Raw genomic sequence first — 57,161 nt, forward strand, 5'->3', positions numbered from 1 at the left:
GCGGGAAAACCCCGCTCTCTCGAAAGCCCGCAGGCTGACGGTGCTGCATCCGCCGTCGGCCTTCCGGATCGCCGCCGGCGACGAGGTCCCCGACATCGTGTTGCACCTCGACAGCGGCTATGTCGGCCTCGCCGACCTGCCGCAATTGCGGCGCCAGATCAGGGCCCATCCTGCGGCCAGGCACTTCCTGTTCTCGGAATCCGACTGGCCCTACGCCGTGCTGCCAGGAGCCTATCCATCCCTCACCAGGGCCCTGCCCTGGGCGCGGAGCTGGAGCTATCTGCCCGACCCCGACCACTCCGTACCGGCTGCCCCCTTGCCGCCGAAGGAGCAGGCCTGTCTCTTCTCCTTTCTGGGCCGGACCGGCACCCACCCGATCCGAGAGCGTCTCCTGGCCCTCGACAGCCCGGATACGCCGTGCCTCGATCTCGCAGCGGCGCCGGACCGCTTTACGGATTTCGATTACGACAGGACTTATCGCGAACTGCTGCTCGGCTCGCAATTCGTCCTTTGCCCGCGTGGCTTCGGCGCCGCCAGCATCCGCCTTTTCGAGGCGATGGCCCTCGGCCGCGCACCGGTGATCATCGCCGATGCCTGGCTGCCGCCTCCCGATATTGCCTGGCGGGACTTCAGCCTGTTCGTCGCCGAAAAGGACGTCATGCGCATACCTCACATCCTGAACGAGGCTCGCGGGGAGGCCGCTTCCATGGGCGAACGCGCGCGCCGGGTCTTCGCGGCGCATTTCGCACCGGACGTCTTCTTCGACCGCCTGCTCGCCATGCTGGTCACTCTCCCCCACCAAACGGGCAGCGCCGCGATGGCCGGGCGCGCCTGGAGGGCACTGAGCTGGCGCGAGGGCTATTCGCTGGCGCATCGGGTCAAGACCCGGTTCCACACCGCGGCGGGGACGAGGTCTTGACCCTGCGCTGTCTCCATGTGGTGCCGACCTATCTGCCGGCACTACGCTATGGCGGGCCTATCCATGCCGTGCACGGCCTGTGCCGCGCCTTGGCAGGCCGGGGCTGCGACGTGCAGGTCTACACCACCAATGTCGACGGCGAGGGCGTCCTGCCCGTTCCGACCGACAGGCCAGTGCAGCTCGACGGGGTGAATGTCCACTACTTTCCGGCCGGGCTGGGACGGCGCCTCTACCGCTCGCCCGCCATGGGACGCACGCTGGCGCAGAACATCGCATCCTTCGATGTCGTGCATCTGCATTCGGTGTTCCTGTGGCCGACCACCGCCGCGGCCAGGCTCGCGCGACGCCACGCCATTCCCTATCTGCTCGCCCCGCGGGGAATGCTGGTCGGCCCCCTGATCCGGCGCAAGAGCCGGCTGCTGAAATCGACCTGGATCCAGGCCTTCGACCGGGCCAACCTCGCCGGCGCCGCCGCCCTGCATGTGACCAGCCGATCCGAACGCCTCGAAATCGAGAAGCTGGGGCTGCCGGCCCGGGCATTCGCCCTGGTGCCCAACGGCATCGACATGCCGCCCATCGGTGCCGGCCTCCCCCCAAGGGATCATGCCCGGCCCTATATCCTGTTTTTGGGGCGGATCAGCTGGAAGAAGGGCATCGAACGCCTGATCGATGCCATGCAATTCGTTGGCGATGCCGATCTCGTCATCGCCGGCAATGATGACGAGGGTGAAACCGCCCGGCTGACGGCACGCGCGGCAGCATTGGGGCTCGATGCCCGTATCCGCTTCGTCGGTCCCGTGCACGGCGAGGAGAAATGGTCCCTGCTGCGCAACTGCGCCGCCTTCGCGCTGGCCTCCCATTCGGAGAATTTCGGCAACGCCGTCCTGGAGGCGATGGCCTGCGCCCGCCCCGTCATCGTCACCCCCGAAGTGGGGCTGGCCGATGTGGTCGCCGACGCCGGCTGCGGCCTCGTGGTCGAAGGCTCTGCTCCGGCGCTCGGCGCGGCGCTTTCCTCGCTGCTGGCAGACCCGGATCTGGCCGCACGGCTGGGACAGGTCGGCGAAAAGACGGCACGCGAGCAATTCTCCTGGCCGGGCATTGCAAGGGCCATGCTCGATGTCTACCAGGAGGCCATCCTCGCTCAGGCGGGACAAGCCGCTCTCGCCGGAAGCCCCTTGCATGTCTGAATTGATCGCGCCGCAGACGACCGTCCTGGTCCTGAGTTTCAACGAGGCTCCCAACCTGGCGCGCTGCCTCGACCGGCTCGGCTGGGCACCGCGCATCCTGCTGATGGACAGCGGCAGCACGGATGAGACCCTCGAAATCGCCGGCCGATATGCCAATGTCGATGTGGTGCACCGCCCCTTCGACAGTTTCGCCGGGCAGTGCAATTTCGGCCTTGGCCTCATCGACACCCCCTGGGTGCTCTCGCTCGATGCCGACTATGAATTGAGCCAGGATCTCGTTGACGAAATCCAGTCCCTCCGCGAAAGAACCGCGCAGGGCTATTCGGCGGCGTTCGTCTATCGCATCCACGGCAGGCCCCTGCGCGGGACGCTCTATCCGCCCCGCACCGTGCTCTATCGCCGGCAGGCGGCGCGCTACCGCGACGAGGGCCATGGCCATCGCGTGAGGGTGGCGGGCGAGGTCGGCACCCTGGCCGCCCCCCTCTATCACGACGACCGCAAGCCCCTTCTCAGATGGGTCGATTCCCAGAAGCACTATGCGCAGATCGAGGCGGACCACCTACTCTCGACCCCGAAGGAGGCGCTGAGCCGGGTCGACCGCCTCAGGCTGAAGGCATGGCCGGCACCGCTGCTGGTGTTCTTCTACACCTTGTTCCGGAAAGGTGCCTTCCTCGATGGTTGGGCGGGCTGGTACTACACTCTGCAACGCGTGATCGCCGAATGCCTGATTGCCTTGGCGCTGATCGATCGGCGCCTGGCAAAATGACGAGAAGGGTTCCGGCTTGATCATCCTCGGCCTCAATGCCTACCACGCCGATGCCGCGGCCTGCCTTCTCAGAGACGGGCAGATCGTCGCCGCCGCCGAGGAGGAGCGCTTTCGCCGCATCAAGCATTGGGCAGGGTTTCCCAGCCAGGCCATCGCCTATTGCCTGCAGGAGGCCGGTGTCGGGCTTGGGGTTGTCGACCATGTCGCCGTCAACAGCGACCCGAAGGTGCATCGCCTCGAGCGCCTGGCCCATCTGGCGCGTCACAGGCCCGATCTCGCCCTCGTGCTCGACCGCTTCAGGAACAGGCGCAAGCGCCTCTCCGTCGCCGATGAGCTGGCCGTGGCCTTTCCCGGACAGCGTTTCAAGGGCTCGGTGCATCGGGTCGAGCATCACCTCGCCCATCTGGCATCGGCCTTCTTCGCCTCCCCTTTCGAGGAGGCAGCCGTCCTGTCACTCGACGGCTTCGGCGATTTCTCCTCCACGGCGTGGGGCAGCGGGCATGGCAATGCGATCGCCATCGAAAAACGGGTACTGTTTCCCCATTCCATCGGCCTGTTCTACCAGGCGCTCACCCAATATCTCGGCTTTCCGCACTATGGCGACGAATACAAGGTCATGGGCCTGGCGCCCTATGGCAGGCCCACCTTCCTCGACAGGCTGCGGCGCGTCGTCAGGCTTGAAGCGGCGGGAACTTTCGCTCTCGATCTTCGCTATTTCCGGCACCATCGCGAGAAGATCGCCTTCGACTGGCAGGGCGGGGCCCCGGTCTTCGCCCCGCTTTACTCGGACGCCTTGGAAGGCCTGCTCGGCCCGGCGAGGGCGCCGAACGAAGCACTGACCGAACGCCATCACGACATCGCATCCTCGGTCCAGGCCCTCTATGAGGAGGTCCTGGACCACATCCTGCAGGCCGTCTGGGACAAATATCGCCTGCCGAACCTCGCTTTGGCCGGCGGCTGCGCCCTCAATTCGGTGGCCAATGGCAAGATCCGGCAAACCACCGCCTTCCGGCATCTTTATGTGCAGCCCGCAGCCGGCGACGCCGGCGGTGCTCTCGGCGCCGCCCTGGCTCTGTGGCACCAAACCGGGGGCAGGCGCACAGCCGCGATGGACCATGCCTATTGGGGACCGGCCTATGCCCCCGATGACATCGATCAGCTCTTGGCGGCTGAAACCGCCAATCTCGCCGCCATGGGCTGTGACATCCGGCATTTTGGCGATGATGGCGAGCTTTGCCGGGAGACGGCCTCAGCCATCGCGGCCGGCCATGTCGTCGGCTGGTTCGACGGGCGCATGGAATGGGGACCGCGCGCGCTCGGCAGCCGCTCCATCCTGTGCGACCCCCGCCGGGCCGACATCAAGCAGCTTCTCAACCACAAGATAAAGCGCCGCGAGTCGTTCCGGCCGTTCGCGCCGTCCATTCTCACCGAGCATGCCGCTGATTGGTTCGAGGGCATCGACGAGGTGCCGTTCATGACCGAGGTCCTCCCGGTCCGGCGCGACAAGCGCGCGCTCGTGCCGGCAATCACTCATGTGGATGGCACGGGCCGGCCGCAAACCGTGCAACACCATGCCAACCCGGCCTATCACACGCTGATTTCCGCCTTCTTCGCGCAGACCGGCGTTCCCATGGTGCTCAACACCTCCTTCAACGAGAACGAGCCTATCGTCTGCACCCCGCGCGAGGCGCTCGACTGCTTCCTGCGCACGCGCATGGACATTCTGGTGCTCGGGCATGTGATAATCCGGCGCCGACAGGACGTCGCGCCTGCCGCCATGCCCGACAGCCGGCACGCCGCCGATAAGCATGTCGCCGGTTCCTGAAGCCAAAGCGCCCTCGCGTACCGTCTCCTGCCAAGCCGTCTATGGGTGGTGCCTCGTCCTCGTCTGCCTGGAATGGCTATATTATCGGCTGGCCCAGCAGCCTTTGCGGCAGATCGGCGACCTGCCCAATGTGATCTCGGTCCTGGAAGTGATCGAGATCGCGATGATCGTCCGCCTGATCGGCCGCGAGCAGCGCGATACCCCTTTCCGGGCCGGTGAGGCCGCCTTCGCCCTCGCAGCGATGGCCACCTGTGTGCTCGTGCTGCGCCAAATACCACTCGCCGCCGCGCTGGCGCTCGCCATCCTTGCGGCGTGGCGTCTGCGAAAGCGCCCTTCCTGCCGCGCCTCGGCCCTCGCGTTGCTGGCTTTCATCGCCCAATTCGTGCTTCTGGGCTGGCCTTTCCTCGTCCTTCACAATGTCGTCGGCCTGCTCGATGCCACGGTGGTGCGAACCGCGCTCCAGATGGCGGGACAGGGGGTGTCGGGCTATGGCACCTATATCCTCCGCCCCGCCGACAATATCGGTTTCGACGTGATGTGGGGCTGCGCCACCTCGACCACTTTGATCCAGAACCTGACGGCCTATGCCATCATCGCCATCGGCTTCGGGGGACCGCTCCGTCGTTCCGACCGCAAGGCATTTCTACTGATCATTGGCACCACCTTCGCCTTGAACTGGCTGCGGCTGGTACTGATCTGCGCCTCGAAGGAAGGATATCTGGTCTGGCATGAAGGCACGGGCGCGAGCTTCCTGGCAGCGTTCTATGCCGTGTTGATCCTCGCCCTTTCCTATTACCGGGCCAGGCCCGCGCAAATGCAACGCTCCGCATGACCCGCCTGTTCCATCTCCTGGCTGCCGCGCTCGTGGCGTGTTCCCTCGCCCTGGCCATCCGTCAGGCTCGCCTTCCCCCCCAAACTGCCCCGGAAGCCCAGATCGCGTCGGCTTTCGCGAAGGCCGGCTTTGCGCTCTCGGCCCAACGCAAGACCGCGCTCGGGCCCGAACTCTCCTTCACGCGGCCCGATTGCGCCATGCCGACAAGAGCAGTGCTGACGGAAACCATCCACCGTGACGCCACCCCACTCCTCGCCGACATGTCGAGCGCCGATGAAGAGCTGATCACCGTCTATGGCGGTACCGCCGTGCCCAGCCTGCATTTGCGAGATCTCGCCTGGCCGTGGTTGCGGCGAAAGCTCGGCGTCATGCTCGGCCTTTCCCGCTCGAGCCCCTGGGACTCAATCGGCCTCGCCGTCTTCTCGCCCCGCCAGTGCAGGAACAACGGCCTCGACTGGTCAGCTCTGCTCACCAATCCCTGAGCAGCACTCAGGTCCAATTGAAATTGTGGGCCGCGTTGCGCGTGTCCTCTTCATAGCGGTCCTCCCACACCCGCGTGAGGAAGATCACCAAGGCGAATTCCGACATGAACAGGACGAGCGCCATGAACGCCCAGACGATCGGCGCTGCGACCAACCGCAACCCATCGATGTGCGGATAGTGGCTGAGGGCCAGATTGGCCCCTTCCATCACGAAGCCGATCTGCAGGCCGATGCCGACAATGATCACCAGGATGGATATCGGTTCGCGCCATGCCGTCCGCAGCGAAGTCAGGATCGGTCGGCGTTCGTCCAGGGACGCGGCAGGTCCCACCAGCGCCAGGCCGGCCGTCGCCAGGAAGCCGAGCGCATAGGACAGCAGGACGGCTCCACGCACGAACTGCTCATGCGGCACCGGCGAAACCGGCAAGGGCGGATGCTTGAGTAGGCCGATGACGGCCCAGCACGACAACACGTAGAAACCCATGCGCCGTGCCCGCGCGCCAGTGGGTATGACGGGGCGCCATTCGCCATGGATGAGCCCCCGATGTAGGCGCAGTGCAATGCGGGCAAGCAGATAGGTCGTCAGCGCATGAAAGGCGACGAGCAGGCCGATCTGAACCAGCCCCGAAGGCCACGACAGCAGCAAGGACAGTGGTGGCACCACCTCCTGGATGGCGAAGATCAACCAGGCTGCCAAGAACAGACCTGGCTGGCGTATGATCGTCACGCATGCCTGCCGCCAGCTTTCGGCAAAAATATTGTAGGGCCGCGACGACGCAAAGAACCCGGCGATACCGATAGCCACCAGGATCACGAAAATGACCAGTGAAACCTCGATGGGCAAAGAAGGCATGTGGATTTGCCCTAACGCATGATGGCGAAATGGATGGCGATCACCAAGCTAAGATTATGAACCGCTAGTCGATAACAGGCCTCGGAGCCATCTCACCCCATCCCGCATTTGCCGGCGCCCCAGCACTAGGGCCAGAAGAGCCACCACCAGATAGGAAATCGTACTCATCCCCGGCACCGGCCCGGGAATTTGCACGAGGGATACGTCATCCACGCGCAACGGAGCTGTTAGCAAGCCTGGCAAGTTCGTGAAGATTAGATTTGTCAGGCCTGCAGGCAAGTTGACCGTAAGCGTATAAAGATTGTAGCCACCCAGGCCAATAATCGTAATGCCATAGGTCAAATTATAAGTGCTTCCACCTATCTGCACGCTAAAATTTAAAGTTCCAAGAGAAAGAGAAATCTGTGGCGCGAGATAGAAGCTCAACTGATAGGTACCGGCGGTAGGAATATTGATGGATTGCGAAATCGTGCCGCCGCCTGTGGCAATCGTGCCATAAAAACTCCCGCTGTGCGCCGGAGGATTGAGAAGTATTGTGCCTTCTTGTGTTCGCCCTGACCCTCCAGCATAAGTCCATCCGGTCGTCGTTTCAAAGCCACCATTGGTGATGATCTGGGCGCGGGCCTGGGCAAGCAGAATTGGCGAAACGATGAGGACGAATGCCAAAAGCAATGGCCCGCATACCTTGAGCAGAAATTTCATGCCACTCTCCCGGCGCCCGTCCCACGTCAGGTTAGATCGACAATTTAGACCATGCCCGGCCAATCAACAATCACACTGAAATTCCAGCCACCCAGATAATGGCCTCAGGAATTCATTGGGCCGGACTGAGGCTGCGCAACACCCTGTGTTCGTCCGATCTCAGCAGGTCCTCGAAATAGGCAATCGTCCTGGCGAGGCCATCACGAAGGCTCACCGACGGGGCCCAGCCCAGAAGCTCGCGCGCCTTGGAAATATCGGGCTGGCGCTGGCGCGGGTCGTCCATCGGCAAGGCTCGGAATCGGAGCCGGGACGAGGAGCCCGTCAGCTCGATGATGAGTTCGGCGAGGTGCCGGACGGTCATCTCCACCGGATTGCCGATATTGACCGGTCCGTGAATATCGGCCGGCGTCGCCATCATGCGAACAAGCGCTTCGATCAGGTCATCGACATAGCAGAAGGATCGCGTCTGTCCGCCATCGCCATAGATGGTGATGTCCTGGTTGCACAGGGCCTGGACGATGAAGTTGGACACCACCCGCCCGTCATCGGGCTGCATGCGCGGACCGTAGGTATTGAAAATTCGTACGACTTTGGCCGGCACGTCATATTGTCGAATATAGTCGAAGAACAAGGTTTCGGCGCAGCGCTTACCCTCGTCATAGCAGGAACGCGCCCCGATTGGATTGACGTTCCCCCAGTAATCCTCCACCTGGGGATGGATGTGCGGGTCGCCATAGATCTCGGAGGTGGAGGCCTGCAGGACCTTGATTTTCAGGCGCCGCGCCAGATCGAGCACATTGATCGCACCCAGCACGTTCGTCTTGGTCGTCTGGACCGGATCGAACTGATAGTGCCTCGGCGAGGCCGGGCAGGCCAGATTGTAGATCTCGCCGGTTTCGACATGAAGGGGCGTCGTAATGTCGTGATCAAGCAGCTTGAAAGAAGCGCTGCCGACAAGTTGGTCCACGTTGCGGCGAGATCCGGTAAAGAAGTTATCGACGCATAGTACTTCTTTATTTTCCTTCAGCAGACGCTCGCACAGATGCGAACCGAGAAATCCGGCGCCACCCGTCACCAAGACGCTGCTCAAAGCCGCATTCCTGTTCGTCTCGCCAGCGCGATGCCGTTATTCAAGACCTTCATGACCAAGAAACCTATCGATTTTTGGGGAGTCGTCAAATCACGTGGGAAACCGTGCACCACCGCCTGTCGGTGCGCCTCTTCTCCCATGCCTCATGAACATTCCCTGCCATGGCTGGAACAGGGCTGCCATGCCGGGCAAAATGACTTAATAAGCCTTCGTCGATCATCCCCGCCCGCCCAGCGGTCAAGGCGGGCGAGCTTGGAGTGCAGCACGGCAATGGGCCTTCTTCGCGCACAAATCTCCAGGCTGGTGAAACGGGTGCTGGCCCGGCACGGGCTGCTCCTGATCAGGGCCGGCGCCAAATTCGGCCATGATCCCTGGGCCGACATTCGGCATCTTGCCGAGGATTGGCGCTATCCCATTGCCACCGTCTTCGATGTCGGTGCCAATGATGGCGAGACGGCCGCCCTGGCCTTGCGCAAATTCCCCGGCGCGAGAATCGTCGGCTTCGAGCCGCACCCGGATACATTCGCGATCCTGATGCAGCGGCTCGGCGGGGAGCAGCGGTTTACCGGCGTCAATACCGCCCTGGACACGCAGATCGGCACCGTCGACATGTTCGAATACCCCTCTTCCAAGATCAACAGCCTCAGCGATCGTGCGCAATATGCGCTGCGCTACCCGCAGGACGCCACGCGGATCAGCGTGCGGTCGACGACCCTCGACGCCTATTGTCAGCAAAACGGCTTCGAGGCGGTCGACATTCTCAAGCTCGACACCGAGGGTTTCGACCACATGGTTCTCGAGGGCAGTAGCGCCATGCTGGAACGGCGGGCCATCAAATTCATCTATGTGGAGTTCAACGATTTGCAGCCCAAGGAGAATGCCGTGGGCGGCGACCTGATCTCCATCGATACGCTGCTGCGACCGCATGGCTATCGCTTCGTTGCTTCCTATAACGACTATATCGTCGCCGAAGGCGAGATGTTCTGTGTCTCCAACGCGCTTTTCGCTCTTCCTCCGGCCGCAGCCACGCTTCCGTCAAAATCGGAGGGATTCTAACTCCTCCCGCGGGAAACCACCTTGAAGGATGGTGTTTTGAGGATGGCTAAAGGGTGATGGGCATGAGAGCTTCAGGAACACACTCGGCCCGTATCACCGATACGGGCCGAGAAATGTCTTCTGCTGAAATCAACCAGAAGAGTGAAATAATACCTTATTCAACCTTTATAATAACGATAGGTGATTAAAATATGGACCGAAAGAAAAGTTAATACAGAAATGATATAGATATATTTTGCAGCAGGGAGAATGGCGTTAACGATCTGATCGCTCATATTGCCTCACAGATAGGTTTTCGCTCCAACGAAAAAACAGATTCCTGCAATTCAAAAGAGCGATAATGAAATAATCTTGCAATTCAGATTGTGAACATCCGCATCGATAGATTGAAGAAAAGCGCAATCCTGTCCTTATCTTCGAACATCATCGACCGAACGCCACACTCCTTATCGCCGTTGTTTTGATAATAGCCGGCACCTGCCTCACAAGTTTGTCGGGAAGCAGGTTGTTTTGTAAGAAAGTGTCACGGGCCCTGGTTGAAACCAGAGCGGGTACGGGCCCCGGGCTTGCGCCTGTTTCAGGGAACGAGCACCGTCTGAAACGAAGTGCGGTCCGGGCCATGTCAGACGGTGAAAGCAATGGCGCTGCCGTCGGCAGATCCAGCCCTGCCAAACGTCCCTGCGGGCGCTCTCAACGGTATCCAAATGTCACAGGGGGCGCTGGTACACGCTTTTCGACAAATCTTCGCCGTGGCGGCGAAGTCCCGCGACAAAGGATGCTTACGGTCGCACCCTGCAACTGGAGGCAAGGCCATGACATCCTTTGCTGATTTTTCGACGCGATCGAAAATCGTCGACGACGAAGTGCCTTTCGTCGGCGACCCGGCCTATGAGACGCTGGATGGCCCGGCGGCCATCGCCTATCGCCGCGCCGGCGGCGTGTTTTTCGATATCCTCGTCATCGCTTCGATTCCGGCGATCATCGCCTTGAACCTGCTGGTCTCGCCAGCCCCTCATGCCAAAGACACGACAGGTTTCACGTCGGTCGCCACAGCTGCCGTTTCGTCGCCGCCGCACCGAATAAGTCTGCCATCGACTGAAGCGGCCAAGGCTCCCTGCGCCCTTGCGATTTGAAGGAACTTCGTCAAATCGCAAGGGCGCCTTGACGGCCCGCAAGACAGGCCTATCCGATTGGACGAAAGGGCTGGCAACGCCATTCATGCCTTGAGCCCCCGCAGGGGTGCCATGACAGGCGGCAGCGGCGTCGGCTACGGCCTTGCCGTCACGCCGGAGCCCGGGCAGTCCGGCTGGTGACGAGCGGCAGGCCGATCACTGCCCGCAACCCCTTGGCCTGATTGAAGAGCCGGATGTCGCCGCCATGATGGCGGGCAATGGCCCGGGCGATCGAGAGACCAAGACCGACCCCACCTGTCTCGCGGTTGCGCGAATGCTCGAGACGGAAGAAGGGAGCGAACACCTGGTCGCCGACATTCTCCGGAATGCCCGGTCCATCGTCCTCGATGACGATGTCGATGCTCTCGGCCGTGCGCGAGAGCGTGACCCGGGCACGCTCGCCATAGCGCACGGCGTTTTCGACCAGATTACGGACGGCACGGCGCAACGCATCGGGACGGCAACGATAGCTGATTTTCGGGCCGTCGAGGAAGGCGACGTTCTGGCCGATATCGACCAGATCATCGCACAGGCTCTCCACCAGCGCTGAAAGATCGACCGTGCGGGTGGTCTCGGCCGTTGCCTGCTCGCGCGCGAAAGCCAGCGCCGATTCCGTCATGGTCTGGATCTCGGCAATGGTCTTGAGCATCTTGTCCTGGATCTCCTGGTCCGAAACGAACTCGGCCCGCAGGCGCAGGGAGGTCAGCGGCGTGCGCAGATCGTGCCCGATGGCCGCGAGCATGCGGGTGCGGTCTTCGACGAAGCGCTGCAGCCGGGCCTGCATGCGATTGAAGGCTTCGGCGGTTTGCCGGATGTCGTCGGGCCCGGACTCCGGCAAGGGTGGCACGGCCTCGCCTCGCCCGAGCAGTTCGGCCGCGGTTGCCAGGCGGCGCATCGGCCGAGCTATGCTGCGTGCCACCCATATGGCGATGACCGACAGCACCAGGGCGGTGATGCCGAGCGAGAGGGTCGATTGCGATGTCCAGAAGGCGTTGTGATAATTCTTGGCATAGGCGGCATTGAGCCACATGCCCCGGTCGAGCTGGACAGCCAGACCCATGCCGATCGCGGTATTCAGATATTGAAACTTCGCGGGACGGGCGAGCAGCCAGGACTGGGGTGCGATCTCCACCCAGCGGGCAGGCTCGCTGGCGAAGGCGGCGCCGGTTGGTATTTCCGGAACGGCCGCCATCGCCGGGCCGCCGGTCGGCTTGGGATGGACGGGCACCTTGCCGGGCGGCAGTGGCTGGTGAAGGCGCATCCAGGCGTCCTTGGCCCAGGCCGTCGCATCGACCGGCTCCCGGTCAGATAGCCAGAAGCGCGAATAAATCGTGCCGCTGACGGCGAGAATGTCGTCATGAACCGCATCCGGCGTCGCGTTCAGCGACAGAGCGAGCGAAGCCGCACGGCTGAAGAACTCTCCCTTGGCCGCCGCCCGCATGGCCTGGCCGCGCTCGTCCCAGGAAACGCAAAAACCTATGCCCTGCGATACCGCTAGGGCCAGCAGCATGAATGTGATGATCTGCGCAGCCAGGCTGCGCCGCCACAAGGCCATCATGCCTGTTCGACCTCCGCGGTGAAACTGTAGCCGCCGCCCCAATGGGTCTTGATGAGCATGGGATTTTTCGGGTCGAACTCGATCTTCTTGCGCAGACGGCTGACCTGGTTGTCGATGCTGCGGTCGAAGGTGTCGGCGGCGCGGCCGACCGTGAGGTCGAGCAATTGATCGCGGCTCAGCACCAGGCCGGCATGGTCGAGGAAGGCCGTCAGCAGCCGGAACTCGGCCGTGCTGAGGGGGATGGCCACACCGTCCGAGCCGGCAAGCTCGCGGCGCCCGACATTGAGCTGCCAGCGATCGAAGCGCAGCGTCTTGGCCTTCACCGCACCGCGCTGCGGCGGCAGGCTGTTGACCCGTCGCAGCACCGCCTTGATCCGTGCCAGCAATTCGCGCGGATTGAACGGCTTGGTGAGATAGTCGTCCGCCCCCATTTCGAGGCCGATGATCCTGTCGGTGTCATCGACCATGGCGGTGAGGAAAATGATCGGCACCACGGTGGTGCTGCGCAGGTGACGGCAGACGCTCAAGCCGTCCTCCCCCGGCATCATCACGTCGAGGATGATGAGGTCGGGCGCATTGCGCTCCAGCAGGCGCCGCAGGGCCGCCGCGCTTTCGGCCACGCTGACGCGATAGCCATGCTGGGTGAGATATTTGCCGACGAGGTCACGAATGTCGCGGTGGTCGTCGACCACCGCGATATGGGGCACCGATTCCATGCATGACACTCCGACCTAGGGCGAGTTCGAGGAAGCAGGCTCCTCGCGCCGCACCCATCGCCATCCGTTCCACGCTCCATTGTAATGGCGTCGTCGCGGGCTGGGTAGACCGGCCGTCCCGTCAAATCGCCCTGAACTGTATCCAATTGTATCGGGCCGATATCGCGCCATAGCTTGCGACACTTTTCCTGCTGACTGACGAAACTGCCCGGATCCTGTCGCCCGCGCGACCATCCGGACCTGGAACGAGGCTTTAGGAAACCTCGATCGCGGCCGTGACGGGTTTTCGACGGGCTCCACTTTCGAGCATCCGGCACAGCACATAGAAAACCGGCGTGCAGACGAGGCCGAAGGCGGTTACGCCGATCATGCCGAAGAAGACGGCCGTGCCCAGCGACTGCCGCATCTCGGCACCGGCTCCGCTGGCCAGGAACAATGGCAGGACGCCGAGAATGAAGGCGAGCGAGGTCATCAGGATCGGTCGCAGGCGGATTCGGGCGCCCTGCACCACCGCCTCGACGCGGCCAAGCCCCTCGGCTTCGGCCTGGCGGGCGAATTCGACGATGAGGATGGCATTCTTGGCCGCCAGCCCGATCAGGATGACGAAGCCGATCTGGGCCAGGATGTTCACGTCCATCGCGAAGATGAGCAGGCCGCTCACCGCCGACAGCAGGCATACGGGCACGATCAGCAGGACGGCGAGCGGTAATGTCCAGCTCTCATACTGGGCTGCCAGCAGGAGAAAGACGAAGACGACGGAGGCACCGAAGACCAGAAGGCCGGTATTGCCGGCAAGCCGCTCCTGGAGGGCCACCTCGGTCCATTCGAAGCCGAAGCCTTCGGGCAGGTTGTCGCGCGCGATCTGCTCCATGCGATCGAGAACGGCACCGGTCGAGGTTCCCGCCGCCGCAGCCCCCTGGATCTCGGCCGCCGGATACTGGTTGAAGCGAGGAATGCGATAGGGGCCGGACTTCTCCTGGAAGGTCGCTACCGCACTCAGCGGCACCATGGCGCCGCCATCGCCGCGCATCTTGAAATTGCCGATCGAGGCAAGATCCGTGCGGTAGCGCCCATCGGCCTGGGCCCGCACCTGAAAGGTTCGCCCGAGCAGGTTGAAGTCGTTGACATAGGCCGAACCCAGATAGACTTCGAGAGCTTCGAAGACGCTTGCGGCGGGCACCCCCAGCATCTGCGCCTTGATGCGATCGACATCGGCATAGACCCGCGGGGTGGCCGTGTTGAACGGCGAGAAGGCATTGGCAATCCCAGGCGCCTGCGTAGCAGCGGCCAGGACCTGCTGGGCCGCCGCCTCCAACGCCTGGGGCGACTGGCCGTTGCGGTCCTGGACCATCAGCTTGAAGCCGCCTGCATTGCCCATGCCGCGCACGGAGGGCGGCTTGATCGGTATGATCCGTGCTTCGTAGAGATCGGCGAAACGCGCTTGCAGCGAGGCGATGATCCGATCGGTTGTCAGCCCCTGGCGCTCGCGTTCCGCATAGGGCTTCAGGATGGTGAAGGCGATGCCGCTGCTGGAGGCGTTGGTGAAAGTGGCGCCGTCCAGGCCGGCGATGGCCACGACATTCGCCACCCCCTCCGTGGCAAGCAGCCGTCGCGAGACCTCCTTCATCACCGCATCGGTCCGGCTGAGGGCCGAGCCTGGCGGCAGTTGCACGGCATTGATGATATAGCCCTGGTCCATCACCGGGATGAAGCCGGTGGGTGCACGGGCGAATTGCCAGCCGGAGAAACCGACCAGGCCGGCATAGGCGACGAGGACGAGAACGCTGACACGCAGGAGCCGCCGGGTCATGCTGCCATAGGCGATGGAGAGACGGTCGAAGCCCCGGTTGAAGAGACCGAAGGAGCCGTGGAGCAGGCGCATCGGCAGGAAGCGGCGCTGCGACGGCCCCTCCGCTGTATGCGGCTTCAGCAGGAGCGCACACAGCGCCGGACTTAGCGTCAGCGAAACGAAGGCGGAAATGGCGGTGGCCGCCGCGACGACGACGGCGAATTGCCGGAAGAATTGCCCGGAAATGCCCGACATCATGGCGGCGGGCACGAAGACGGCGCACAGGACCAGAGTGATGGCGATCAGCGCGCCGCCGATTTCGTCCATGGAGCGATGCGCGGCCTCTCGCGCCGAATGGCCGGCGGCCAGATGGCGCTCGACATTCTCGACGACGACGATGGCGTCATCGACCACGATGCCGATCGCGAGCACCAGGCCCAGCAGGGAGATATTGTTGAGGGAGTAGCCGAGAGCGGCCATCACCGCAAAGCTGCCGACCAGCGATATCGGGATCGCCAGGATGGGAATGATGGCGGCACGCCAGGTCTGCAGGAACAAAAGCACCACCAGCACGACCAGGCCGATGGCCTCGAAGATCGTCTTGTAGACTTCGCGCACGGATTCCGCGACGAATTCGGTGGGATTGAAGGGAATGGCATAGCTCAGGCCGCCCGGCATCTCCGCACCGAGACGCTGCATGGCCGCGGTCACGCGCGCGGCCGTCTCGATGGCGTTGGATCCCGGCTGCTGGAATATCTGGATCGGCTGGGCCGGCTGCCCGTTGAGATAGGCCGTGCCGCGAAAGCTCTGCGCCGTCAGCTCGACGCGGGCGACGTCCCGGATACGGATGACGCGTCCCTCGGCATCGGTGCGCACGACGACGTTTTCGAACTGCTCCTTGTCGGTCAATCGCCCGAGCGTTTCGACATTCAGCTCGAAAGCCCCCTGGCGCGGCACCGGCGAGAGGTTCATCACCCCTGCCGAGACCTGGACGTTCTGTGCCCGCAGGGCCGCCACCACCTCGCCCGCCGCAAGATTATGCGCCGAGACCTTGTCGGGATCGAGCCAGACGACCATGGCGTAATCGCGCGACGCGGCGAGACGGACATCGCCGACACCATCCAGGCGCAGCAAGGCATCGCGGATACGCAGCGTGGCATAATTGGCCATGTAGAGGGGATCGCGCGAGCCGTCCGGGGAGAAAAGCTGCACGACCATCAAAAGGTCAGGCGAGGTCTTGCGCACGGTGACACCGAGGCGGCGGACCTCCTCCGGCAGACGGGGCTCGGCCACCGCCACGCGGTTCTGCACCAGCACCTGGGCCTCGTTCAGGTCGGTACCGAGCTGGAAGGTCACGGTGAGGGTCAGCTGCCCGTCGCCGGTTGCCTGCGAGGACATGTAGAGCATGTTCTCGACACCGTTGATCTCCTGCTCGAGCGGCACGGCGACCGTATCGCCCACCGTCTCGGCCGAAGCGCCGGGATATTGCGCCTGGACCACGACTGTCGGCGGGGCAATCTCGGGATATTGCGCCAGAGGCAGGGTGAAATAGGCGGCCACGCCGATGATCACGACGAGGACGGACATGACCGTCGCCAGGATCGGGCGGTCGATCGAAAGATGAGCGATGCGCATCGTCTACTCCGCGAGGCCGGCCGTCCGGGTGGCGATGCTGCCCGGCTGGGGCGCGACCTTCTGGCCGGGCCGGGCCCGTAGCAGGCCGTTGACGACGATACGGTCGTCCGGGCCGAGGCCGCTGGTCACCACCCTCAACCCATCCGGTCGACTCGGACCCAGTCCGACCGTGGCGGCCTGCAGGGCGTTGTCCGGCCCCAGCTTCAGCACGATGCGGCTCGCCTGGTCGGTGAGGATGGCGGTCTCGGGGATCAGCAGCGCCGGATAGTCGCCGGAGGCGGCCATGCGGACCCGGCCGAACTGGCCTGGTGTAATGGCAAGGCCCGGATTGGCGAGCGTGGCACGGGCGCGGATGGTGCCGGCGCCCGGCTCCAGTCGATTGTCGACGAAGCTGAGGACACCGTCATTGGACCAGGCCGTCTCGCCATCCGGCCGGGCCTGGACGGCAACGCCCTTGTCGCGCATCGACGGCATGGCTCCCGCCTTCATGGCGCGCTCATGGCGCAGGAAATCCCGTTCGCTCATGTCGAAGACGAAGTCGACCGGATCGAGCGCCACGATGGTGGTGAGAACCGTGCCGCTGTCGGAGACGAGGCTGCCGACATCCAGCCGGCGATTGGAGACCCGTCCGGCAATCGGGGCTCGGATGGTTGCAAATTCCAGATCCAGTTCAGCCCGGCGCAGGGTGGCCTGCGCCGTCTCGATCGCAGCATCGGCCGCCGCCTTTTGCTGCAGGCGCTGATCGAGCGTGGAACGCGAGACGGCCGCCGTGCCGGCGAGCTGGCGGGCCCGCTCCAGTTCCTGACCGGCCAGATCTGCCTGTGCCCCCGCGCTCTTGAGCTGGGCCTTGGCCATGTCGAGCGAGGCCTGATAGGTACGCCGGTCGATGACGAAGAGCACACGGCCTTTTTCGACCAGTTGTCCGTCCTCGAAATTGATGGCGTCGAGATAGCCCGGCACCCGCGCCCTGATCTCGACCATGGCGCTGGCCTGGAAGCGGCCTGCGAATTCCTGCGTATCGACGACGCGCATCTGCAGGGGCTGGGATACGACGACCGAGGGTGCGGGACGGGCGGGTGCCTGCGTCACGGCTGCCCGTGCCTGATAGAGGTTCCATCCGGCAGCGCTCATGCCAACCAGCATTGCCAGGCCAGCCAACCCTGTGATTGCCTTTGCATTCTTCAATTCGGTGCTCCGCGCCTTGCATCTGCCGGCGTTCCGCCTGCGGAACACCATCGCCGCGGGCCAGATTGATCGAAGCCTGTCCTGAAAGTATGCCGGCCGGGGGCAGAGATTGTCGAAGGATGTGCCGGGTTTGCTGCGCCGCACAATTTGCGACAAACTCGAGGCCTTTTGTCCCGGCGGGGTCCTATCGCGTTCTTCAAGCCAAGGCAGCTAGCACCCGAAGGTTGTCTGGACCCGGCAAACCGGAAGCATGCGCCTTACCCAGATCTTTCTGCAAAGCATCTTATCTCCTCAAAGTCATAGTAAATTTATAAATACATCTTTCATATAAAATTGAAACTATAAGTTTATTGAGTAATATATAAACAAAATTGTATCTACATTGACTTCAATTTCACGGGAAAATATCTTTCTTTTTCACGCGAAAGAGCTCATAAAACGCCCTCAGGGCATGTCTCGCCAGAGACGTACGTAAGAGACTATGGATCGTGATATCAGGAAGAAATTTTATCGCTGCGGCATCTTGTAAAAATCCAATCGTCATCTAAGGTTGCCCGTATCTACACTAGGTTTGATTTCACCAAACGAGCTTAACCGCAGTGTTTTGCAAAGCTTGAGAGTTTCGGATCGAAGGGATGGCGTCGACGCCCGGAAATTCGGGCTGACAGTTCTCCGTCGACATGATTTCGATCGAGCCGGCGGCCATCCATTGCTTGGATCATATGGTACATGCCCTTTGGGGACTAGAGCTGCGGGCAGGTATGTAGTGTAGATTGAAAAGGCGACGTATCGTGCTGCAGGGAAGTCCTGGGTTTCGTTGCTTATTCAGATTTGATGTGTGTCTTGTTTCTTTTCGGGATTGCACGGCATCATGATCAGCAGGCGCCTTCTTTTTCTGGCAGCACCTGTCCTTGCCATCTCGCCGGTTTCGGCAGCAACGCAGCCCGAGCAGTCCGACGAGCTTCCCGCGACGGCGCTATTGGTGGGCGACATCCAGGACATTCTGGCGCGCAAGGCCCTGGTCGTCGCCATGCCGGCGTTCCAATCCTTGCCGTTCTTCGGAGGGAGCCAAGACACGCCGCAGGGTATCGATGCCGATACCAGCCAGCAGCTTGCCGACGCCCTTGGGGTGAAGCTGGTGCTCGACCGCAGCTCCCCCACTTTCGATGGCGCAGTCGCGCTGATCGAGCAGGGCCGAGCCGACATCGTCGTCGCCAAGCTGAGCCGTACCCTCGGTCGGGCACGAAACATCAGTTATTCGCGTCCCTATGCCCAGCTGAGCCATGCCCTGATCATCAATCGGGTTCGTTTCGCGATCCTCGCCAATGGAAGGCAGCCGGAAGACGTCGTGCGCTCTTTCGATGGCGAATTGGGCGTGATCGCCGGATCCTCGTTCGAATATTACGCGCGAAACAATTTCACCAAGGCGAAGGTGCGGACTTTCCTGGCCTGGCAGGAACTGGTCGTAGCGGTGCGGGAGGGCCACGTAGACGCGGCCTATCGCGACGATCTGGAAATCAAGCGCCTGCTGCACGAGGACCCGTCGCTCACCATCGTGGCGCGATCCGTTACCCTGACCGATTTGACCGACACTATTGCGATCGGCGTGCGCCGCGGCGCTCCCCACCTCCTGGAATTCGTCAATCTGTTCCTCGAGCTGTCGGGGCGCGACAAGCCCATGACGGCCGACGAACTGGTGAACCGCTATCTGCGCAAGGCCTGACCCCATGAGCTCCGTGTCCATTCCGAGCGAGCGCAAATCGTCGACCTGGAATGCAGGCTTGCGGCGTATCTCCCAATCGCCCTGGACGGTGATCGCATCGGTGGTTCTCGGAGCCCTCTGCGGCGCCTACCTGCCGGATTTCGCCAAGTCCCTCGCCCCGATCAGCGACGCTTATCTCAATCTGCTCAAGATGGTGGTCCTGCCGCTGATCGTCTCGGCGACGGTCTTCGCGATCAAATCGATGACCCGGGATCCGCAAACGGCGGCTTACCTTTCCAGGGTCGTCATGGCGATCGCATTGGTATCCGTGGCAGCCGTCGCCATCACGGGAGCCGTGACATTGGTGCTGCAGCCAGGGGTGATCACCGACGTGCAGGATCGCATCGAGCTCGGCACCGTGCTCAACAACCGGGGAGCCATCGGCACGGACCTGCAGATGACGCTGGCACCGCCCGGCCAGGCCCCCACGAACGAGAGCGTTTTCTCAGGCCTGCTGGAGTTGATCCCCAGCAACATCTTCAACTCGCTGTCGGTGGGCAACACCATGCAGGTGCTGGTCTTCTGCATATTGTTCGGCATCGGCATCGGCCAGGTGCCGGCCGCCACCTCCCTCAGCTTCGCCAATGCCCTCGAGACGGTCTACCGTGCCTGCCTGATCATGACGGGATGGTTCAACGTCCTGCTGCCTCTCGCCTCCTTCGCGATCATCGCCAGCCAGACGGCGTTGACCGGCGTCGAGCCGCTGATGCTGATGGTCGGCTTCATCGCCACCTTTGCCATCGCAACCGGCATCATCATGGTGCTGTCGCTACTCGTGGTGTGGTTTCGCAGCGGCGAGAGCCTGTGGGCGACCTTCAAGGCCCATCAGCCCCTGTTCATGATCGCCATCGCGACCCGCTCCAGCACGGCGAGCATCCCCTGGATCATCAGCCTCGTCGGTGAGCGCCTGCGCTTCAACCGCATCGTCGTGGAAATGCTGGTGCCGCTTCACGTCACCATGCTGCGTGCCGGGCCGATCATGTTGTTCGTGTGCGGCTCGCTGTTCATTGCGCAGCTCTATGGCCGTTCGCTCAGCATGAACGACTATGTCTACATCGCCGGCGCCTCGATCCTGGTGGGCATGACCACGGCCGGGATGAGCGGCGCGGTCACGCTCTCGCAGATGGCGATCCTGTGCGCGCACCTGAACCTGCCCTTCGAAGCGCCTTTCGTGCTGTTTCTCACCATCGACGCACTGACCGACACCATGCGAACGCTGACCGTCGTATCGACCATCGCCGCGGCGACGGCCGCGATCGCGCCCAAGGATTCGGCCCAGTATCCAGTCGACGAGAGCGAGGGGTTCGCGCTCAACGTTCCCAAGGCGGAAGCAGCGGCATGACCGGCCGGCTCCTGCGACCGCGTCTCGGCGTCGTCGGCGGCCTCGGCCCGCTTGCCACCGCGGATTTCTATCGCAAGACCGTCGACGCGGTGCCGGCCGAGACCGATGCCGACCATATCTCCATGGCAATCCTGAGCGTGCCGCAGATACCGGACCGTTCGGGGGCAATCCGCGAGGGCAACGACAAGCCTCTTCCCTGGCTGATCGAGGCGATCGACATGCTCAACAGCCTCGATGTCGAAATCATCGCGATCGCCTGCAATACGGCCCATCACTGGTACGATGCCCTCGCCGCGGCTTCCAGGGCCGAGATCGTCCACATCGCGGACGCGGCCATCGATGAATTGCACCGCCGGTCCAAGGCAAGCAGGGTGGCCGTGATGGCGACCCGCGGCACCTTGCGTTCCGGCTTCTACCAGAAACGCCTGCAGGAAGCCGGTTTCGATTGCTGCAACCCCACCGAGCCTGCCTTTCAGCACGCCGTCGACGATGCGATCCTGCAGGTCAAGCTCGGTGACCTGAAGCAGGCGAAACGCGCCTGTGCGGCGGCTTTCGAGTACTGCAGGAAGGACGGATTGGAAGCGGTCATCCTCGCCTGCACGGAGCTTCCCATCGCGGCAGAGGATGTGGCGCCCGAGGGCACGCTGGTGGTCGACGCCTCCCGCGCCCTTGCCCTGACCTGCGTTCGACGACTTCGCAATCCAGATCGCATGCGCAATACCGCCTGAGGTGTTCGGATGTCCAAGGTTTCCGAAGGAGACCCGAGGTCACGAGGCCATCTTGCCGGAGGGCGAAGGCCTTTCCGCATGCACTGCCGCAGGGCTGGTTCACTTCAGGGCCGGCGACAGGTGTCCCCTAGAGCGCTTTGCGGTTTGGTGGAATCACCAAGAATCGCAAAGACGCATCGAACCAAAGAGTTAGAGCAATGCAGCGTTTCCGTCTAAACGCGCTTTGCTCTGGCGGTCATGGTCCGCAACTGGGCAAGCCCTGTCAGCGCCGACCGTACCCCGCGGGATGGTCGAGCGTGATCTCCAGGCTGGCGACATCGTCCGCGCAGACCCAGCGGCGGCGTATCACGGCAAAATCAAAACCGGAGACACTCACCCAATCGCCGATCGCGCATTCCAGCGGCAGGGTCAGGGCGGCAAGAGCCTCCCATATCCCCGCCCCGTCGGCAAAGGCCTTCGCACTGGCCGTGGGAACGATCCTGCCGCTCCGAGGCGGGCTTGCTGGAGAATTGTTCAAGTCGAGGGCCCATCCGTCTCAATCGAGGAAATACAGCCTATGTCCACGCGCTACGCCAAGATCGTCATGTGCCTCTGCCTCGCGGCTTTTGCCCTTCTCGTCACCTTCGGCAATATCACCGACTACGGCTCCAACTACGAATTCGTAAAGCACGTCCTGTCCATGGACAGTACGTTTCCGGGCAATAGCCTGATGTACCGGTCGATCAGCAATCCCGTTCTGTGGAATGCCGCCTATATTCTGATCATAGCCGGCGAAGCCGTGACCTGCATCTTGTACCTGGCGGCCACTGCTTCGCTCTGGCGTGCCCGCCACGCGCCGGCAAGACGCTTTCATGCCGCCAAGAACTACGCCGTCATGGCGTCCACGATCGGTTTTCTGGTCTGGTTCTTCGGCTTCATGGTGATCGGCGGCGAGTGGTTTGCCATGTGGCAGTCATCGACCTGGAATGGCCAGAATCCCGCCTTCCGCTTCTACGTCACCATTCTCCTCGTGCTGATCTTCATCATGCAAGCCGACGAGGATGTCGAACGCCCGACGGCGTGAGGATCCGGCACTCCTTTTCGCAAAGGAGATCCGGCTCGACAAAAAGGTAAAAGCCATTATAGTTGTATCGTACAACTAAATAAGGCCCGCCATCATGTCCGAGCCCTCGTCCATCATCGAGCCCGTGCGAGAGGCCTCTCGCCAGCTCGTCCGCGAACTCGGCTTCATGAACGAGTCTCTGGCCGGGACGGAGCTCTCGCCCTCCGCGGTCCACGCCCTGCTGGAAATCGAGGCGCATGAGGGTATCACCGCGCGAATTCTCAGCGAAATCCTGCGCCTGGAGAAGTCCAGCGTCAGTCGCATGCTGCGCAAGCTCATCCTTTCCGGCGACGTCCTCGAGGAGCCGGGGGACCAAGACGGGCGGGAAAGGAAACTCTCCCTGAGCGCCGCGGGCCGAAGGCGCGTTGCGGCCATTCACGCCTTCGCCCGGGAGCAGGTCGAACGTGCCTTGCATCGTCTGTCGCCCGAACAATGCACCACCGTCCTGGACGGCCTTCGCCTCTACGCCGGGTCCCTCGCCGCAAAATCAGCCGGGCACGACCCCGTGCCGCCGGTTCGCATCGTCGCGGGCTATCGGCCTGGGCTGATAGCCCGCATCACCGAAATGCACGCGCTTCACTACGCGCGCGTATCGGGCTTCGGCCAGGCCTTCGAATCCGTCGTCGCCGGCGGCCTCGCCGATTTCTGCGGCCGCCTCGCCAGACCCGGCAATGATGTCTGGTCCGCCATTCGCGACGGCCGGATCATGGGCTCCATCGCCATCGATGGCGAGGATCTGGGATCCGGCATCGCGCATCTGCGCTGGTTCATCGTGGAAGGGGCGGTGCGTGGCGGGGGGACCGGCCGCCGCCTGCTCGCGGCTGCGCTCGACTTCGCAGACGAGAACCGGTTCGAGGAGACCCATCTATGGACCTTTGCCGGTCTTGCGGCAGCGCGGCATCTCTATGAGGCGCATGGTTTCGTCTGTGTCGAGGAGCGCTCCGGCAGGCAATGGGGCAGCGAGGTGCTGGAGCAGCGTTTCGTGAGGCGCCGCCCATGACGTCGACTGAGACGACGCCCGCTACGCTGACGGACCTCGCCGGCCCGCCTCCCATTCACGCAGCAGCCGAACGGCTTGCCGGGCGCATCTGCCTCGTCGTCGGTGCGACCAGCGGCATTGGCCGTGCGACTGCGCTGCGCATGGCACGGGAAGGCGCCTCCACCGTGGTGGTCGCCGGCCGGCGGCAGGAGCTCGGCATCAGGCTCGAGGAAGAACTGCGGTGCTCGGGCGTCGAGAGTCTGTTCATCCCTGCCGACGTCACGCAAGAAGCCGATCTCGCCAGACTGATGGACCAGACGATGCGACGGTTCGGCCGCGTCGATGCCGTGTTCAACAATGCCGGCTTCCAGGAGAGACGCGCACCGCTCGCAGAGCAGACCGATAGCGTCTACGTCGAGGTATTCGATACCAATGTGCGGGCTATCTTCCACGCCATGCGGCATGAGATTGCATCGCTCCTTGCCTCCGGCGGCGGCGCGATCGTCAACAACACCAGCGTCAGCGGGATCCGAAACCCAAATCCCGGTCTGTCGCTCTATGGGGCCTCCAAGGCAGCCGCCATTGCGCTGACGCGCGCCGCAGCGATGGAATATGCTCCGAAAGGAATCAGGATCAATGCCATTGCGCCAGGCCGGGTGGTCACGGACATGATGCTGTCCTCCGGCATCGCCGACATGCGGAGTGTCGCCGCCGGACTGCCGCTTCGGCGCATGGGCTATCCGGAGGAAATCGCCGCGGCCGTCGTCTGGCTGCTCTCGGACGAGGCGGGCTATATCGTCGGCCATGTGCTCAGTGCGGATGGTGGCTTCCTGGCCGGCTGAGAAGGCCCATAGGACGTACCGCGACTTTTGATGAGGTAATAGAGTGCTGATCGCCCATTTGTCGGATCTCCACCTGCGGGAAAAAGGTCACCTCTATCAGGGACTGGTGGACTCCAATGCGATGTTCGACCTGGCGATCGAAACGCTCAGCGCACTCAGGCCGGAGCCGGACATCGTGATTATCGGCGGCGATCTGGTCGATGAAGCCACCGAAGCGGAATATGAGACCGTCCGGCATGCCCTGGCCAGACTGCGCCAGCCCGTCTATGCGATCCCGGGAAACCATGACGAGCGCGAAGCGTTCAGGGCCTGTTTTCGTAAAGCGGGGCATATGACGGCAGCGGGCCCGCTCCATTTCGATACGGGCACGCGATGGCCGGTGCGTGTGATCGGCTTCGACATCACCGTTCCCGGCCAGCATCACGGCGACGTCGATGACGCAGCGCTCCTCTGGCTCGAGCAGGCGCTGACCAAATGCCCGGACCAGCCGACCCTCATCCTGATGCACCAGCCGCCGATCGATAGCGGCATCCATTTCATCGACGCCTATAAATGCCTTGGTGGCGAGCGGCTGGCCGAGCTCCTGCTTCGCCACGGCAACATCGAACGCGTCCTGTGCGGGCATGTCCATCGTTTCATGCAGGTGCGGTTCGCCGGAACCATGCTCGTGACCGCGCCGAGCACCACGACCTCCATCGCGCTCCGCCTCGCGGAAGACTCCATCCCGGCCTCCTATGTCGAGCCGCCGGCTTTCCTGCTGCATCATTGGCGGCCCGGGCACGGCCTGCTGACCCATTGGGTACCGATCGGAAACTTCCCCGGACCGCTGCCCTTCTTCTGAGCGCAAGTCTTCCAAGCGCAAGTCTTCCAAGCGCAAGTCGGACCGAACCGACCAACGAGGACAAGCGGCTATTCGCGCCCGAACGCGCTTACTCAGTCATTTCCCACGTATGAAACCCGTTCCTGGGCCACGCGCGCCTGCTGTTCTGCGGGCAGCGTCGAAAAGGCCAGGTCGACGAGCGCCCGTCCATAGGGCAGATCCCAGGAAAACCAGGGACCAGACGGCATCACCACGGGCGACAGCCCCGTGGACGAGGCAATATAGCCGGGCATGGCCCGAAACCCGGATGGTATTGCCGCCACACTGGTCTCCTTGCCGTCGGAAAGGTCATACACCGTCGATGATGTTCCGGCGCTCGCGAGCACGAAGCGCCCCGTCGGATCGAAGGAGACGTCCATCACCATGCCCTTGGCGGACAAGACCTTCTTCTTGGAACGGACATCCCAGACCATGAAGTCGGCCTGTCCGCTGAAGCCATTGTCGGGCATGATCGTGAGAGCGACGTAGCGCCCCGCGGGGTCATAACCGAAATGTGTCACCGACTTCGCGGAAACATGATCGATCAGCGTCAACCGCTGCTCTTTCAGATCATAGGTCGCTATCACCGGCCGTTCGGGCTGCTGGCTGGACGACAGCAGCAGAAGCAACTTGTCTTCGCCTATATACTTCACCGCAGGAGACTGGGTGACGTCTGCAACGGGTGCGAACGCAGCGCCGTCGAAGGCTTCGACGACATTGCCCGTGCGGGCGTCGAGGATCTGCAGGATCTTCTTGTCGGTGGCGGTCACATAGAATAAGTGCCCATCGGGACTGAAGCCGACATCGAAGACCCATTTGCGCTGACCGAGCAGGCCGCCGGCAGCCTCGTGCGCAACCACGGTCTCGAACCGCTTGACGCCCGTCGCCACGTCCCATCCTACCACCGTTCCGTTGCCGTAGCTCAGCAGAAGGGTGCCGTCGGGACTGAACCTGGCGCCATGGGCCTCGTTTGCGGGATATTGCTGCACCGGACGCAGAAGAACCTGGCGTGACTGGGACCAGAGCTCCAGGCTCGAGGCACCGTTCTCGAGCAGGCGAAACACCGCGACCTGATCGCCGTGGATATCGCCAAGGGGCAAGCCGTTCACAGGCAGTTTCGACATGCTGGCATGCATGGCGGAGAAGACGGCGAGATAGGCATCCGGAAATGCTCTTAGCGTCGCCTCGCTGGGCTCGGCCGGCAATCCCTTCAAGGCGGCAACCAGCGCGGCCTGCCGGCCCTCATGCGTCCAGAGGAGCTTCAGTGACAGGTTCGCCCAGTTTTGCGACACCGCCTGGGCCTCGGCCAAAGTCTGCTCGCCGTCGAGCTTGAGCTCGCGGGTGAGCGAGGACTTCATCCAAGGAGTCTGGGCCCATGTCGTCTGCTCGCCGACGGCGTTCGTCACCTCGCTCATCACGCGCTGTATCGAATAGCCGGGCGAGAGAACCTTGCGAATGAAGGCATCCGTAAACGGGCTGAGGTCGCCGTCGCCATCCACGGCGACCGAGTTGGGCGAGGTCGAATAGGCCACCATCAGGCCGCGCGCCTGCGGCGCTGCGGGCTTCGGGACGGGCGCCTTGCTTGCCACGACCTGAATGCCGCGGCCCGTGGATACCGATAGGCCCTCCCGCCCCCTGGGCGCCAGCGGATTGTTCCGGCAGGCGTCGAGGAACACGAGTGTCGCGGCGGCCCGACGCTGGATCTCGTCGACGATCGGCTGCACGGGCACGAAGCCCGTCTTGAGGTTTCCCGCCCGCGCATTCAGAGCGACGAGATAATTCTCGTCATCGACCTGGATGCCATGGCCCGAATAATAGAACAGGCCGATGGCGGCCTGCGACATCCGGGCACTGGCGCGCGCCAGGCAGGCCTGCAATTGCCGGTCCGAAGCATCCGTGACGAGGAGAACATCGAAGCCAAGCCTGCTCAATGTCCTGGCGACCGCAGCGGCGTCGTTGGCGGGGTTGGCGAGCGCCGGCAGGCCATGCCGATAGGCCGTATTGCCCACGACCAGCGCCACGCGCTTGTCGCCGCTGTCGCGACCCGCCGGAATCTCACGGCAGACGCCCGCCTCGGACGCAGCCGCATTGGCTCTCTCGATGATACCTAATTGCAGCGGGATCCATACAAGCAGGCAGAGGCGGATGAGCAGGTTGGGCATTTTCTGCAGTCGATCGATGGCGTGAGGCCCCCACCGTTCTATAGCCGGAATTGAACCGCTTCTTCCAGCCGCCCCTTCTCGAACCACCGATCAACGCCGCGATCAAGCTTCGATCTTGTGAACCGGCCCACTTCATCGCCTCGACCTTGATCTACATCAAGGGAGGACAGCCAGCGATCTGCCAATCGTCAATCCTCGAGCCAGACCCGTCGGTCCGGCAACGGAGTGGAAGGCCGATGGAGCCGATGGCATGATCTCCCGCCTCACCTTGAGTGAACGCCAGCTTTCCCTGGCGATTGTAGTCCTGCTTGGCGTCTTCGGCCTGGCGATGGCGATCGGCGGCCGCGGCGAGCCGCTGGGGGTCCACGGCTTCATCGTGCTGGTCGCGGCCCTGGGCTTCATCTTCGCATTGATCGGGCATTACTTCGATCCCGAGCCGCCGGCTTCGCAGCTGGAGGAATATTATGACGATCCCACTCGGGTCGGCATCGTCCTGACCATGATCTGGGCCGTCATCGGCATGTTCGTCGGGGTGTGGGTGGCCGCCCTCCTGGCCTGGCCGGACCTGACCTTCGATGCCGCCTGGGCGAGCTTCGGCCGGCTTCGCCCCGTCCATACCAGCGGGGTCATCTTCGGCTTCGGCGGCAATGCTCTGATCGCGACCTCCTTCCACGTCCTGCAGCGTACCTCGCGCGCCCGGTTGCCGGACCAGGTCAGCCCCTGGTTCGTGCTGCTCGGCTACAATCTGTTCTGCATCGTCGCCGCCAGCGGCTACCTGATGGGCGTGACCCAATCGAAGGAATATGCCGAGCCGGAATGGTATGCCGATCTCTGGCTGGTCGTCGTGTGGGTCGTCTACTTCTCGATCTTCATCCGCACGCTGGCACGCCGCAAGGAGCCGCATATCTACGTCGCCAACTGGTACTACATGGCCTTCATCCTGGTCGTGGCGGTGCTGCATATCGTCAACAACCTCGCCGTGCCGCTTTCCCTCGGCTCGACCAAGAGCTACTCGCTGTTTTCGGGCGTGCAGGATGCCATGACGCAATGGTGGTACGGCCACAATGCGGTGGCCTTCTTCCTGACCTCCGGCTTCCTGGGCATGATGTATTATTACCTGCCCAAGCGCGCCGGCCGGCCGATCTTCTCCTACCGGCTTTCGATCATCAGCTTCTGGGGCATCACCTTCCTCTATATGTGGGCGGGCTCGCACCACCTGCATTACACCGCCCTTCCCCACTGGGTGCAGACCCTCGGCATGACCTTTTCGGTCATGCTGCTGGTCCCCTCCTGGGCGTCCGCCGGCAATGCGCTCGCCACGCTGAACGGGGCCTGGCACAAGGTCCGCGACGACGCCACTCTGCGCTTCATGATGGTCGCCGCCGTCTTCTACGGCCTGTCGACCTTCGAAGGCTCGTTCATGGCGATCCGTCCCGTCAACGCGCTATCGCACTATACGGACTGGACCATCGGCCATGTGCATGCCGGGGCGCTGGGCTGGGTGGCGATGATCACCTTCGGCTCGATCTACGCGCTGGTACCCTGGATGTGGAAGCGCGAGGCCATGTGGTCGCCCAAGCTCATCGAGCTGCATTTCTGGCTCGCTCTCTCCGGCACCATCATCTACGTCTTCGCCATGTGGAATTCGGGCATCATCCAGGGCCTGATGTGGCGCACCTACAATGACAGCGGCACGCTGCAATATTCCTTCATCGAAAGCCTGGTCGCGATGCATCCCTACTACATCGCACGCACCATTGGCGGCCTGTTCTTCCTGGCCGGTGCAGTGGTGGGCTCCCTCAATGTCTGGATGACCATTCGCACAAGCCAGGCCGAAGCCGGGCGCAGCGGCGAACAGGACGTGCCGGCCCAAGACGTGCCAGTCCAAGACGTGCCGAGCCTTGCCTCGATGCCGGCGGAGTAACGACATGCCTGAAATTCACCGCAAGCTCGAGCGCAACTCCATCGCCTTCCTGGCTGCCATCCTCGTCGTCTCGTCGATCGGCGGCTTCATCGAGATCGCTCCCCTCTTCACCATCGATCAGACGGTCGAGAAGGCGCCGGACATGCGCCTCTACACACCGCTGGAACTGGCAGGGCGCGATATCTACATCCGCGAAGGCTGCTATGCCTGCCATTCCCAGATGATCCGCACCTTGCGCGACGAAGTCGAGCGCTACGGCCCCTACTCGCTTGCGGTGGAGTCGAAATACGACCACCCGATGCTGTGGGGATCCAAGCGCACCGGCCCCGATATCGCGCGTCTCGGCGGCAAATATTCGGATGCCTGGCACGTGGCCCATCTCATCAACCCTCGGGCCGTGGTGCCGGAGTCGGTCATGCCTAGATATGGCTGGCTGGCAACCAACGCCCTGAAGATCGACGGCCTGTCGCTCAATCTCGCCGCCCAGCGCAAGGTCGGCGTTCCCTATACAGACGCCATGGTCAAGAACGCGACGGCGGACGCCTATGGCCAGGCTGCTCCCGATGCCGACGCCTCCACCGGCGTGAAGGAGCGCTATGGCGAGGCCACCAATGTCCGGGATTTCGACGGCAATCCGGGCGAGCTGACCGAAATGGATGCGCTGGTCGCCTATCTGCAGATCCTCGGCCGGCAAACCGACATTCCCTACAAGCCGACGGCTGGCGCGAAGCAGCCGGCGCCGACCGTCGCGGAGAAGTGAGATGGATTTCGATCACCAGAGCGTCGTCGCCTTTTCCAAAAGCTGGGGCCTTTTCTACCTCGTCGGGCTTTCCATCGCGGTGACGATCTACGCCCTGTGGCCGGGCAAGAAGGCGGAATTCGACAGGGCCGCAAGCAGCATCCTCGATACGACCGATCGGCCGGGACGGTGAGCCATGCAGGAAGGCAAACGCGATAGCGTCACCGGTCGCATGACGACCGGCCATGAATGGAACGGCATCGAGGAACTCGACACCCCGGTGCCAAAGGTGGTGCTCGTCTTTCTGGCCCTCGGTTTTGCATTTTCGCTGATCTGCTGGCTGCTCTACCCGGCCTTTCCGCTGGTCACGACCTATACCAAGGGACTGCTCGGAATCGACCAGCAGCAATTGGTGACCGACCAGGTCAAGCAGGCAGCCGTCGAGCGCAGCAGTTGGGAGGCGGAGATCGCCTCCAAGGACTTCACCGCAATCGAGGCCGATCCCGCGCTGATGCAAAAGGTCAGGGAAACCGGCCAGACCCTCTTTCGCGACAATTGCGCGGCCTGCCACGGCGCCAAGGCGACCGGCGGTCCCGGCTTCCCCAATCTGACATCGAAGAGCTGGCTGTGGGGCGGCTCGCCCGAAACCATTGCCGAGACCATTCGCATCGGCATCAATTCGAGCCATCCCGATACAAGGGTTTCCCAGATGCTGGCCTTCGGCCGCCAGCACGTACTCGATGCGGCAAAGATCGAGGATGTCGTCGCCTATGTGCAGTCGCTTTCCGGCAAGCAGGGCAACGCCGCGCAAATCAAGGCGGGACAAGAGGTGTTCGCCGCCAATTGCGTCGCGTGCCACGGCGCCAACGCGAAAGGCAAGACGGATGTGGGGGCTCCGGATCTGACCGATCGCTTCTGGATCTATGGCGGTGACAGCCAGGCCCTCTACGCCACGATCTATGCCGGCCGGCAGGGATACATGCCGCAGTGGCAAGGGCGCCTGTCGGAGACCAATCGCAAGATCCTGGCGCTCTATGTCTCCACGCTCGAGGCGGCCAAGCCATGACCGGGCGATCGACCGGCTCGCAGCCCCGCGCTGGTGTCCGCCCCTGGCGCCTGGCGGCGATCATGCTGAGCGCGCTGATCGTCGCGGTATTCGTCGGTGCCAATGCGCATCTGATCTACGTGGCTTTCGCCTCGCGGCCGGATTGCGTCGCCCATGACAAGGCAACGGGCGATGCACGCAATGCGGGTTCGTTCGGCGCCGCCCAATCCTCATGCTGAGGGGGATTCCATGATACGTTCCAACGGCCACCTCGAAACCATCCTGCCCTCGGCTGCGGAAAGGCGCCGGCGGCATCTGCCGGCATCCGCGGCGTTCGGCTGGCTCGCCGCCGGCTGGCGCGACCTCACCCATCGGCCCGGTCCCAGCCTGGCCTATGGCCTTGTCGTCTTCGCTGTTTCGATCGCCATCGTGTGGGCACTCGGCGCACTCGGGCTCGACTACATCCTCTTCCCGGCATTGGCCGGCTTCATGGTGCTCGGCCCGCTGCTGGCCATCGGTCTCTATGAGAAGAGCCGTGCCATCGAAACCGGCAACCCGTTCACGCTCTCCAGCATGATGTTCGTCAAGGCCCGATCCGGCGGCCAGGTGCTCTATACCGGGGCGATCCTGTGCCTGCTCATGCTGGTCTGGATGCGGGCGGCCGTCATCATCTACGCCCTGTTCTTCGGCTACCGCCCTTTCCCGGGTCTCGACCATGTCGCCGAAATGCTGTTCACCACGCCCATCGGCTGGGCCATGCTGCTGACGGGCACTGCCGTCGGCGGCCTCTTCGCCGCCTTCGCTTTCGCCATCAGCACCTTCTCCATTCCCATGCTGCTCGACAAGCCCGTCGATGCCTTCACGGCCATGGGCACCTCGATCTCCATGGTGTTCCGCAACCTGCCGGTCATGCTGATGTGGGGTGCCATCGTTCTGGTTCTCTTTCTCGCCAGCCTCGCGACGGGAATGCTCGGGCTGATAGTGATCTTCCCATTGCTCGGCCATGCGACCTGGCACAGCTACCGGGCCATCGAATGAGCTGCTGTGCACATGGCGTCGAGCTCACCGCCGCCATCGGGCGGGCGAGTTCCCAGGACGAGATCACGCTGGCCAGCCGTGATCTGGGCAACGGATCCCGGCAAACCAGCCTGTCCGTTCCCGGCATGCATTGCGGCGCCTGCATCCAGAGTGTCGAGGACGCGCTTTCGCGGCTTCCCCAAGTCGAACGCGCCCGCGCCAACCTGACCACCCGCCGCGTCGCCGTCACCTGGCGCGGCACGGCGCCGCCCGACATGATCGCAGCCCTCGCGGCTGTAGGCTACAAGGCGCATCTCGACGAGGCCGAGGAACGGAACTTCGATCCGGAAATGGCCTATCTGATCCGCGCCCTGGCCGTCTCGGGCTTTGCGGCCATGAACATCATGATGCTGTCGGTCTCGATCTGGTCCGGGGCCGAGGCGGAAACCCGGCAGGCCTTCCACTGGATATCGGCAGCCTTGGCCTTGCCGACCCTGCTCTATTCCGGCGGCGTCTTCTACCGCTCGGCCTGGGCCGCATTGAGGCATGGCCGCACCAATATGGACGTGCCGATCAGCATCGGCATCACGCTGGCCTTCGGGCTCAGCCTCTACGACACGCTGCACCACGGCCACCAGGCCTATTTCGATGCCGCGACCAGCCTGATCTTCTTCCTGCTGATCGGCCGCACCCTGGACCATGCCATGCGCCAGCGCGCGCGGGGCGTGATAGGTTCCTTGCTGCGGCTCTCTCCGCGCGGCGCGACCGTCGAGCGTTCCGACGGAAGCCGCGACTACCTGCCCATCGGCGAGATCGAGCCGGGCATGACGATCATCCTCGCTGTCGGCGACCGCGTACCGGTGGACGGGCGGATCGTGTCCGGAACCTCCAGCCTGGATTGTGCCCTGGCGACAGGAGAAAGCATGCCGGTAGCGGTGGCGGTCGGCTCCTTCGTCCAGGCCGGCGCGCTCAATCTGGGTGCTCCCGTCAGGTTCATCGCCACGGCCCATGCACGAGACTCCTTTCTCGCGGAGATGACACGCCTGATGGAGGCCGCCGAAGACGGGCGGGCGCGTTACCGCAGGATCGCCGACCGGGCGGCCCGCCTCTACTCGCCGGTGGTGCATCTGGCCGCCTTCCTGACCTTCCTGGGCTGGATGGCCGTAAGCGGGGACTGGCACAACGCGACCAGCATCGCCATTGCCGTGCTGATCATCACCTGCCCCTGCGCACTCGGCCTCGCCGTTCCCATCGTCCAGGTTGTCGCCGCGCGCCGCCTGTTCGACGCCGGCATCATGATGAAGGACGGATCGGCCATCGAACGCCTCGCCGAGATCGAGGCCGTCTGCTTCGACAAGACCGGGACGTTGACCATCGGAACGCCTCGCATCGATCTTCGCGGCGTATCTCCCGGAGCCCTGGAGATCGCGGGCGCGCTGGCCCGGCATTCGAACCATCCGGTGTCGCAGGCCATCGCCATCGCGGCCTCGGACACCGCGGGACGGCGAGCCGATCTCTCCGAAGTGAGCGAGGAGGCCGGGCTCGGCCTCGAAGCCATTCTCGACGGCCAACGCTATAGATTGGGCCGGGCCAGCTGGGCTCTCGATGCGCAGAGTGCGCCGGATGGCACCATTCTCTCATGCAATGGCAAGGAGATTGCCCGCTTCGAGATCGCGGAGGCCTTGCGCCCGGGAGCTGTCGAGACGGTGAAGCGCCTGCACCAGGCGGGCCTGTCCGTCGAGATCCTGTCCGGGGACAGATCGAGTGCCGTCGCCGGCATCGCCAAGGCCCTGGACATCGAGGATTTCGAAGCCGGCCTGATGCCGGGTGACAAGGTGGCCCGTCTCTCCCAGGCAAAGGCCGAGGGGCGCCGTACCCTGATGGTCGGGGATGGTCTCAACGATGCCCCTGCCCTGTCGGCCGCTCATGTCTCGATGGCCCCGGCTACCGCGGCGGACATCGGACGCAGCGCAGCCGATTTCGTCTTTCTCTACGACAGCCTCGCCGCCATTCCCGCGGCCCTCGACATCGCGCACAAGGCCGGCCGCCTGGTCCGGCAGAATTTCGCGATCGCCATCGGCTACAATGCGCTCGCCATCCCTGTCGCGATGGCCGGCTATGTCACGCCTTTGCTGGCCGCGCTCGCCATGTCCGTTTCGTCGGTCGTCGTCGTTGCCAACGCGCTTCGTCTTCGCCCTTCCAGCCGAACGGTCGAAGAGGTGACCTCGGCGCGCGCCGAACGCCTGCGCATGGTGACGGCAAAATGAACAGCCTCGTCTTCCTCGTCCCGATCGCGCTCATCCTCGGCGCAGCCGCGTTGGGCGCCTTCTTCTGGTCGATGAGCAGCGACCAATACGACGATCTCGATGGGGCCGGCGAGCGCATTCTCTTCCATGACGACGACAGGCCCGCGGCAGGCTCCGCCCCGTCGCGACTGGGGAGCCTGGAGGCGAAAGGCTCCGTTGCACGTTCCGCGGGGCTCAGGATGGACCGAACGCCAGGCGGACCGCTTGATTGACGGAGCCAGGCAGGACCGACATGTGGTTTTCGCCTTCCAGCAGGTGGAAGGATGCGGCGAGACCCGGCACGCTCGCCAGGCGCTCGGCCATGGCTCGCGCATTGTCGACAATCCGGCTTTCCTCATAGCTCCGCGCGCGCTCGGCCGCGTCGCTCGCGCCGATCTGGAAAGGCGCCAGGCGCTGCTCGTACTCGCCGGCCATCACCAGCACGCGCCCCTGAGGTTTCGCGTCCGCCTGCGCCGCGAAACGTTTCGCTTCGTCAACGATCCCTGCCCCTTCCCACCAGATTGCGGGGCTTGCCGCGATCCAGGCCGAGAAGGCTTCCGGCTTGCGGAACAAAGCATGCAGGACGAACAGGCCGCCGAAGGAGTGCCCGAACAAGGCCTGTCTCTTCCCGTCGATCGGGGCTCGGGACGCTATCACGGGCTTGAGTTCATCCTCGATGAACGCCAGGAACTCGTCGGCTCCCCCGGTTCGCACGTCGGGGCCGCCCTCGGTGTGGGGCGGATAGGTCTGGCCGGGCGGCGGCCCCATGTCCCAGGATCGGCGCACGCTGTCATAGGCTTCCGGCGTCGGATAGCCGATGCCGACCAGTACCCCGAGCATGATGCCGGTGCCGCGCGGATAGGCCGATTGGACGCGCATGATATCGACCGCCGTCCCGACAATGGCATTGGCATCGAGGAAATAGAGGATTGGCCAGCCCTGGGGCGGTGGCACCTCCCTGGGAATGCGCAGGAAAATGCGATAGGGCGGCATTTCCGACGCAGGAGCCAGATCGAAATGGATCGTGTCGGCGATAAGGGCTGCTGTACTCACGATGGTGACCTTCGCGCTAGAAGCCAGATCAGGGACGGGCATCCGATCAGGGATGCTGCCAATCCGGCAGGAATTTGCCGTGGAAAGACGATGGTGCGGCCGAACCAGTCGGCGGCGACCATCACCAGCCCGCCGACGAGGGCAGCCCCCACCAACTCCGCGGAGACGCGGCGCATGCCGAGGCGGCGCGCCAGATGCGGCGCCATCAGCCCGATGAAGCTCAGCGGCCCGACGATCAGGGTCGCCGCGGCGGCGAGGAGGGCGCTCAGGGCCAGGGTGAGGATATGGCTGTGCGTGGGATTGAGACCGAGGGCCGACGACATGCCCCTGCCGAGCGGCAGGATGGCCAGCATTCTCGCGGTCAGCAACAATCCGCCAAGGAGCAGCAGCGCCGTCGTGACGCTTACGAGAGCCGCGGTGGCGTCCACCGCATAGGTCGAGCCCATCATCCAGTTCAACAGGAGCATCGCACGCGGATCGCCGCCGGCCATCAGGACGTTGATCACGGCATCGAACATGGCGCCGAACGCAATGCCCGCGATCAAAGCCCTGTCGGGGCTCGCCTTGCGATCGAGGGCCAGGATGGCCGCCAGCGCGGCGAAGGCACCGATCGAGGCTGCAAGCAATTGCATGCCCGGCCCGACCGTGGACAGGCTGAACAACGCAATGGCAAGGCCGAAGGCCGACCCCGCGCTGACACCCAGAACCTCAGGGCCGGCCATCGGGTTGCCTGTCAGGCGCTGCAGCAGACACCCTGCCAAACCGAGCATCACGCCTGCAGCCAGGGCAGCGATCGCGCGCGGTAGGCGCAGCGCCACAAGCCTGTCGAGCTCCTGCCCGAGGCTCAGATGCCATCCATCGCCGTCGCGCCCAACCGTCGTGGACAGCGCCAGGAGGATGACCACAAGAAGCCCGAGGGCAATGAGACGGCTCCTGGTCGTGGACGTCAGCAAGGCCTTTTCCACCGCGGCAGGCGGGGGCACCAACGGAACGCTCCTTTGCTGCATGAGCAGGACGATGAGCAGAGGTGCGCCGAGCAGGGCCGTGACGGCTCCCGTCGGCAGGCTGAGGCCCGATAAAGCATCCGCCGACTGCACGGCCTGGTCCACGAGCCACAGCAGGCCCGCCCCCAGCGCCGTCGACCAGGCCAGTTGATGGCCCGCACGCCGGGCACCGAGGGCGCGGGCGAGCACGGGAGCCGCAAGGCTGACGAAACCGATGACACCGACCGCGCTGACGACATTGACGCTGAGCACGACGGCAAGTGCCAGCGCGCACAGCCTTGCCGTAGCGACGGAAAGCCCGAGACTTCGTGCCTTGGCATCGTCCAATCCCAGCAATGCCAGGGGACGCGCGAGCAAACCGGCGGCCAGCGCGGCCGCCAGCAGGACGGGAGCGAGCTTGGCGGGCACCGTCCAACCCTGCTGGCTGAGCGAGCCGCTGCCCCAGATGAAGAGCCCGGCGAGATAGTCGGTCTTGAACAGGGTCAGCATGGCCGTGAGGGCCGCGCAGAAGAGGCCCGTCACAAGCCCGGCCAAAATGACGGAAATCGGGGCGAGGCCCAGCCGCCACGACAGGGCCAGTACGCTTCCCGCCGCCAGCATGCCGCCCGCCAGGGTCGGCCAGACCCGCCCGAAGGCAAACAGCCACGGGGCCCACAGCATCGCGACGCTCAGGGCAAGGCTCGCCCCGGCCTCGATACCGAGCGTGGTCGGAGAGGCGATGGGGTTGCGCAAGGAAAGCTGGCACAGCGCACCGGCCAGGCCCAGCGTGGCTCCGCACAGGGGGCTGACGACGAGGCGCGGCAGGAAATTATAGGCGAGCAGCATCTGTGCGGTGTCGGCGGGATTTCCTGCCCACAAGGCATCGAGCTCAAACCCCGCAGGCAAATATCCGGCAATGTGCCACCAGCTCAAGGCGCCCGCTGCAACGAGCAGGCTCGCGGTGAGAACAGTGGCTCCCCTATGACGTGCAGTCTCAACCATGGGTGTTTTCGACATCTGCAAGATGGCTGCTCAGCAACGTGCCGAAGCGCATCGCGGAAGGCAGCATTCCGAAAGCCGATGCGGCAGGCAGACGATGGATGCGCCCGGCGCGAACGAACGGCAGGCTGTTCCACACGGGGTTGGTTTCGAGGCTTTGGAGGATGCCTGGGGCGACCGGTTCGAAATAGAAAAATCGGCTTTCAGGGCTGACGGCCAGATCCTCCAGCCCGATGGTGGAAAAGCCCCAATAGTTGCTCGGCCGCGTCCAGCCATTGGCAAGGCCGCAGCGGTCGATCACATCCTGGAACAGGCTGCGCTGGCCGTAGATGCGCAGATGCCCCTCGTCGAGGAAGTTGACGATCAGCACCGGCCTGTCGGCAGCCTTGCGAAAACGGGAGCGCAGTTGCGTCATTGTAGCCGCACCCCTGGCAATCAGGGCCTGTGCCTGGCTGTCGCGTCCGAGCAAGGCGCCAAGCCGGAGTGTCTCCTTGATGCTCAGTTCATAGGGGTGCCCCCCCGGCGGAGCGTAGATGGAGAAGGTCTGTGTGGGAGCAATACGCGCCATCACGGGTTCGATCGCAGCCAGGTAGGGCGTCGTGATGATGAGGTCCGGCGCAAGCTGCGTCAAAAGTTCGAGATTGGGCTCACGGTCGGTGCCCAGGTCAGTGATGCCCGGGGGCAGGCGTGGTTCGACCACCCAGTCGTTCCAGGCTTCGACCTGCGGCATGGCGACCGGCGTCACGCCCAGGCCGAGCAGAGTTTCGGTCAGGCCATCGTCGAGCGAAACAACGCGCGTGGGATAAGGAGACGATTGCAAACCCGTTGGCGCTGCCGAGGCGGAACCAAGGCCAGATGCGAGCGCGGCCAGCACGCCGGTCAGGAAGGTCCGCCGGCTGGGCGAGAGACAAGAAGCCTTGCCGAACTGCAAGGCGTCACCAGCGATAGCGCAGGCTGGCGGTCATCACCCTACGAGCGCCCTGGTAGCAAAAACCGGACTCGCAGGTGACATATTTCTTGTCGAACAGGTTGCGGGCATTGGCTTGCACGTCCCAGCCTTTCAACCCTTGCCGGATCTGTCCGAGGTCGTAACTGAGCTTGGCGTCCACCAGCGCGACCGCATCGTTCTTGAAGGTGTTCTTGGCGTCGCCGTAGCTTTCGCCGATATAGCGCAAGCCGAGACCGGCGCCGAAGCCTGCCAGGGCAATGTCACCGGGCGCCTGGTAGTCGACCCAGGTCGAGAAGCTGTTGCGCGGCGTCGCGGTCGGCACCTTGCCGACGGTGCCGACATCGCCGGTGATGGTCTTCAGGTCCAGGAAGGTATAGGCGCCGCGCAGGCTGAAGCCGGCGCCGAGATTGGCCACGGCCTCCAATTCGACACCGCGCCCGCGGATCTTGCCGCGCTGCACCGAGACATTTTGGATCGACACGATGCCGCCATCCTGCGTGACGTCGAAGATGGAAGCGGTGAACATCCCGTCGAACCAAGTGGGGGCGTATTTGACGCCACCCTCGATCTGCCGGCCGGTCGTGGGCTTGAATGCAACGCCATCGGCAGAACCGAGATTGGGATTGAAGGAGGTGGAATAGCTGACATAGGGGGCGAGGCCATTGTTGAACAGATAGGTCAGGCCCACGCGCCCGGTGAAGGCATTGTCGGAGGCGTGCTGGGTGGAATTGTCAATACGCTCATAGGTCTTGGTCTGGACCCAGTCCTGCCGACCAGTCAGGGTCAGGATCCAGTTGTCGTATTTGGCCTGCTCCTGCACGTAGAGCCCGAGCTGGTTCTGCCTTTGGGACATGTTGGAGGTGTTGAAGGGCGGATCGGTGAATGCCCCCAGCGAGGCGCCCGTGGTCAGCTCGAGATCGGGCGCCGTTCCATAGCCGAGGCCGCTGCGCAACGTGAGATTGGAATAATCCAGGCCCACCAGGGTTTTGTGCTGGATGGGACCGGTCGAGAAATCGGCCTGCAGCTGGTTATCGACTGCCAGGGCCTTCAGCCTGTCATGCACATAGCCGGTGTAGCGCTTGGCGACCATCGCGTTTGCATCGATTTCGCTGATGCCGGTGAAGCGCACCTTCGTGTCGACGCCGCCATAGCGCAGCTTCTGGCGGAAGGTGAAGGTGTCGTTGAATTTGCGCTCGAACTGATATCCGATGCGATATTGCTTCTGTTCCAGGCTGTTATAATCGGGATCGCTTTGCGAATATTGGTTGGAAGGCGAACCCAACCACTCGTAATACGGGAAGGCGGCGGGTGTCTTGGCCTGGAGATATTCACCGAGGATGGTCAGTGTCGTCTGGTCGTTCGGCCGCCAGGTGAAGGCCGGCGCCAGGCTGGCCAGCTTGTCATCGCCGCCCCCCAGGACGTTGGCCGTCTTGCCGTCCCGCAGGGTTCCGGTCAGGCGATAGAGCAAGGTTTGCTGGGCATCGAGCGGCCCGCCGACATCGAAATTGCCTTGGATGTGGTTCCTGTTGCCGCCTTCCAGTGCCACTTCGCCAAAGGACTTGTCGACGGGAAGCTTGGAGGTGACGTCGACCAGTCCGCCGGGCGATCCCAATCCGTAGAGAGCCGAACTCGGACCGCGCAGCACCGAGATGTTCTCGACATTGTAGGGATCGATCTTGAAGACCGCCATGTTGGCGCCCGGAAAGCGCAACCCGTCGCGATAGATGCCGTTATAGGTGACGTCGAAGCCACGGATGGAGAAGGAGTCGTAGCGGGGGTCGAAACCCGCGGATTCCGTGCGGACCCCGGGGGTGTAGGCGACGGCCTGTGTCAGGGATTGTACATTGCGATCGTTCAGCTCCTTGCGGGTGAGCACCGTCACCGACTGCGGGGTCTCGATCAGGGGGGTGTTGGTCTTCGTGCCTGCCGCGCTGCGCGTGGCAACGTAACCGGTGCTGCCGTCGCCATTGCCGTCGACCACGACAGGATCGAGCTCGATGGCACCGGAGATGCTGGCCGTTCCGTCCCGGACGACAGGCGCCGTGATCGCAACCGTGCTCGAATTCGTGAAGGTGTAGGACAGGCCCGTGCCGCGCAACAGGCGCGACAGCGCCTGTTGCGGCGCGGCCGAACCGGCGATGCCGGGTGAGGTTTTATCCCGTGCGATCGCGGGCAGATAGGTTATCTGCAGGCCGCTTTGGCGTCCGAACGCTGCCAGGGCCTGGCTGAGTGGTCCCTTCGGAATGGTGAATTGAACCTGTGCCGCCTGCGCGCTTGCCGGAGCAAGAAGCGGCATGGAGACGATAACGCTCGAAGCCATCAGGGCGGAACTCAACGCCCAGCCAGACAGGCCCACACGCAAGCCTCGAGCCAATTCCATCGACAACCTCCTCACTCACCGACACCTAGAGCAAAGCGCGTTCATGACTGAACGCTTGTTTGCTCTAACTCTTTGGTTCGACGCGTCTTTGCGATTCTAGGTGACCCCGTCCAATCGCAAAACGCTATAGGGGCTGCAAGGCTCGACGACCGCGTCGCAAGCCTGCCCCTTGAGTGAAGACGAATGGGGGCCGCGAAATTTCTCCCTTCTGCGAAGCATTTTTAGAGCAAGATGACTTTGCTCCGAACCGTCGTTCGGCTCCAGCGCCTTGTTTTGACGCGTTTTCTTCATCGAAAAGTCTATCAACTTTTCTGGAAAACGCTTTAGACCGACGATATCACGGTGAGGTAGGGGCCGAGCGAACGAACGCGGGCCCCGAAGGGATGAACCACGGCTTCCAGGGCGCGCAAGGGATTGCCGGGATCGAAAACGCCGCTGATGCGGTTGGCACCAAGACCTGCATCGGCGATCACCACGCGCCCCGCCTGCCAGCGCGCGATCTTCGCCACGACGGCCCGCACCGGCTCGTTTTCGACCAGGATCTGGCCGCTGCGCCAGGCGCCGATCTGGCGCGCATCGCGGTTGCCGCGCGTGGTAAGGCGGGTGCCTTCGTCGAAGGTCGCCCATTGCCCGGCCGCCAGCCGGTTGCCATCGGCGGGACCTGAACCGGGAACATCGATCTCGACCAACCCATGTTCCACGGAAACCGAAACAAGTCCGGCATCGTTGCTGAGATCGAAGGCGGTGCCGAGGGCGGTCGCGGCCATTTCGGACGTCGTGGCCCGGAAGGGGCGCGAGGGATCCTTGGCAACCTCGAAAAATGCCATGCCTGCCAGCAAGGCAACCTCTCTCCGGCGGTCGTCGTAGTGCAGGGCAATGGCGCTGTCCGGGCCCAGTGTCGCCGTACCGCCGTCGGGAAGCGCAATACGGCGGATTTCGGCTGTCCCGGTGAGATGGTCGGCCCTGGCGCGCAGGACAAGGCCGGGCAGCGCGAGATAGCCGCCGGCCAAGGCCCCTGCCCCGGCCAGACCCGCCGCCACGACGCTGCGGCGGGTCATGCCCGGCTTGGAGCGCGGTTCGACCCGATGGGCTGGAGCAAGAACCCTGCCTGTCAGACCATGGATTTCCGAAACCTCGAGCCATGCCCTCTCATAGGCCGGGCCCCTGGCGCGCCAGCGCTTCACCATCTGCCTGGACACCGGGTTGCCCGGATCATTCTGCAGACGGATCATGAGATCGGCCGCCTCTTCGAACAGCCGACCTTCCTGAGGGGAAGTTTCGTTCATTGACGTTCCTTGGGCAGGCGCGCGGGCACCAGCCAACCACCCTGACTACATCAATCAAACGGATGAGCGGAAACATTTTTCCAAACGTACAAAAAACTGCACGCCGGCCGCCCGGCCACATGTTGCGACCGCATTGCCTTTTGGTCTGCCTAGGCCTTCTCGTGCAGCCGAGCCCGAACATGAAGGTAGGCTTCCCGGATCAGCGTCCAGGTCCTGGTTGTCGACAGGCCGAGTTCCTGGGCAATTTCATTGATGGTCTTTTCGCCCAGACGATGCATCTGGAAAGCTTGGCGCGTGCGGTCCGGCAAGTCCGCGAGCGCAGCCGTGACGATCGCAAGGCGTTGGCGATCGATGACGATCGTCTCGGGTAACGGTTTGTCGTCCGAGATCGCAGCGAAGGCCTCGTCGGCGAGGTCGTCCTTGAGCACCAATCGCTCACGACGCTGCTGATCGATGCGCAGATTGCGCGCGATGCGATGGAGCAAGGCTCGCGGATTGGCGTGATGCACCTCGGCATGCGAGTCCGCCGAAAGCAGCCTGAGAAAAGTCTCCTGCGTCAAGTCGGCGGCATTGTCGGCCGTAACGCCCCTACGCCGCAACGTGTTGGAGATCTCCTTGGCGTGGCGCAGAAACAACGTGTGGATGTCCAGCACCATCTAGCAATCCTCCACGAGGCCGAATTGCCTGGCTGCGATCCGGTCTCGCGGCATGATCGGCGACGACACCCGTTTGCATGCATCCCGGCAGGCTGTCCTGGAGCGGAGGAGGAAGAAGCGCAGGGCTTGAGGCACGACGACAGCCAATCAAAGAGGACAACTCAATTCCCTTTGCCATTCTCTGAATTGTCTCGCAATAACAATAATTTATACATATTCTAGACTGTGCGCCAACTACATTCGGGGGATGTTCTTCTTCAAACCCGCGGCCCATTTCCGAGCCATGCCTGGACTTGATGCCGTCGGGCGGCCACGAGGCAACGCTAATCTGTTGGCTTGCCCGTCGTGCCGTCCATCTCTGCAAAGACTGGTGCGGCCCCCGAATTCCCGGCTGCAGGGAAGGCTCCTACAGCGTTTTGCGATTGGACGGGGTCATCTGGAATCGCAAAGACGCGTCGAACCAAAGAGTTAGAGCAAGCAAGCGTTCAGTCTTGAACGCGCTTTGCCCTAGTCGGGAAGAACGGACCATATCCTCTTGGCGAAGCCGCGCTTGTCGAGTGCCCAGGTCGCGCCGGTCACGACGGCGCGACCATGACGGCATTGGAAACTATGCCCTGTGTCATGACCCGTGATCGCGAGAGCCAGGTCATGGCCATTGTCGGCGCCCGGATTCTCCCGGCAGTATTTCGTGATTTCAGGGATGTTGCGCGCCATGTTGATCTTCACGCAAGGCAGGTTGGCGCCGACGGAACAGACCATCACCTTGCCGTCCATGCAGCGAAAATTCGCGTCGACCTTGAAATGGGCATCGAGTTCGCTCGGATCTTCCTGGGACGTGCCGGCCCCTTGGCCTTGCATATCGGTTCCGCCTCGGATGTTCTTGTAGGCACGCCGCGTCCGATCGCGCAGGTCCGGCGTGTATTCGCGGACGGTGTCGTCGGTACCGACCCTGGCGCAATAGGTCGGGAGATCCTCGTTCGGGCCTTTCCCCGCCTTGGCGGCGGCGGCAGGGGTCGAAAGGCTACTCAGGGCAGCAACGACACAGCACGAAGAGGCTAGGATGAGTTGCTTGATCATGGCTATCTCCAAACAAATGTCGGGAATTTCGAGGAGGTCTCGCTCAAGCCCGCCGGCAAAACAGGCAGCGCAGGCCCGCCGTACCGTGGCGCCCGACGTACAGGGCGGTGAGGCCCGCGATCGCACCGGCGAGAACGAAGGCCAGGACGACGTAAGGCATTGACAGGCCTCTCAGCCAATCGGGCAGGCGGAAGGGTCGGCCCATCGCGAGATAAGGAACCAGGAAGAAGCCGATGATGAACCCGGCCAGACTATGGGAATGCAGTATCAGGAGCGCGATGATGCCGCCGGCGGCCGCACCGAACCCCGATGCATGTCGCCGCCGGGTCATTCCGGCCGCACCCGCAAGGCTCCACAGGGGATAGCCCACGACAAGGCAAACCATCGCGGCGATGGGGATGACGTAGACGGCCAGCAGTACGATGGAGAACGCCTCGTAGTCGGGAAGGGAAAGCCCGCTGCCGGCCGCCAGTTCCCCGGCCCACCCCAGAAGCAAGGGCACCAGCAAGGAAAAGCCCGTCAGCACCATCCAGGTTGCAACGCCGGCGGCAAGCAATCCACGGATTCGATGCGGTCTATTTTCTGAAAAAGCAGATCTCCGATCGTCTTCCATCGCGCTGCTCCCTCTGGGGGTGGTCGCTAATGGTTAGTTCGACTGTCGAACCGCCCCGCCTGAGCCGCAGCGGGATCTCGATGATCTTACAGATGCATTGTCGGCGCCGTTGTGTCGAGGGTAACACCAAACAAAACCGGCCGGCCATCCTTTCCTGGTTTGGTTCCGTGCTCGAAGCCCCGGACATCGCCTGACAGGCACCGGCTTGCGGCCTGCAGATCCGCAGGGAGGTGGCCGTCATGCATGGCGCCATCACTTCTAGCCCCCTTCGAAGCGCAGGCGTTCCTGTCGGATTGCATCGAACAGGAAATCGGCCACAACCCGGATGCGCTGCGGCGGTTGGGCGCCGTGCCGGATCAGCAGCCATAGTTCGCGCAATGGCGGTATGCGAGACAGATCTATTTCTACAAGCTCGGAATCGTTCGCTACCAGAAAATGCGGCAGCAAGGCTATGCCAAAGCCCGCACGCGCGGCCACGATCTGTCCCGTGATATTGTTGCAGCGCAAGGCCATTGGCGCATTTTCGAACTGCGCCGCGAGCCATTGCGCCTCGGGAAAATCGGCGCCCCCCTCGTCGAATCCAATGAAACGCGGAGGGGCGCCGGCAACGATCCGTTCGCGCCATGCCGGAGTTCCATAGAACCGATAGGCGAGATAAACGGCCCGGCGCGTCCTGAGCTCTCCTTTTTCCGGTCGCCCGATGCGCAGCGCAATATCGGATTGATGCCGTCTGAGACTGAGCGGCCGGCGTTCCGCGTTGATCTCGAGTTCGAGAAGCGGGTGCTGTTGTTGCAAGGCAGCGAGCTTGGGAATGACGAAGCTCTCGGCCAGGCTCGGTGTCGTAGTGACGCGGACAAGACCGGTCAGCGCGGTTTCGGGCTCCAGCTGCGACAGAGCGGCAGCCGCGCTTTCCATGGTATCGGCCGCCTGCAATGCCTGCCGGCCGGCATCGGTCAGCTGATAGCCATTCAGGTCGCGTTTGAAGAGCTTGACCTGGACGGCGGCTTCGAGTGCGGCAATGCGGCGGGAGACCGTGGCGTGATTGACCCGCAGGGCGCGGGCGGTCGCCGAAAAGCTGCCATGGCGCGCCAAAGCCGCAAAGAAGCGCACATCCTCCCAATCGATCCGGCCTGTGCGAAAATGATCATGCATTGCGCAATATTAGCGAATTTCCGCAAAGCCTGCGACGACCTAATTTGCCCCCGTGAGAACGGTCCCGAATGACGCGAACAGGCGCCTCGACCGCTCCGGACAGGGAGCAAGACCTTGAATACGATGATTAATCCGGAAGATCCCCATCCGCGCCAACGGATCAAGGTGCTCGATAGCGAAATGAGCTACGTGGCCGTCGGCACGGGCGACCCGATCGTTTTCCTGCACGGCAACCCAACTTCATCCTATCTCTGGCGCAACATCATTCCCTATGCCAGCGGGTTCGGGCGCTGCCTGGCTCCCGACCTCGTCGGCATGGGCCAATCAGGCCCGTCACCATCCGGCGGCTATCGCTTCGTCGATCATTCGCGCTATCTCGATGCATGGTTCGAGCAACTCGGCCTCACCGCCAATGTCACTCTGGTCTTGCATGACTGGGGGTCGGCACTCGGCTTCCATCGCGCCTTCCGACATAGCGACCAGATCCGTGCCATTGTCTACATGGAGGCGATCGTTGCCGAACGTCGTTGGGCGGACTTCCCGGCGGGACGCGACAAATTCTTTCGTGCCCTTCGCTCGGAACAAGGCGAGGCGCTGGTGCTCGACCAGAACTTCTTTATCGAAACAGTCCTGCCCAACAGCATTATCCGCCCCTTGGGCGAGACCGAAATGGATGCCTACCGCACGCCGTTCGTACAACGCCAGGCTCGGTTGCCGACCCTCATATGGCCACGTGAACTGCCGATCGAGGGGGAACCGGCGGATGTGCTCGCCATTGTCCGGCAATACAGCGTCTGGTTGGCAACGGCAGCTATCCCGAAGCTGTTCGTCAATGCCGAGCCCGGCGCCATCCTCACCGGCCGGGCGCGCGAGATATGCCGCAGCTGGCCTCACCAGCGCGAAGTGACGGTCAAGGGTATCCACTACCTCCAGGAAGATTCGCCGAGGGAGATCGGCGAGGCTCTGCACCACTTCCTCGAGGCTCTCGACGAAGCTCGCAGCGGGTAGCAAATCGGCCTTGTCGTATCCCCGGCATCACTCCCTGGAGAATGCGGGCCGCCCTGACGACGGCCCGTTCCATGGCGCTCGCGTATACGGACAAGGTCAGCCAGCCTTGGGGAGCGTGCCGTAGGCGAGCTTGCCCTTGTGGAACACGGCATTGCGGGCGGGCAGGCGTGCGACTGCCTCGGCCGAGCAGCTGGCGGGAAGGAGATTCATGCTCGCTTCGTCGCCTACCTTCGGCCAGGCCTGCTCACCCTTGTCGTTGAGCGGGGTGACAAAGCCGGTGGCGTATCCGAGCGTGCGATTGATCTCGAACTCCGTGCTGCGATACTGGATGCGGGCGATTTCATTGGCCTTCTGCAGCATGTCGCAATTGCCGAACGAATCCCACCAATCCATCGTGCTGTCGGTACCGCAGATCACCTTGATGCCGGCTTCGTGCAGTTCGCGCAGCGGCATCGCGTCCTTGCCCAGGGGAACCGCGCTCGCGAGGGTGACGCCCAGCGCCTTCATGCGGGCAGCAATGTCGCCAAGCTCTTCCTTGGAGAGTTCGGCCAGCGAATAGGCGTGGCTGAAGGTCACGTTCCCCTGCAGCTGCTTGTTCTTCTCCATGTGATCCATGATGCGATTGAAGGCTGGAATGGCCGTCTGGCGTGGCTCATGGATGTGGATGTCGATCCCGACGTTGAAATCGATCGCGAGCTGGACCGTCGTGTCGACTGATTTTTCCATGGCATTGTCGAAGGCGGAGGGATCGACGCCGCCAACATAGCTGACGCCGCCTGATTTCAGCGCTTCGCGCATCAGCTCGACGCTGTTGGAAGCGAGAAGACCGTGCTGCGGAAAGATGATGATCTTGGAGTCCAGCGTGTCCTTGAAGCGCTCGAACGACGCTTTGAGGTGCTCGAGATTGCCGAGCTTGCTGACGGGATCGATATTGCAATGGCTCCGGCAGACCGTGGTGCCGCGTGAATGCATCAGGCGGACCATCGCGGCCGTACGCTCTTCGGCCAGAGGCAGGAGCTTGGGCAGAATCTCGCGTTCCTGGGCAATGCGATCGGCTCGGCCATGCTCCCTCGGCAGGGTCGCCTCCCACGGACCGCCATAGAAGGTCTTGTCCAGGTGGATATGCATGTCGCGGAAGGTCGGCAGCAGCAGCTGGCCCTGTGCGTCATAGGCCGGCGAGCCCGACGGAATACCGCCCTTGCTGTCGAGGATCTCGGCGATCTTGCCCCCTGCGATGCGCAGCGTCTTCAACTCGGTGCTGGTGTGGGTGATGACCGGAGCGTCGAGCCACGACTTCTTCTCCTCGACGAAGCCCGTCTCGAGGCGGACGTTGAGCAGGTAATAGGCGTCCGGCAATTTCGTCACATCGGTGACGGGCGTCGTCACGGCGCCGACGTCGATCATCGATTTCCCGTCCGCCGCTTCTGCGCCTGCCGCCAAGCCAAGCCCCAGCGCCAGACTTCCGGCACCGGCGCCCGCCATGAAGCCGCGTCGAGACAGTCCCACCTGTGAGTTATCCATATTCCTGCCCTCCCGAGCCAGCGAGCCACGCTCGCAGATTGTATGCATTATTTATCATATATTGCATACTTATATGACACACCCAAGTCAAGCCAACAGAGACAGCTGAGGCGATTCAATCGGATGCCGCCACACTCCGAGAGACGGTCGCACGCCATCCGGCCAAGAGAATTCCTACGGATTCTTGACGACCGCGCCGACGAGGAGCTCTTTCGGAATTTTTGAATGCAATTATTGTATGTAAAATTTTGAATATATGCGTGCATATTCCTTTCCAAAAAGGCCTTCCGCAGTCGGGGATCCAGGACCGAGTATCCGTCGAACGGGTTGGCAAACCATCACGATGGCAAAGGCATGTTCGCTGCGATGACAAGCAGCTGGACACTCGCAATATTCGCATGCAATTCCAGGGAAGAAGCATTGGAACCGGAGGCCCCGAATGGCAAAGAAGGCAAGCGATACCGGTGGCGGGCGCTCCCAGGCCGTTCACCGAGCCTTGAAGCGGGCCATCCTCGACCAAGCCTTGCCACCCGGATCGAAGCTGCCGGAGGACTCGATAGGCGAACGGCTGGGCGTCAGCCGCACGCTCGTCCGCGAGGCCCTCGTTCGCCTGAGCCAGGAGGGACTTGTCGAGTTGAGGCCCAACAAGGGAGCCGTGGTCTCCCACCCCAGCCTTGAGGAAGGCCGCAGCCTGTATCTCACGCGCATCGCGCTGGAACGGCTGGTGGTCGAGACCCTTTCGGGAAGCCTGACACGGGAACAGATAGACACGCTATCTACCCATATCGCAGCCGAGGAGGCGGCCAGGACCGAACACGCGGCGTCGATACGCCTGGCCGGCGAGTTCCACACGCTGCTGGCACAGATGACCGGCAATGCCAGCCTCATACGCTATGTGAATGAACTGGTCGCGCGCAGCTCGTTGATCCTCGCTCTCTACGGCAGGCCGCATTCCTCCGAATGCGCCGTATCGGAACACCGGGAGCTGCTGGACAAGCTGATCGCCGGCAAGACCGACGAGGCGGTCGCACTGATGACACACCACCTCGACTCGATTACGACGCGCGCCCTGTTGCCTCGGAAAGACAGCCTCTCGGACGCCCTTCACGCCTATGCCGTCGCCGAGGGCCTGGCCTAGCACCGATCTTGAGAGCCACCCTCAGGTCGGGTCGGCGCCCATCACGAGACCTTCGATGTCGTGCTTCTGGCTGATCGGCACCAGTTCTTCCACGATCCGGCAAACAAGATGCTGCCTTGCGATATCGGGCAAGGCTTCGTACCAGTCGCGCGTGACCATCATGTCATGCAGTTCGGCATGCCCTGCCCCGGGCGCATCGACGCCAAGGACCATGACGGGCCGCGCAATGGGCGATTGATGCTCCGTTCCTCGATGGACCGTCAGGGCGGACCGGCAGGAGATATCGCCACGCTGCGGATATTTGCGGGCCGCACGCTCCTGGAAGCGGCCCCAGAGCGACTTGTCCGGAAACATCTCATGCTTCCATTCACGGCCGTCGTCATACTGGGTGCCCGGCGCTATTTCGAAAGGACCCATGTCCTCGGTGACATCGACGCCGGTGAGGTTGAAGGCGAGCGAGGTCATCTTCCGGTCGCGATAGGTGTCGGCAGGCGAAGGAAAATCACGGTGCCAGGGCTGGTACTTCGCGCCCTGGAACGGCACGTCGAGGCCGATCTCCACGATCTGGTAATCCGGTCCAAGAACATGGCTGCAGACATCCACGACCCACGGATGGGTGATCAGATCCGCGAAACCGCGAAAGGCCTGCGGATGCATCTCGACATACCACCGGCGCGGACCGCGGCCGACGGCGCCACCGGGCCTTTGAATGGCTTCCCAGAAAGCCGTCATCATATCGTCGCGCATGTCATCGGCCCATTCAGGGCTGAAGGCGCCCTTCAGTCCGATGATGCCGTCCTCGACGAGTTGCGCCACCTGGGAGGCGATATCGTATTTGAACGAGGGATGCGTAGCCATCCAGTGATCTCCTCCTATTTTTCCAGAGACGCTACTTCAGCTAATAATTATTAGTCAATGGCCGAATTTTATTAGTCCATATAGGATCGAAGCTCGAAGGGGGACATGTGAGCAAACGGAAAACCAGGAAGCGCGTGACGATGATGGACGTCGCGAAGGCAGCCGGCTGCTCGCAGGCCACGGTGTCCGTCGTCCTGAACGGCGTCACCGATATCAAGATCTCCGCCGAACTGCACATGCGGGTGCAGAATGCGGCTCGTGCCCTCGGTTACGGCATAGGAAGTCCAATTCGGCGGGCCGGCCTCGAAGAACTGCGCGGCGGCTGCATCGGCTTCATTGTGGACCAGTTGGCAACGACGCCGGAAGCCGTCAACGCCATCGATGGCGCCCGGCAGGCATCCTGGGAAAACGACGTGACCATTCTGGTGGTGCAGACCCAGGGCCGCGCGGAACATGAGCGCAAAGCCATAGCCCGGCTTCTCCAGGCCGGCGCACAAGGCATCGTCTATATGTCGATCTTCACGCGCCGCGTTTCACTGGATCCAGCTTTCGACAGCCTTCCCGTCCCCTTGGTCTTGCTCAATTGCTATACGAGCGACGACCGCTTTCCGGCGGTGGTCCCCGACGAGGTGACCGGTGGGCGGATGGCGGCTGTTTCCCTCATAGCAAAGGGGCATCGACGCATCGGCACGATCGTGGGAGAGAGCTTCATGGAGGCGGCCCAGGACCGGCTCGCCGGCTACAGGCAGGCCCTGGCGGAGGCCGGCATCCCCTATGACGGTCGCCTTGTAGTCGAGGGGAACTGGACGCCGACATCCGGTTTCGAGGCGACGCAAAGGCTCCTGTCGCTCGAGGAGCCGCCGACCGCCATTTTCTGCCAGAACGACAAGATGGCGATGGGATGCTTCACTGCGATTGCCGAGGCTGGCCTGAGGGTACCGGCGGATCTGTCCATCGTCGGATATGACGATGACGAGTTGTCCCGTCACTTGCGGCCCCAGCTGACGACACTCGAGCTTCCGCATCGTTCGATGGGCGCCTGGGCCATCGGGCAATTGGCGAAGAAACCCGCATCGTCGCATCGCCGCATTCACAAGATCGAATGCAGATTGATCGAACGGGCCTCCTCGAGTCGTCCGGCTGCCCACCGGAGATGATCATAGGCTTGGCTCGCCGTGCCGAGCCCCGGATCCACCGGGCCAAGTCGTGCCGGCGGTTTCAGGGAGGAGATGTCGGGTGACCGACAGCAACGAACCTTCGCCTGCCAGCCCGGTCGGCGCATGGCCTCGTTCACCCCTGATGCGCCCTCGAGAGCAGAAGCCGCCCCGATAACCCGATCAATCGGGCAGCAGACCCATGGAAGCAGCCTGCCGGCACGGGCGCCCCAAATAGGCTTTTCCCCGTCGGCATGGCTCAAGCCTCCACAGCCGAGCGCCAACCGTACCATATTTGTAATATTTTTACAAAAAACATTGACATTTCAACGATAAATAGAGAACAAAAGATAACAACAATTTGAGAAACGCGATGTTGGCCATTCTTGCCGACGATTTGACAGGAGCACTGGACACCGCCGCGCCTTTCGCGGCGCGGGGCATGCATGCGCAGGTGGCATTGACGATCGATGCCATTGAGGAAGCTGTCCGGGAAGGGCCGGACGTCGTTTCGATCAATCTCGGCTCCCGCGAACTGACCGCCGAAAGGGCACGGCGCCTGACCATCGCGGCCTTGGCCGCCTTGCCAACCGGGATCCGCCTGTTCAAGAAGGTGGATTCGCGCCTCAAGGGGCATATCGCCGCCGAGCTCGACGCCCTGCCCTTTCGCGCTGCACTGGCGGCCCCGGCGATTCCCGATTTCGGGCGGGTGGTCAAGGCCGGCCATGTGCACGGGTTCGGCGTGGACGCGCCGATCTCCCTTGCCGAGGCGCTGGGCCCGCATGCAACGCGTGCCACAATTCCGGATATTTCGGATCAGGACGAGATGCGCGCCTGGCTCGCCCGATCGGAAGAGGCTGGCGTCGATCTGCTGATCGGCGCGCGAGGCCTGGCGGAAGCGCTTGCCGAACGCCTCAGCGGACGCGCCACCGGAAGCATGGTCGAGATTGCGGATGGCCCCGCCCTTTTCGTGATTGGATCTCGCGATCCGATCACCCTCGCCCAGGTCGATGCGCTCAAGGCTTCCTTCGATCCACATTATTTGCCGGCGCTCAATGGCCGCCTGGCAGAGGCCATCGCCGATGGCAACGCCATCACCCTCGTACAGGCGGTGCCGGGCGAGGAGCCCGCGACCTCGCAGGAGGTCTCTCATGCCCTTGCGCAGAGCGTGTTTTCGGGCCTTGCGAGGGCATCGACACTGCTGCTGTCGGGCGGAGAAACGGCACAGGCCGTGCTGGAAAAAATGGAAATCAGGCGGTTTCGGCTCCTGGGCGAATGCCTGCCGGGACTGGGCTTGGCCCACGCCCAAGGCCATTGCATCATTGCAAAATCGGGAGGGTTCGGGCAGCCGGATGCGCTGAGCAGGATCGCCGGCCAGATCCTCCGCAGGACGGGATGACAGATGGGTTTGCAAAACGGAACAGCGCGCAGGAGCCTCGGCGATCTCGTCTTCGAGCGCATGCATCGTGCCATCAAGTCCGGTGCCTACAAGCCGGATGAGCGCCTGCCGACCGAGCATGACCTGGCCATCGAATTCGAGGTCTCGCGTCCGGTCATCCGCGAGGCGCTGCGCCGGCTTCGCGAGCAGGGCTTCATCTATTCGCGGCGAGGGGCAGGCAGCTTCGTGCGCGCGCTCGGCATGCGGGAGCCGCTCGGCTTCGGACAGCTGGAAAACGTCGCCGACCTGCTGAACTGCTACGAGTTCAGGCTGACGGTAGAGCCGGCAGCGGCGGCGGCGGCGGCGGAGCGCCACGACGCCGCCAATCTGGCCGCCATTCGCCAGGCCCTGGAACTCATGCGCGATGCCACCAACCGGCAATCCCACCGGGAAGATGCGGATTTCCAGTTCCATCTCGCCATCGCGCGAGCAGCCCAGAACAGCTATTTCTTCACCGCCATGGAAGCCCTGAAGGACCACATCGCCGTCGGCATGCGCTTTCATGGCGCTTCGGTCAAACGCGAGGCGACCGGTCTCACACGGGTGTTTGCGGAACATGAGGCCATCGCCAAGGCCATCGCCACTCGCGATGGAGTGAAGGCGAAACAGCTCATGCATGACCACCTTACCGGGTCCCGCGATCGTCTGTTCCAGGCGAGCAAGTAAACCGCTCAAATGCAAAACCCCGGCTCTGCCGGGGTTTTGCAATCAGGCGCGATACAACAGCCGACCTAAAGGGCCGCGCGGTAGATTCCGAGCACATCATCGACATTCATGTCGATCGGATTGTTGTCCATCAGGCGACGATTGGCATGTGCCTCGCTCGCATAGAGCGTAAGGTCGTCCTTCTTGGCGCCATGGGCGGCAAGCGACATCTCGATGCCGAGGCCTCGGCAGAATTCATGGGCAGCCTTGACCAGTTCGGCGCTGGAAAGACCCTGTCCAAATCCCAGCGCATGCGCCACCTCGGCCGTCTTGCCCGCAACCGCCGGCTGGTTGAAGGCCAGCACGTGCGGAAAGATGATCGCATTCGCCAACCCATGCGGCAGGCCGAGCCGCGTACCGAGCGGATAGGCGATGGCGTGGCCGGCAGCGGTGTTCACCGGCCCCAGGCAGATACCGCCATAGTAGGAGCCGAGCATCAGCCCTTCGCGCGCCTCGGTATCGGTGCCGTCCCGGACGGCACGCGCGAGATATTTGCCGACGAGCCCAAAGCCCATGCGGGCAAACCCATCGATCATCGGATGAGCGCGACGGTTGGTGAAGGCTTCGACGCAATGCGCCATGGCGTCGATGCCGGTTGCTGCCGTCACCGCCGGCGGCACGGAATAGGTCAGCTCCGGATCCAGCACGGCGAGATCGGCGATCATATGCGGGCTTTCGACCGCGATCTTGTTGCCCCTGCCGGGATCGGTGATCAGGGAACGAATGCCTGCCTCCGAGCCGGTGCCGGCCGTGGTGGCGACCTGGGCAAGGCGCGTATGACGGCCCGCAACCCGGTTCGGCCCGGCGACGTCGGCGAGCGTCTGCGGTGAATCCCAGAGTACGGCCACGAGTTTGGCGACATCGAGAACCGAGCCGCCGCCCAGACCGACGATCAGGTCCGGCTCGCTGCGGCGCGCAGCTTCGAGCGCTGCATCCAATGTCTTCGTATCCGGCTCACCGGGAATGGCATCGAACACGGTAACGCGGCCGGACAGCTTCAAACGATCGGCAAAGCCCGCCGTAACAGGCGTCGCGACCACCAGGACCGACCTGGCATCGCCGGCCCAGTTACCGACCTCAGCGGCCGTACCGGCGCCCACGGCAAGGCGGCGGGGCTGATGGAGAGTGATAGGAGCGATGGTCATGCGTCATCCCCGCCTGGCCGCGCCGGACACCAGCTTGCGGGCGTAGGCAATGGCCGAAATCATGTTGCCGTGATTGGCAATGCCTTTGCCGGCAATGTCGAAGGCCGTGCCATGATCGACCGACGTGCGGTCGATCGGCAGTTCCACCGAAACGTTCACAGCCGTGTCGAAGGCGACGAGCTTGACCGGAATGTGCCCCTGGTCGTGATACTGGGCGACGACCAGGTCGAACACGCCCGAATAGGCGCGGTGGAATACGGTGTCGGCGGAAATCGGACCATGGGCATCGATGCCTTCGTCACGCGCCGCCCTCACCGCCGGCGCGATCTGGTCGTCATCCTCTGTGCCGAACAGGCCGTTCTCCCCGCAATGAGGGTTGATGCCGGCCACCGCGATCTTGGGCGCGGCATAGCCGATGCGCCTGAGATGCGCGTCGCCGGCGCGGATGGTTGCCAGCACGCGCTCGGTGGTCGAACGGCGGATCGCCTCCTGCAAGGAGACATGGGTCGAGACGTGAATGACCTTCAGACGCTCGGAGGCCAGCAACATGTAGGCCGCCTTCGATCCGGTCAGGCTGCGCAGCATGCCGGTATGTCCATCATAATGATGGCCGGCGAGGTTCAGGGCCTCCTTGCTGATCGGCGCGGTGACGATGCAGCCGATCGCTCCGGCTTCGGCATCGCGCACCGCCTTCTCGATGAAGCGGAAGGCGGCGTCGCCGGCGACCGGGCTCAGTTTCCCCCAGGGTAGCGGCGCGCCCTCGACCGGCAGGTCCACGACATGGGCGGCGAGATCGACATCGAGGCCGAGGGCCGCCCGTGCGGCCTCCAGCGTGGCCAGGTTGCCGTAGATGCGGATCGTCTCGCGCTCCTGGGGCGACATGCCGGCGAGCGCGCGGATCGAAATTTCGGGGCCGACGCCGCAGGGGTCGCCCATGGTTATGCCGATGATATTGCTCATGAAGGACTCCGAACGGCAGCCTTGTCCCAGCCCGAAGCCAGCCGGACATATTTGATGGCACGCCGATGATAGGTGTAGGCCAGATGCATGGTACCGTCAGGTTCCGCCAACAGCCAGGGATAGGACATCTCCTTGTTGCGGCCGTCGGTCGAGTCGTTGGAAAGGCAGGTGCCGGGGCCATCCTCGACGACAAGGCGAACCGGGAAGGTTTCACCGCCGTCGTCCGACAGGCACAGGCAGACCGGTGCCCGCGGCACGCCCCAGATGGGCGTGCAGCCGCCGGCCGGATCCGCATCGGGACGGTGGTCGTCCTCGCCGAGTTCGTCATAGAGCGAGGCACGCCGGTCCGTCGACTGCGCCGCGCTCACGGGATTGCAGATCATCGCTACCCTGCCATCGGCGAGACACATCGCAGCGATGGAGGAATTGTTGTTCGGCACGTCGGTCGCCTGCGGCACGGACCAGGACCTGCCTCCGTCCATGCTCCGGGTCCTGAAGACCCAATCCGCCTGGCGCCGACGGAAGAAAGCGGCAAGACGGTCCTCGCCCAGCCGGACCGGCGACATGTGCACGCAGCCGATCGACTGGTCCAGGTCTTCGAGCCGCCAGGTCCTGCCCCCGTCGAGGCTGATGCCGACGGCGGCCGTGTCATGGCTGCCGTTCCATTTCTGGCCCGGCCGCTGGATGCAACGAAAGATGGGCAACAGCCAGGCCCCGTCATCGCGCACCGTCACCGGCGCCCGAACGAAACAGCCACGCGGCAAATCGAGATAGCCTCCCTCCCCGGCCGTCAGCGTCAGCGGCTGCGCGACATCGCGGTGGATCTCGGCCATGCGGATCCTGCATTCATCCTGGTTGCCGGAAGGCTGGGAGGTATGGAAGAGCCACAGCTTGCCGTCCGGAGCCGTGAAGAGCACGGGATTTTGCTCCGAATGCGCAGGATCGAAACTCAGCCGTTGCGGCGGGCCCCAGCACGACGCCCCTTTCGGCAACACGCTGGCGAAGATCGAAATATCGGACTTGCCTTCCAGCGTGCCGCCGAACCAGGCGCATAGCAGGGCGCCATCGTGGAGCAGGTGCAGATAGGCCGCATGATTCTGGATCATGGGCGAAGGCAGCAAAGCCTCCTGACGCCCCGGCGATATGCTTTGGAGCCGGCCATTCATGTTCCGGGCTATTTCCTCGGGGTCCATTCGTTCTCTCCCATATGAGGCCAGCATCGCCAAAAACATAAAGTTGTCAAGTTTTTGTATGTTATACAAATTCTTATTTTGTAGAGATTTTTCATATAAATCGTTGATTTTAAAAACAAAAATTTTTGACGATACCCGCAATAGAGTTTACATTATGAAATAAATTGACAAATTTTCAGGAAAGGGCGATGGTTTGGGCAACCGGCGAAAGGACGTCGGAGGGAGGACTGCCGTGAAGAAAATGCTTGTCTTGGGGGCGCTGATGCTGGGCTCGGCCCTCTCACCCGCTTTCGCCGGATCCGGACCCATCAAGATCGTACTGGCCGAGGAGGCGGATCTG

53 protein-coding genes (2 of these 53 running past the window's edge) are annotated in these 57,161 nt (G+C 63.1%); 30 read left to right on the plus strand and 23 right to left on the minus strand.

The window, feature by feature from the left end; translation table 11 throughout:
• The 6 genes in view from BA190_RS00980 to BA190_RS01005 are tightly spaced (at most 16 nt apart) and all read left to right on the plus strand, a layout consistent with a single transcriptional unit that may run on beyond the window.
• Positions 1-919, plus strand: the 3' portion of a protein-coding gene (locus tag BA190_RS00980) for an exostosin family protein (protein WP_068281538.1). 29 nt of this gene lie to the left of the window's left edge; the window shows 919 of its 948 coding nt (coding positions 30-948); the start codon falls outside the window, past its left edge; its stop codon occupies positions 917-919.
• A complete protein-coding gene (locus BA190_RS35650; protein WP_068281539.1) occupies positions 916-2,106 on the plus strand; it encodes a glycosyltransferase in 1,191 nt (396 codons plus the stop codon). Before BA190_RS00980 ends, BA190_RS35650 begins: the two co-directional genes overlap by 4 nt.
• Entirely contained in the window at positions 2,099-2,872 is a 774-nt protein-coding gene (locus BA190_RS00990) for a glycosyltransferase family 2 protein (protein WP_068281540.1), read from the plus strand. Before BA190_RS35650 ends, BA190_RS00990 begins: the two co-directional genes overlap by 8 nt.
• 16 nt (positions 2,873-2,888) lie before the next feature.
• Positions 2,889-4,697: a carbamoyltransferase C-terminal domain-containing protein gene (locus BA190_RS00995; RefSeq protein ID WP_068281541.1), complete on the plus strand. Its 1,809-nt coding sequence runs from the start codon at positions 2,889-2,891 to the stop codon at positions 4,695-4,697.
• Positions 4,681-5,529, plus strand: coding sequence for a hypothetical protein (locus BA190_RS01000; protein ID WP_068281542.1), 849 nt, complete (start codon positions 4,681-4,683; stop codon positions 5,527-5,529). The genes BA190_RS00995 and BA190_RS01000 overlap by 17 nt, the downstream gene beginning before the upstream one ends.
• The gene (locus BA190_RS01005) at positions 5,526-6,011 is read left to right on the plus strand and encodes a hypothetical protein (RefSeq protein ID WP_068281543.1); all 486 of its coding nucleotides are present in this window, start codon (positions 5,526-5,528) and stop codon (positions 6,009-6,011) included. The genes BA190_RS01000 and BA190_RS01005 overlap by 4 nt, the downstream gene beginning before the upstream one ends.
• A gap of 7 nt (positions 6,012-6,018) precedes the next feature.
• Here BA190_RS01005 and BA190_RS01010 read toward each other — a convergent pair whose 3' ends face one another.
• From BA190_RS01010 to BA190_RS01020, 3 genes are all read right to left on the minus strand, one after another.
• Positions 6,019-6,864, minus strand: coding sequence for a hypothetical protein (locus tag BA190_RS01010; protein ID WP_068281544.1), 846 nt, complete (start codon positions 6,862-6,864; stop codon positions 6,019-6,021).
• 54 nt (positions 6,865-6,918) lie between these two features.
• A complete protein-coding gene (locus BA190_RS01015) occupies positions 6,919-7,566 on the minus strand; it encodes a hypothetical protein (protein WP_068281545.1) in 648 nt (215 codons plus the stop codon).
• Positions 7,567-7,678: 112 nt separating this feature from the next.
• A complete protein-coding gene (locus BA190_RS01020) occupies positions 7,679-8,656 on the minus strand; it encodes a UDP-glucuronic acid decarboxylase family protein (protein WP_068281546.1) in 978 nt (325 codons plus the stop codon).
• A gap of 270 nt (positions 8,657-8,926) precedes the next feature.
• On the opposite strand from BA190_RS01020, the gene BA190_RS01025 reads away from it, so the two are divergent.
• Both BA190_RS01025 and BA190_RS35655 read left to right on the plus strand, forming a co-directional pair.
• On the plus strand, positions 8,927-9,712 hold the full coding sequence (locus BA190_RS01025; protein WP_068281547.1) for an FkbM family methyltransferase: 786 nt from the start codon (positions 8,927-8,929) through the stop codon (positions 9,710-9,712).
• Positions 9,713-10,350: 638 nt separating this feature from the next.
• Positions 10,351-10,845, plus strand: a complete 495-nt coding sequence (locus BA190_RS35655; protein ID WP_156771310.1) for a hypothetical protein — start codon at positions 10,351-10,353, stop codon at positions 10,843-10,845.
• A gap of 148 nt (positions 10,846-10,993) precedes the next feature.
• Here BA190_RS35655 and BA190_RS01035 read toward each other — a convergent pair whose 3' ends face one another.
• The 4 genes from BA190_RS01035 to BA190_RS01050 all read right to left on the minus strand — a co-directional run bounded on the left by BA190_RS01035 (position 10,994) and on the right by BA190_RS01050 (position 17,713).
• Positions 10,994-12,442 (minus strand): ATP-binding protein, encoded by a 1,449-nt coding sequence (locus BA190_RS01035; RefSeq protein WP_068281549.1) that lies wholly within the window; start codon positions 12,440-12,442, stop codon positions 10,994-10,996.
• Positions 12,439-13,158 (minus strand): response regulator, encoded by a 720-nt coding sequence (locus BA190_RS01040; RefSeq protein ID WP_068281550.1) that lies wholly within the window; start codon positions 13,156-13,158, stop codon positions 12,439-12,441. Before BA190_RS01040 ends, BA190_RS01035 begins: the two co-directional genes overlap by 4 nt.
• Positions 13,159-13,411: 253 nt before the next feature.
• Entirely contained in the window at positions 13,412-16,582 is a 3,171-nt protein-coding gene (locus BA190_RS01045) for an efflux RND transporter permease subunit (protein ID WP_068281551.1), read from the minus strand.
• Between the two features lie 3 nt (positions 16,583-16,585).
• Entirely contained in the window at positions 16,586-17,713 is a 1,128-nt protein-coding gene (locus BA190_RS01050) for an efflux RND transporter periplasmic adaptor subunit (protein ID WP_068281906.1), read from the minus strand.
• On the opposite strand from BA190_RS01050, the gene BA190_RS36555 reads away from it, so the two are divergent.
• From BA190_RS36555 to BA190_RS01065, 4 genes are all read left to right on the plus strand, one after another.
• Positions 17,712-17,852 (plus strand): hypothetical protein, encoded by a 141-nt coding sequence (locus BA190_RS36555; RefSeq protein WP_202908405.1) that lies wholly within the window; start codon positions 17,712-17,714, stop codon positions 17,850-17,852. The two genes, BA190_RS01050 and BA190_RS36555, sit on opposite strands and share 2 nt — an antisense overlap.
• Positions 17,853-18,638: 786 nt before the next feature.
• A complete protein-coding gene (locus BA190_RS01055; RefSeq protein ID WP_082979364.1) occupies positions 18,639-19,490 on the plus strand; it encodes an ABC transporter substrate-binding protein in 852 nt (283 codons plus the stop codon).
• A gap of 4 nt (positions 19,491-19,494) precedes the next feature.
• Positions 19,495-20,871 carry a dicarboxylate/amino acid:cation symporter gene (locus BA190_RS01060; protein WP_068281552.1) on the plus strand — a complete coding sequence of 459 codons (1,377 nt, stop codon included), beginning with the start codon at positions 19,495-19,497 and terminating at the stop codon, positions 20,869-20,871.
• On the plus strand, positions 20,868-21,599 hold the full coding sequence (locus BA190_RS01065) for an aspartate/glutamate racemase family protein (RefSeq protein WP_068281553.1): 732 nt from the start codon (positions 20,868-20,870) through the stop codon (positions 21,597-21,599). The genes BA190_RS01060 and BA190_RS01065 overlap by 4 nt, the downstream gene beginning before the upstream one ends.
• A 262-nt stretch (positions 21,600-21,861) precedes the next feature.
• Here BA190_RS01065 and BA190_RS01070 read toward each other — a convergent pair whose 3' ends face one another.
• Positions 21,862-22,116 carry a hypothetical protein gene (locus BA190_RS01070; RefSeq protein WP_068281554.1) on the minus strand — a complete coding sequence of 85 codons (255 nt, stop codon included), beginning with the start codon at positions 22,114-22,116 and terminating at the stop codon, positions 21,862-21,864.
• A 39-nt stretch (positions 22,117-22,155) separates the two neighbouring features.
• Here BA190_RS01070 and BA190_RS01075 point away from each other — a divergent pair, with 39 nt between their 5' ends.
• From BA190_RS01075 to BA190_RS01090, 4 genes are all read left to right on the plus strand, one after another.
• Positions 22,156-22,662: a DUF2165 family protein gene (locus BA190_RS01075; protein WP_068281555.1), complete on the plus strand. Its 507-nt coding sequence runs from the start codon at positions 22,156-22,158 to the stop codon at positions 22,660-22,662.
• Positions 22,663-22,756: 94 nt separating this feature from the next.
• Positions 22,757-23,701: a helix-turn-helix domain-containing GNAT family N-acetyltransferase gene (locus BA190_RS01080; RefSeq protein ID WP_068281556.1), complete on the plus strand. Its 945-nt coding sequence runs from the start codon at positions 22,757-22,759 to the stop codon at positions 23,699-23,701.
• The gene (locus tag BA190_RS01085) at positions 23,698-24,522 is read left to right on the plus strand and encodes an SDR family NAD(P)-dependent oxidoreductase (RefSeq protein WP_082979365.1); all 825 of its coding nucleotides are present in this window, start codon (positions 23,698-23,700) and stop codon (positions 24,520-24,522) included. Before BA190_RS01080 ends, BA190_RS01085 begins: the two co-directional genes overlap by 4 nt.
• 43 nt (positions 24,523-24,565) lie before the next feature.
• On the plus strand, positions 24,566-25,363 hold the full coding sequence (locus BA190_RS01090) for a phosphodiesterase (protein WP_068281557.1): 798 nt from the start codon (positions 24,566-24,568) through the stop codon (positions 25,361-25,363).
• Positions 25,364-25,455: 92 nt separating this feature from the next.
• Here the strand turns inward: BA190_RS01090 and BA190_RS01095 are convergent, their stop codons facing one another.
• Positions 25,456-27,543, minus strand: a complete 2,088-nt coding sequence (locus tag BA190_RS01095) for a caspase family protein (RefSeq protein ID WP_068281558.1) — start codon at positions 27,541-27,543, stop codon at positions 25,456-25,458.
• Positions 27,544-27,793: 250 nt separating this feature from the next.
• On the opposite strand from BA190_RS01095, the gene ccoN reads away from it, so the two are divergent.
• The 8 genes from ccoN to ccoS are packed head-to-tail and all read left to right on the plus strand — an operon-like array spanning position 27,794 to position 34,786.
• Positions 27,794-29,467 carry a cytochrome-c oxidase, cbb3-type subunit I gene (ccoN, locus tag BA190_RS01100; RefSeq protein WP_068281559.1) on the plus strand — a complete coding sequence of 558 codons (1,674 nt, stop codon included), beginning with the start codon at positions 27,794-27,796 and terminating at the stop codon, positions 29,465-29,467.
• A 4-nt stretch (positions 29,468-29,471) separates the two neighbouring features.
• Positions 29,472-30,227 carry a cytochrome-c oxidase, cbb3-type subunit II gene (gene ccoO / locus BA190_RS01105; RefSeq protein WP_068281560.1) on the plus strand — a complete coding sequence of 252 codons (756 nt, stop codon included), beginning with the start codon at positions 29,472-29,474 and terminating at the stop codon, positions 30,225-30,227.
• Position 30,228: 1 nt separating this feature from the next.
• On the plus strand, positions 30,229-30,399 hold the full coding sequence (locus tag BA190_RS01110) for a CcoQ/FixQ family Cbb3-type cytochrome c oxidase assembly chaperone (RefSeq protein WP_068281561.1): 171 nt from the start codon (positions 30,229-30,231) through the stop codon (positions 30,397-30,399).
• Positions 30,400-30,402: 3 nt separating this feature from the next.
• Positions 30,403-31,272: a cytochrome-c oxidase, cbb3-type subunit III gene (gene ccoP / locus BA190_RS01115; protein WP_068281562.1), complete on the plus strand. Its 870-nt coding sequence runs from the start codon at positions 30,403-30,405 to the stop codon at positions 31,270-31,272.
• Positions 31,269-31,490 carry a hypothetical protein gene (locus BA190_RS01120; protein ID WP_068281563.1) on the plus strand — a complete coding sequence of 74 codons (222 nt, stop codon included), beginning with the start codon at positions 31,269-31,271 and terminating at the stop codon, positions 31,488-31,490. The genes ccoP and BA190_RS01120 overlap by 4 nt, the downstream gene beginning before the upstream one ends.
• Before the next feature lie 10 nt (positions 31,491-31,500).
• A complete protein-coding gene (locus BA190_RS01125; RefSeq protein ID WP_068281564.1) occupies positions 31,501-32,289 on the plus strand; it encodes a DUF2189 domain-containing protein in 789 nt (262 codons plus the stop codon).
• Positions 32,286-34,535: a heavy metal translocating P-type ATPase gene (locus BA190_RS01130; RefSeq protein ID WP_068281565.1), complete on the plus strand. Its 2,250-nt coding sequence runs from the start codon at positions 32,286-32,288 to the stop codon at positions 34,533-34,535. The genes BA190_RS01125 and BA190_RS01130 overlap by 4 nt, the downstream gene beginning before the upstream one ends.
• Positions 34,532-34,786 (plus strand): cbb3-type cytochrome oxidase assembly protein CcoS, encoded by a 255-nt coding sequence (ccoS, locus tag BA190_RS37145; protein ID WP_068281566.1) that lies wholly within the window; start codon positions 34,532-34,534, stop codon positions 34,784-34,786. Before BA190_RS01130 ends, ccoS begins: the two co-directional genes overlap by 4 nt.
• Here ccoS and BA190_RS01140 read toward each other — a convergent pair.
• The 9 genes from BA190_RS01140 to BA190_RS01180 all read right to left on the minus strand — a co-directional run bounded on the left by BA190_RS01140 (position 34,749) and on the right by BA190_RS01180 (position 45,701).
• Entirely contained in the window at positions 34,749-35,648 is a 900-nt protein-coding gene (locus BA190_RS01140; RefSeq protein ID WP_068281567.1) for an alpha/beta hydrolase, read from the minus strand. The two genes, ccoS and BA190_RS01140, sit on opposite strands and share 38 nt — an antisense overlap.
• Positions 35,603-37,591 carry a Fe(3+)-hydroxamate ABC transporter permease FhuB gene (fhuB, locus tag BA190_RS01145; RefSeq protein ID WP_068281568.1) on the minus strand — a complete coding sequence of 663 codons (1,989 nt, stop codon included), beginning with the start codon at positions 37,589-37,591 and terminating at the stop codon, positions 35,603-35,605. Before fhuB ends, BA190_RS01140 begins: the two co-directional genes overlap by 46 nt.
• Positions 37,584-38,408: an ABC transporter substrate-binding protein gene (locus BA190_RS01150; RefSeq protein WP_162275032.1), complete on the minus strand. Its 825-nt coding sequence runs from the start codon at positions 38,406-38,408 to the stop codon at positions 37,584-37,586. The genes fhuB and BA190_RS01150 overlap by 8 nt, the downstream gene beginning before the upstream one ends.
• A gap of 115 nt (positions 38,409-38,523) precedes the next feature.
• Positions 38,524-40,917 (minus strand): TonB-dependent siderophore receptor, encoded by a 2,394-nt coding sequence (locus BA190_RS01155; RefSeq protein WP_068281569.1) that lies wholly within the window; start codon positions 40,915-40,917, stop codon positions 38,524-38,526.
• A gap of 323 nt (positions 40,918-41,240) precedes the next feature.
• On the minus strand, positions 41,241-42,203 hold the full coding sequence (locus BA190_RS01160) for a FecR domain-containing protein (protein ID WP_068281570.1): 963 nt from the start codon (positions 42,201-42,203) through the stop codon (positions 41,241-41,243).
• A gap of 149 nt (positions 42,204-42,352) precedes the next feature.
• Positions 42,353-42,859: an RNA polymerase sigma factor gene (locus BA190_RS01165; protein WP_068281571.1), complete on the minus strand. Its 507-nt coding sequence runs from the start codon at positions 42,857-42,859 to the stop codon at positions 42,353-42,355.
• Positions 42,860-43,366: 507 nt separating this feature from the next.
• Positions 43,367-43,936, minus strand: coding sequence for a hypothetical protein (locus BA190_RS01170; RefSeq protein WP_068281572.1), 570 nt, complete (start codon positions 43,934-43,936; stop codon positions 43,367-43,369).
• Positions 43,937-43,979: 43 nt separating this feature from the next.
• On the minus strand, positions 43,980-44,549 hold the full coding sequence (locus BA190_RS01175; protein ID WP_156771313.1) for a hypothetical protein: 570 nt from the start codon (positions 44,547-44,549) through the stop codon (positions 43,980-43,982).
• A 258-nt stretch (positions 44,550-44,807) separates the two neighbouring features.
• Entirely contained in the window at positions 44,808-45,701 is an 894-nt protein-coding gene (locus BA190_RS01180; protein ID WP_068281574.1) for a LysR family transcriptional regulator, read from the minus strand.
• A gap of 123 nt (positions 45,702-45,824) precedes the next feature.
• Here BA190_RS01180 and BA190_RS01185 point away from each other — a divergent pair, with 123 nt between their 5' ends.
• Complete coding sequence (locus BA190_RS01185) at positions 45,825-46,709, plus strand: haloalkane dehalogenase (protein ID WP_068281575.1); 885 nt, start codon at positions 45,825-45,827, stop codon at positions 46,707-46,709.
• Between the two features lie 96 nt (positions 46,710-46,805).
• On the opposite strand, the gene BA190_RS01190 is transcribed toward BA190_RS01185, so the two are convergent.
• Positions 46,806-48,230, minus strand: a complete 1,425-nt coding sequence (locus tag BA190_RS01190) for an amidohydrolase (RefSeq protein ID WP_068281576.1) — start codon at positions 48,228-48,230, stop codon at positions 46,806-46,808.
• A gap of 439 nt (positions 48,231-48,669) precedes the next feature.
• On the opposite strand from BA190_RS01190, the gene BA190_RS01195 reads away from it, so the two are divergent.
• Complete coding sequence (locus BA190_RS01195; protein WP_068281577.1) at positions 48,670-49,368, plus strand: GntR family transcriptional regulator; 699 nt, start codon at positions 48,670-48,672, stop codon at positions 49,366-49,368.
• 21 nt (positions 49,369-49,389) lie between these two features.
• Here the strand turns inward: BA190_RS01195 and BA190_RS01200 are convergent, their stop codons facing one another.
• Positions 49,390-50,226: a phytanoyl-CoA dioxygenase family protein gene (locus BA190_RS01200; RefSeq protein ID WP_068281578.1), complete on the minus strand. Its 837-nt coding sequence runs from the start codon at positions 50,224-50,226 to the stop codon at positions 49,390-49,392.
• A 140-nt stretch (positions 50,227-50,366) separates the two neighbouring features.
• On the opposite strand from BA190_RS01200, the gene BA190_RS01205 reads away from it, so the two are divergent.
• The 3 genes from BA190_RS01205 (at position 50,367) to BA190_RS01215 (ending at position 53,484) form a co-directional block, all read left to right on the plus strand.
• The gene (locus BA190_RS01205; protein ID WP_202908406.1) at positions 50,367-51,383 is read left to right on the plus strand and encodes a LacI family DNA-binding transcriptional regulator; all 1,017 of its coding nucleotides are present in this window, start codon (positions 50,367-50,369) and stop codon (positions 51,381-51,383) included.
• A 370-nt stretch (positions 51,384-51,753) separates the two neighbouring features.
• Positions 51,754-52,779: a four-carbon acid sugar kinase family protein gene (locus tag BA190_RS01210; RefSeq protein WP_068281580.1), complete on the plus strand. Its 1,026-nt coding sequence runs from the start codon at positions 51,754-51,756 to the stop codon at positions 52,777-52,779.
• Positions 52,780-52,782: 3 nt separating this feature from the next.
• Positions 52,783-53,484, plus strand: coding sequence for a FadR/GntR family transcriptional regulator (locus tag BA190_RS01215; protein WP_068281581.1), 702 nt, complete (start codon positions 52,783-52,785; stop codon positions 53,482-53,484).
• 65 nt (positions 53,485-53,549) lie between these two features.
• Here the strand turns inward: BA190_RS01215 and BA190_RS01220 are convergent, their stop codons facing one another.
• From BA190_RS01220 to BA190_RS01230, 3 genes are read right to left on the minus strand one after another with little or no spacing between them, the layout of a single operon-like run.
• Positions 53,550-54,668 carry an iron-containing alcohol dehydrogenase gene (locus tag BA190_RS01220; protein ID WP_068281582.1) on the minus strand — a complete coding sequence of 373 codons (1,119 nt, stop codon included), beginning with the start codon at positions 54,666-54,668 and terminating at the stop codon, positions 53,550-53,552.
• A gap of 3 nt (positions 54,669-54,671) precedes the next feature.
• Positions 54,672-55,628 carry a 4-hydroxythreonine-4-phosphate dehydrogenase PdxA gene (gene pdxA / locus BA190_RS01225; protein ID WP_068281583.1) on the minus strand — a complete coding sequence of 319 codons (957 nt, stop codon included), beginning with the start codon at positions 55,626-55,628 and terminating at the stop codon, positions 54,672-54,674.
• Positions 55,625-56,821: an exo-alpha-sialidase gene (locus tag BA190_RS01230; protein WP_068281584.1), complete on the minus strand. Its 1,197-nt coding sequence runs from the start codon at positions 56,819-56,821 to the stop codon at positions 55,625-55,627. Before BA190_RS01230 ends, pdxA begins: the two co-directional genes overlap by 4 nt.
• A gap of 241 nt (positions 56,822-57,062) precedes the next feature.
• On the opposite strand from BA190_RS01230, the gene BA190_RS01235 reads away from it, so the two are divergent.
• Positions 57,063-57,161: the start of an ABC transporter substrate-binding protein gene (locus tag BA190_RS01235; RefSeq protein WP_371260279.1), read on the plus strand. The gene runs 1,392 nt beyond the window's last position; the window shows 99 of its 1,491 coding nt (coding positions 1-99); its start codon is at positions 57,063-57,065; the stop codon falls past the right edge of the window.

It is taken from the genome of Labrys sp. WJW (assembly GCF_001676615.1).
GTDB lineage: Bacteria > Pseudomonadota > Alphaproteobacteria > Rhizobiales > Labraceae > Labrys > Labrys sedimenti.

Bases quoted from the DNA above. Each gene is read 5' to 3' on its own strand.
- BA190_RS00990 (WP_068281540.1), top strand. From the start codon at position 2,099: ATGTCTGAATTGATCGCGCCGCAGACGACCGTCCTGGTCCTGAGTTTC.
- BA190_RS01000 (WP_068281542.1), top strand. From the start codon at position 4,681: ATGTCGCCGGTTCCTGAAGCCAAAGCGCCCTCGCGTACCGTCTCCTGC.
- BA190_RS01005 (WP_068281543.1), top strand. From the start codon at position 5,526: ATGACCCGCCTGTTCCATCTCCTGGCTGCCGCGCTCGTGGCGTGTTCC.
- BA190_RS01010 (WP_068281544.1), bottom strand. From the start codon at position 6,864: ATGCCTTCTTTGCCCATCGAGGTTTCACTGGTCATTTTCGTGATCCTG.
- BA190_RS01015 (WP_068281545.1), bottom strand. From the start codon at position 7,566: ATGAAATTTCTGCTCAAGGTATGCGGGCCATTGCTTTTGGCATTCGTC.
- BA190_RS01025 (WP_068281547.1), top strand. From the start codon at position 8,927: ATGGGCCTTCTTCGCGCACAAATCTCCAGGCTGGTGAAACGGGTGCTG.
- BA190_RS35655 (WP_156771310.1), top strand. From the start codon at position 10,351: ATGGCGCTGCCGTCGGCAGATCCAGCCCTGCCAAACGTCCCTGCGGGC.
- BA190_RS01035 (WP_068281549.1), bottom strand. From the start codon at position 12,442: ATGATGGCCTTGTGGCGGCGCAGCCTGGCTGCGCAGATCATCACATTC.
- BA190_RS01040 (WP_068281550.1), bottom strand. From the start codon at position 13,158: ATGGAATCGGTGCCCCATATCGCGGTGGTCGACGACCACCGCGACATT.
- BA190_RS01045 (WP_068281551.1), bottom strand. From the start codon at position 16,582: ATGCGCATCGCTCATCTTTCGATCGACCGCCCGATCCTGGCGACGGTC.
- BA190_RS36555 (WP_202908405.1), top strand. From the start codon at position 17,712: ATGCCAACCAGCATTGCCAGGCCAGCCAACCCTGTGATTGCCTTTGCA.
- BA190_RS01050 (WP_068281906.1), bottom strand. From the start codon at position 17,713: ATGAGCGCTGCCGGATGGAACCTCTATCAGGCACGGGCAGCCGTGACG.
- BA190_RS01055 (WP_082979364.1), top strand. From the start codon at position 18,639: ATGATCAGCAGGCGCCTTCTTTTTCTGGCAGCACCTGTCCTTGCCATC.
- BA190_RS01060 (WP_068281552.1), top strand. From the start codon at position 19,495: ATGAGCTCCGTGTCCATTCCGAGCGAGCGCAAATCGTCGACCTGGAAT.
- BA190_RS01065 (WP_068281553.1), top strand. From the start codon at position 20,868: ATGACCGGCCGGCTCCTGCGACCGCGTCTCGGCGTCGTCGGCGGCCTC.
- BA190_RS01075 (WP_068281555.1), top strand. From the start codon at position 22,156: ATGTCCACGCGCTACGCCAAGATCGTCATGTGCCTCTGCCTCGCGGCT.
- BA190_RS01080 (WP_068281556.1), top strand. From the start codon at position 22,757: ATGTCCGAGCCCTCGTCCATCATCGAGCCCGTGCGAGAGGCCTCTCGC.
- BA190_RS01085 (WP_082979365.1), top strand. From the start codon at position 23,698: ATGACGTCGACTGAGACGACGCCCGCTACGCTGACGGACCTCGCCGGC.
- BA190_RS01095 (WP_068281558.1), bottom strand. From the start codon at position 27,543: ATGCCCAACCTGCTCATCCGCCTCTGCCTGCTTGTATGGATCCCGCTG.
- ccoN (WP_068281559.1), top strand. From the start codon at position 27,794: ATGATCTCCCGCCTCACCTTGAGTGAACGCCAGCTTTCCCTGGCGATT.
- ccoO (WP_068281560.1), top strand. From the start codon at position 29,472: ATGCCTGAAATTCACCGCAAGCTCGAGCGCAACTCCATCGCCTTCCTG.
- BA190_RS01110 (WP_068281561.1), top strand. From the start codon at position 30,229: ATGGATTTCGATCACCAGAGCGTCGTCGCCTTTTCCAAAAGCTGGGGC.
- ccoP (WP_068281562.1), top strand. From the start codon at position 30,403: ATGCAGGAAGGCAAACGCGATAGCGTCACCGGTCGCATGACGACCGGC.
- BA190_RS01120 (WP_068281563.1), top strand. From the start codon at position 31,269: ATGACCGGGCGATCGACCGGCTCGCAGCCCCGCGCTGGTGTCCGCCCC.
- BA190_RS01125 (WP_068281564.1), top strand. From the start codon at position 31,501: ATGATACGTTCCAACGGCCACCTCGAAACCATCCTGCCCTCGGCTGCG.
- BA190_RS01130 (WP_068281565.1), top strand. From the start codon at position 32,286: ATGAGCTGCTGTGCACATGGCGTCGAGCTCACCGCCGCCATCGGGCGG.
- ccoS (WP_068281566.1), top strand. From the start codon at position 34,532: ATGAACAGCCTCGTCTTCCTCGTCCCGATCGCGCTCATCCTCGGCGCA.
- BA190_RS01140 (WP_068281567.1), bottom strand. From the start codon at position 35,648: ATGCCCGTCCCTGATCTGGCTTCTAGCGCGAAGGTCACCATCGTGAGT.
- fhuB (WP_068281568.1), bottom strand. From the start codon at position 37,591: ATGGTTGAGACTGCACGTCATAGGGGAGCCACTGTTCTCACCGCGAGC.
- BA190_RS01155 (WP_068281569.1), bottom strand. From the start codon at position 40,917: ATGGAATTGGCTCGAGGCTTGCGTGTGGGCCTGTCTGGCTGGGCGTTG.
- BA190_RS01160 (WP_068281570.1), bottom strand. From the start codon at position 42,203: ATGAACGAAACTTCCCCTCAGGAAGGTCGGCTGTTCGAAGAGGCGGCC.
- BA190_RS01165 (WP_068281571.1), bottom strand. From the start codon at position 42,859: ATGGTGCTGGACATCCACACGTTGTTTCTGCGCCACGCCAAGGAGATC.
- BA190_RS01170 (WP_068281572.1), bottom strand. From the start codon at position 43,936: ATGATCAAGCAACTCATCCTAGCCTCTTCGTGCTGTGTCGTTGCTGCC.
- BA190_RS01175 (WP_156771313.1), bottom strand. From the start codon at position 44,549: ATGGAAGACGATCGGAGATCTGCTTTTTCAGAAAATAGACCGCATCGA.
- BA190_RS01180 (WP_068281574.1), bottom strand. From the start codon at position 45,701: ATGCATGATCATTTTCGCACAGGCCGGATCGATTGGGAGGATGTGCGC.
- BA190_RS01185 (WP_068281575.1), top strand. From the start codon at position 45,825: ATGATTAATCCGGAAGATCCCCATCCGCGCCAACGGATCAAGGTGCTC.
- BA190_RS01190 (WP_068281576.1), bottom strand. From the start codon at position 48,230: ATGGATAACTCACAGGTGGGACTGTCTCGACGCGGCTTCATGGCGGGC.
- BA190_RS01195 (WP_068281577.1), top strand. From the start codon at position 48,670: ATGGCAAAGAAGGCAAGCGATACCGGTGGCGGGCGCTCCCAGGCCGTT.
- BA190_RS01200 (WP_068281578.1), bottom strand. From the start codon at position 50,226: ATGGCTACGCATCCCTCGTTCAAATACGATATCGCCTCCCAGGTGGCG.
- BA190_RS01205 (WP_202908406.1), top strand. From the start codon at position 50,367: ATGATGGACGTCGCGAAGGCAGCCGGCTGCTCGCAGGCCACGGTGTCC.
- BA190_RS01210 (WP_068281580.1), top strand. From the start codon at position 51,754: ATGTTGGCCATTCTTGCCGACGATTTGACAGGAGCACTGGACACCGCC.
- BA190_RS01215 (WP_068281581.1), top strand. From the start codon at position 52,783: ATGGGTTTGCAAAACGGAACAGCGCGCAGGAGCCTCGGCGATCTCGTC.
- BA190_RS01220 (WP_068281582.1), bottom strand. From the start codon at position 54,668: ATGACCATCGCTCCTATCACTCTCCATCAGCCCCGCCGCCTTGCCGTG.
- pdxA (WP_068281583.1), bottom strand. From the start codon at position 55,628: ATGAGCAATATCATCGGCATAACCATGGGCGACCCCTGCGGCGTCGGC.
- BA190_RS01230 (WP_068281584.1), bottom strand. From the start codon at position 56,821: ATGGACCCCGAGGAAATAGCCCGGAACATGAATGGCCGGCTCCAAAGC.